At 60.6% G+C, this 56,261-nt stretch carries 50 protein-coding genes, 4 tRNA genes and 1 pseudogene (2 of these 55 running past the window's edge); 31 read left to right on the forward strand and 24 right to left on the reverse strand.

Features of this window, described 5'->3' with window-relative positions:
• A protein-coding gene (locus N4A58_RS06375; protein WP_072705851.1) for a CarD family transcriptional regulator crosses the window boundary here: on the forward strand, positions 1 to 426 show its 3' portion. 90 nt of this gene lie to the left of the window's left edge; 426 of the gene's 516 nt are visible here — the last part of the coding sequence; the start codon falls outside the window, past its left edge; its stop codon occupies positions 424 to 426.
• Between the two features lie 97 nt (positions 427 to 523).
• Here N4A58_RS06375 and cobS read toward each other — a convergent pair whose 3' ends face one another.
• Positions 524 to 1,285 carry an adenosylcobinamide-GDP ribazoletransferase gene (cobS, locus tag N4A58_RS06380; RefSeq protein WP_293708433.1) on the reverse strand — a complete coding sequence of 254 codons (762 nt, stop codon included), beginning with the start codon at positions 1,283 to 1,285 and terminating at the stop codon, positions 524 to 526.
• A gap of 70 nt (positions 1,286 to 1,355) precedes the next feature.
• Here cobS and cobT point away from each other — a divergent pair, with 70 nt between their 5' ends.
• On the forward strand, positions 1,356 to 2,366 hold the full coding sequence (gene cobT, locus N4A58_RS06385; protein WP_293708434.1) for a nicotinate-nucleotide--dimethylbenzimidazole phosphoribosyltransferase: 1,011 nt from the start codon (positions 1,356 to 1,358) through the stop codon (positions 2,364 to 2,366).
• 36 nt (positions 2,367 to 2,402) lie between these two features.
• Here the strand turns inward: cobT and N4A58_RS06390 are convergent, their stop codons facing one another.
• Both N4A58_RS06390 and N4A58_RS06395 read right to left on the reverse strand, forming a co-directional pair.
• A complete protein-coding gene (locus N4A58_RS06390; protein WP_072705854.1) occupies positions 2,403 to 4,286 on the reverse strand; it encodes a monovalent cation:proton antiporter-2 (CPA2) family protein in 1,884 nt (627 codons plus the stop codon).
• A 130-nt stretch (positions 4,287 to 4,416) separates the two neighbouring features.
• The gene (locus N4A58_RS06395; protein ID WP_293708435.1) at positions 4,417 to 6,693 is read right to left on the reverse strand and encodes a hypothetical protein; all 2,277 of its coding nucleotides are present in this window, start codon (positions 6,691 to 6,693) and stop codon (positions 4,417 to 4,419) included.
• A 164-nt stretch (positions 6,694 to 6,857) separates the two neighbouring features.
• Between N4A58_RS06395 and N4A58_RS06400 the strand changes: the two genes are divergently transcribed.
• Positions 6,858 to 7,553 (forward strand): SIMPL domain-containing protein, encoded by a 696-nt coding sequence (locus N4A58_RS06400; RefSeq protein WP_293708436.1) that lies wholly within the window; start codon positions 6,858 to 6,860, stop codon positions 7,551 to 7,553.
• Between the two features lie 132 nt (positions 7,554 to 7,685).
• On the opposite strand, the gene N4A58_RS06405 is transcribed toward N4A58_RS06400, so the two are convergent.
• Both N4A58_RS06405 and N4A58_RS06410 read right to left on the reverse strand, forming a co-directional pair.
• Positions 7,686 to 8,669, reverse strand: coding sequence for a hypothetical protein (locus N4A58_RS06405; RefSeq protein WP_293708437.1), 984 nt, complete (start codon positions 8,667 to 8,669; stop codon positions 7,686 to 7,688).
• A 113-nt stretch (positions 8,670 to 8,782) separates the two neighbouring features.
• Positions 8,783 to 8,866 (reverse strand) — tRNA-Tyr (locus N4A58_RS06410).
• 114 nt (positions 8,867 to 8,980) lie between these two features.
• Between N4A58_RS06410 and rlmB the strand changes: the two genes are divergently transcribed.
• From rlmB to N4A58_RS06425, 3 genes are all read left to right on the forward strand, one after another.
• Positions 8,981 to 9,760, forward strand: a complete 780-nt coding sequence (gene rlmB / locus N4A58_RS06415) for a 23S rRNA (guanosine(2251)-2'-O)-methyltransferase RlmB (RefSeq protein ID WP_293708438.1) — start codon at positions 8,981 to 8,983, stop codon at positions 9,758 to 9,760.
• Between the two features lie 78 nt (positions 9,761 to 9,838).
• Entirely contained in the window at positions 9,839 to 10,048 is a 210-nt protein-coding gene (locus N4A58_RS06420; RefSeq protein ID WP_072705859.1) for a hypothetical protein, read from the forward strand.
• 191 nt (positions 10,049 to 10,239) lie between these two features.
• Positions 10,240 to 10,659, forward strand: coding sequence for a CoA-binding protein (locus N4A58_RS06425; RefSeq protein WP_293708439.1), 420 nt, complete (start codon positions 10,240 to 10,242; stop codon positions 10,657 to 10,659).
• Here N4A58_RS06425 and N4A58_RS06430 read toward each other — a convergent pair whose 3' ends face one another.
• The 3 genes from N4A58_RS06430 to hisA form a co-directional block, all read right to left on the reverse strand.
• Positions 10,660 to 10,971, reverse strand: coding sequence for a phosphoribosyl-ATP diphosphatase (locus tag N4A58_RS06430; RefSeq protein WP_293708440.1), 312 nt, complete (start codon positions 10,969 to 10,971; stop codon positions 10,660 to 10,662). It lies immediately after the preceding gene.
• Positions 10,968 to 11,729 carry an imidazole glycerol phosphate synthase subunit HisF gene (gene hisF, locus N4A58_RS06435; protein WP_293708441.1) on the reverse strand — a complete coding sequence of 254 codons (762 nt, stop codon included), beginning with the start codon at positions 11,727 to 11,729 and terminating at the stop codon, positions 10,968 to 10,970. Before hisF ends, N4A58_RS06430 begins: the two co-directional genes overlap by 4 nt.
• A gap of 78 nt (positions 11,730 to 11,807) precedes the next feature.
• Entirely contained in the window at positions 11,808 to 12,524 is a 717-nt protein-coding gene (gene hisA, locus N4A58_RS06440; protein WP_293708442.1) for a 1-(5-phosphoribosyl)-5-[(5-phosphoribosylamino)methylideneamino]imidazole-4-carboxamide isomerase, read from the reverse strand.
• A 141-nt stretch (positions 12,525 to 12,665) separates the two neighbouring features.
• Between hisA and N4A58_RS06445 the strand changes: the two genes are divergently transcribed.
• Positions 12,666 to 13,043 (forward strand): DUF2147 domain-containing protein, encoded by a 378-nt coding sequence (locus tag N4A58_RS06445; RefSeq protein ID WP_072705864.1) that lies wholly within the window; start codon positions 12,666 to 12,668, stop codon positions 13,041 to 13,043.
• A 96-nt stretch (positions 13,044 to 13,139) separates the two neighbouring features.
• Here N4A58_RS06445 and hisH read toward each other — a convergent pair whose 3' ends face one another.
• From hisH to N4A58_RS06475, 6 genes are all read right to left on the reverse strand, one after another.
• Positions 13,140 to 13,778, reverse strand: coding sequence for an imidazole glycerol phosphate synthase subunit HisH (hisH, locus tag N4A58_RS06450; RefSeq protein WP_293708443.1), 639 nt, complete (start codon positions 13,776 to 13,778; stop codon positions 13,140 to 13,142).
• A complete protein-coding gene (gene hisB, locus N4A58_RS06455) occupies positions 13,778 to 14,365 on the reverse strand; it encodes an imidazoleglycerol-phosphate dehydratase HisB (protein ID WP_177158474.1) in 588 nt (195 codons plus the stop codon). The genes hisH and hisB overlap by 1 nt, the downstream gene beginning before the upstream one ends.
• A 97-nt stretch (positions 14,366 to 14,462) precedes the next feature.
• A tRNA-Gly gene (locus N4A58_RS06460) sits at positions 14,463 to 14,537 on the reverse strand.
• Between the two features lie 24 nt (positions 14,538 to 14,561).
• Positions 14,562 to 14,636 (reverse strand) — tRNA-Gly (locus N4A58_RS06465).
• Between the two features lie 35 nt (positions 14,637 to 14,671).
• Positions 14,672 to 14,746 (reverse strand) — tRNA-Gly (locus N4A58_RS06470).
• A gap of 181 nt (positions 14,747 to 14,927) precedes the next feature.
• Entirely contained in the window at positions 14,928 to 18,371 is a 3,444-nt protein-coding gene (locus tag N4A58_RS06475; RefSeq protein ID WP_293708444.1) for a pyruvate carboxylase, read from the reverse strand.
• A gap of 406 nt (positions 18,372 to 18,777) precedes the next feature.
• On the opposite strand from N4A58_RS06475, the gene N4A58_RS06480 reads away from it, so the two are divergent.
• Positions 18,778 to 21,183, forward strand: coding sequence for an ATP-dependent helicase (locus N4A58_RS06480; RefSeq protein ID WP_293708445.1), 2,406 nt, complete (start codon positions 18,778 to 18,780; stop codon positions 21,181 to 21,183).
• 423 nt (positions 21,184 to 21,606) lie between these two features.
• On the opposite strand, the gene N4A58_RS06485 is transcribed toward N4A58_RS06480, so the two are convergent.
• A complete protein-coding gene (locus N4A58_RS06485; protein ID WP_072705869.1) occupies positions 21,607 to 21,831 on the reverse strand; it encodes a DUF1127 domain-containing protein in 225 nt (74 codons plus the stop codon).
• Between the two features lie 1,491 nt (positions 21,832 to 23,322).
• Here N4A58_RS06485 and mraZ point away from each other — a divergent pair.
• The 8 genes from mraZ (at position 23,323) to murD (ending at position 32,512) form a co-directional block, all read left to right on the forward strand.
• On the forward strand, positions 23,323 to 23,829 hold the full coding sequence (gene mraZ, locus N4A58_RS06490) for a division/cell wall cluster transcriptional repressor MraZ (RefSeq protein ID WP_293708446.1): 507 nt from the start codon (positions 23,323 to 23,325) through the stop codon (positions 23,827 to 23,829).
• 4 nt (positions 23,830 to 23,833) lie between these two features.
• Positions 23,834 to 24,820: a 16S rRNA (cytosine(1402)-N(4))-methyltransferase RsmH gene (gene rsmH / locus N4A58_RS06495; RefSeq protein ID WP_293708447.1), complete on the forward strand. Its 987-nt coding sequence runs from the start codon at positions 23,834 to 23,836 to the stop codon at positions 24,818 to 24,820.
• 1 nt (position 24,821) lies between these two features.
• The gene (locus N4A58_RS06500) at positions 24,822 to 25,172 is read left to right on the forward strand and encodes a cell division protein FtsL (RefSeq protein ID WP_072705872.1); all 351 of its coding nucleotides are present in this window, start codon (positions 24,822 to 24,824) and stop codon (positions 25,170 to 25,172) included.
• Positions 25,169 to 26,950, forward strand: a complete 1,782-nt coding sequence (locus N4A58_RS06505; protein ID WP_293708448.1) for a penicillin-binding protein 2 — start codon at positions 25,169 to 25,171, stop codon at positions 26,948 to 26,950. The genes N4A58_RS06500 and N4A58_RS06505 overlap by 4 nt, the downstream gene beginning before the upstream one ends.
• A gap of 24 nt (positions 26,951 to 26,974) precedes the next feature.
• Positions 26,975 to 28,456 (forward strand): UDP-N-acetylmuramoyl-L-alanyl-D-glutamate--2,6-diaminopimelate ligase, encoded by a 1,482-nt coding sequence (locus tag N4A58_RS06510; RefSeq protein WP_293708449.1) that lies wholly within the window; start codon positions 26,975 to 26,977, stop codon positions 28,454 to 28,456.
• Positions 28,453 to 29,910: a UDP-N-acetylmuramoyl-tripeptide--D-alanyl-D-alanine ligase gene (gene murF / locus N4A58_RS06515; RefSeq protein ID WP_293708450.1), complete on the forward strand. Its 1,458-nt coding sequence runs from the start codon at positions 28,453 to 28,455 to the stop codon at positions 29,908 to 29,910. Before N4A58_RS06510 ends, murF begins: the two co-directional genes overlap by 4 nt.
• On the forward strand, positions 29,910 to 30,992 hold the full coding sequence (mraY, locus tag N4A58_RS06520; RefSeq protein ID WP_293708451.1) for a phospho-N-acetylmuramoyl-pentapeptide-transferase: 1,083 nt from the start codon (positions 29,910 to 29,912) through the stop codon (positions 30,990 to 30,992). Before murF ends, mraY begins: the two co-directional genes overlap by 1 nt.
• Positions 30,993 to 31,111: 119 nt before the next feature.
• Positions 31,112 to 32,512: a UDP-N-acetylmuramoyl-L-alanine--D-glutamate ligase gene (murD, locus tag N4A58_RS06525; RefSeq protein WP_293708452.1), complete on the forward strand. Its 1,401-nt coding sequence runs from the start codon at positions 31,112 to 31,114 to the stop codon at positions 32,510 to 32,512.
• A 1-nt stretch (position 32,513) separates the two neighbouring features.
• Here murD and N4A58_RS06530 read toward each other — a convergent pair whose 3' ends face one another.
• From N4A58_RS06530 to moaA, 3 genes are all read right to left on the reverse strand, one after another.
• Complete coding sequence (locus N4A58_RS06530; protein ID WP_293708453.1) at positions 32,514 to 33,200, reverse strand: hypothetical protein; 687 nt, start codon at positions 33,198 to 33,200, stop codon at positions 32,514 to 32,516.
• 203 nt (positions 33,201 to 33,403) lie between these two features.
• A complete protein-coding gene (locus N4A58_RS06535; RefSeq protein ID WP_293708454.1) occupies positions 33,404 to 33,826 on the reverse strand; it encodes a GFA family protein in 423 nt (140 codons plus the stop codon).
• Entirely contained in the window at positions 33,819 to 34,823 is a 1,005-nt protein-coding gene (moaA, locus tag N4A58_RS06540; protein ID WP_072705879.1) for a GTP 3',8-cyclase MoaA, read from the reverse strand. The genes N4A58_RS06535 and moaA overlap by 8 nt, the downstream gene beginning before the upstream one ends.
• A gap of 89 nt (positions 34,824 to 34,912) precedes the next feature.
• On the opposite strand from moaA, the gene N4A58_RS06545 reads away from it, so the two are divergent.
• Complete coding sequence (locus N4A58_RS06545) at positions 34,913 to 35,461, forward strand: hypothetical protein (protein ID WP_293708455.1); 549 nt, start codon at positions 34,913 to 34,915, stop codon at positions 35,459 to 35,461.
• Between the two features lie 141 nt (positions 35,462 to 35,602).
• Positions 35,603 to 36,013, forward strand: coding sequence for a hypothetical protein (locus tag N4A58_RS06550; protein WP_293708456.1), 411 nt, complete (start codon positions 35,603 to 35,605; stop codon positions 36,011 to 36,013).
• 30 nt (positions 36,014 to 36,043) lie between these two features.
• On the opposite strand, the gene glmS is transcribed toward N4A58_RS06550, so the two are convergent.
• Positions 36,044 to 37,861, reverse strand: coding sequence for a glutamine--fructose-6-phosphate transaminase (isomerizing) (glmS, locus tag N4A58_RS06555; protein WP_072705881.1), 1,818 nt, complete (start codon positions 37,859 to 37,861; stop codon positions 36,044 to 36,046).
• On the reverse strand, positions 37,861 to 39,216 hold the full coding sequence (gene glmU, locus N4A58_RS06560) for a bifunctional UDP-N-acetylglucosamine diphosphorylase/glucosamine-1-phosphate N-acetyltransferase GlmU (protein ID WP_293708457.1): 1,356 nt from the start codon (positions 39,214 to 39,216) through the stop codon (positions 37,861 to 37,863). Before glmU ends, glmS begins: the two co-directional genes overlap by 1 nt.
• Before the next feature lie 134 nt (positions 39,217 to 39,350).
• Between glmU and N4A58_RS06565 the strand changes: the two genes are divergently transcribed.
• From N4A58_RS06565 to arsB, 10 genes and pseudogenes are all read left to right on the forward strand, one after another.
• On the forward strand, positions 39,351 to 40,025 hold the full coding sequence (locus tag N4A58_RS06565) for an HAD-IA family hydrolase (RefSeq protein WP_293708458.1): 675 nt from the start codon (positions 39,351 to 39,353) through the stop codon (positions 40,023 to 40,025).
• Positions 40,022 to 41,221, forward strand: coding sequence for a DegT/DnrJ/EryC1/StrS family aminotransferase (locus tag N4A58_RS06570; protein ID WP_293708459.1), 1,200 nt, complete (start codon positions 40,022 to 40,024; stop codon positions 41,219 to 41,221). The genes N4A58_RS06565 and N4A58_RS06570 overlap by 4 nt, the downstream gene beginning before the upstream one ends.
• 242 nt (positions 41,222 to 41,463) lie before the next feature.
• Positions 41,464 to 42,627: an isovaleryl-CoA dehydrogenase gene (locus N4A58_RS06575; protein ID WP_293708460.1), complete on the forward strand. Its 1,164-nt coding sequence runs from the start codon at positions 41,464 to 41,466 to the stop codon at positions 42,625 to 42,627.
• Complete coding sequence (locus N4A58_RS06580) at positions 42,624 to 42,947, forward strand: hypothetical protein (protein ID WP_293708461.1); 324 nt, start codon at positions 42,624 to 42,626, stop codon at positions 42,945 to 42,947. The genes N4A58_RS06575 and N4A58_RS06580 overlap by 4 nt, the downstream gene beginning before the upstream one ends.
• Positions 42,944 to 43,438 carry a lysozyme inhibitor LprI family protein gene (locus N4A58_RS06585; protein ID WP_293708462.1) on the forward strand — a complete coding sequence of 165 codons (495 nt, stop codon included), beginning with the start codon at positions 42,944 to 42,946 and terminating at the stop codon, positions 43,436 to 43,438. Before N4A58_RS06580 ends, N4A58_RS06585 begins: the two co-directional genes overlap by 4 nt.
• A 66-nt stretch (positions 43,439 to 43,504) precedes the next feature.
• Positions 43,505 to 45,112 (forward strand): carboxyl transferase domain-containing protein, encoded by a 1,608-nt coding sequence (locus N4A58_RS06590; RefSeq protein WP_293708463.1) that lies wholly within the window; start codon positions 43,505 to 43,507, stop codon positions 45,110 to 45,112.
• Between the two features lie 94 nt (positions 45,113 to 45,206).
• Positions 45,207 to 47,159: a biotin carboxylase N-terminal domain-containing protein gene (locus tag N4A58_RS06595; protein WP_293708464.1), complete on the forward strand. Its 1,953-nt coding sequence runs from the start codon at positions 45,207 to 45,209 to the stop codon at positions 47,157 to 47,159.
• Positions 47,156 to 47,812 (forward strand): glutathione S-transferase family protein, encoded by a 657-nt coding sequence (locus tag N4A58_RS06600; protein WP_293708465.1) that lies wholly within the window; start codon positions 47,156 to 47,158, stop codon positions 47,810 to 47,812. The genes N4A58_RS06595 and N4A58_RS06600 overlap by 4 nt, the downstream gene beginning before the upstream one ends.
• A 213-nt stretch (positions 47,813 to 48,025) precedes the next feature.
• Positions 48,026 to 48,538: pseudogene (locus tag N4A58_RS06605) on the forward strand (arsenate reductase ArsC); the annotation flags it as partial.
• A gap of 103 nt (positions 48,539 to 48,641) precedes the next feature.
• Positions 48,642 to 49,655: an ACR3 family arsenite efflux transporter gene (arsB, locus tag N4A58_RS06610; protein WP_293708466.1), complete on the forward strand. Its 1,014-nt coding sequence runs from the start codon at positions 48,642 to 48,644 to the stop codon at positions 49,653 to 49,655.
• Positions 49,656 to 49,759: 104 nt separating this feature from the next.
• On the opposite strand, the gene N4A58_RS06615 is transcribed toward arsB, so the two are convergent.
• The 3 genes from N4A58_RS06615 to trpA all read right to left on the reverse strand — a co-directional run bounded on the left by N4A58_RS06615 (position 49,760) and on the right by trpA (position 52,412).
• Positions 49,760 to 50,929: an alpha-hydroxy acid oxidase gene (locus tag N4A58_RS06615; protein ID WP_293708467.1), complete on the reverse strand. Its 1,170-nt coding sequence runs from the start codon at positions 50,927 to 50,929 to the stop codon at positions 49,760 to 49,762.
• A 57-nt stretch (positions 50,930 to 50,986) separates the two neighbouring features.
• The gene (locus N4A58_RS06620; RefSeq protein WP_293708468.1) at positions 50,987 to 51,475 is read right to left on the reverse strand and encodes a cupin domain-containing protein; all 489 of its coding nucleotides are present in this window, start codon (positions 51,473 to 51,475) and stop codon (positions 50,987 to 50,989) included.
• A gap of 145 nt (positions 51,476 to 51,620) precedes the next feature.
• A complete protein-coding gene (gene trpA / locus N4A58_RS06625; protein ID WP_293708469.1) occupies positions 51,621 to 52,412 on the reverse strand; it encodes a tryptophan synthase subunit alpha in 792 nt (263 codons plus the stop codon).
• A gap of 186 nt (positions 52,413 to 52,598) precedes the next feature.
• Here trpA and N4A58_RS06630 point away from each other — a divergent pair, with 186 nt between their 5' ends.
• Positions 52,599 to 52,913, forward strand: coding sequence for a DUF1272 domain-containing protein (locus N4A58_RS06630; protein WP_293708470.1), 315 nt, complete (start codon positions 52,599 to 52,601; stop codon positions 52,911 to 52,913).
• A gap of 22 nt (positions 52,914 to 52,935) precedes the next feature.
• Here N4A58_RS06630 and N4A58_RS06635 read toward each other — a convergent pair whose 3' ends face one another.
• Positions 52,936 to 53,592 (reverse strand): hypothetical protein, encoded by a 657-nt coding sequence (locus N4A58_RS06635; RefSeq protein ID WP_293708471.1) that lies wholly within the window; start codon positions 53,590 to 53,592, stop codon positions 52,936 to 52,938.
• Positions 53,593 to 53,877: 285 nt separating this feature from the next.
• Between N4A58_RS06635 and ychF the strand changes: the two genes are divergently transcribed.
• A complete protein-coding gene (ychF, locus tag N4A58_RS06640; RefSeq protein WP_293708477.1) occupies positions 53,878 to 54,975 on the forward strand; it encodes a redox-regulated ATPase YchF in 1,098 nt (365 codons plus the stop codon).
• A 159-nt stretch (positions 54,976 to 55,134) separates the two neighbouring features.
• On the forward strand, positions 55,135 to 56,261 hold the 5' portion of the coding sequence (locus N4A58_RS06645; RefSeq protein WP_293708472.1) for a calcium-binding protein. Its footprint extends 268 nt past the window's final position; 1,127 of the gene's 1,395 nt are visible here — the first part of the coding sequence; it begins with the start codon at positions 55,135 to 55,137; its stop codon lies beyond the right edge, outside the window.

The following is a 56,261-nucleotide window of genomic DNA, read 5'->3' on the forward strand; positions in this document are numbered from 1 at the left end:
CAGGAAATTGCCGGCCTCAAGCTGGAGCTGTTCGTAATCTCGTTCGAGAAGGACAAGATGACCCTGCGCGTGCCGACCAACAAAGCTGCCGAAGCCGGTCTTCGGTCGCTGTCGACTCCGGACGTGATTTCGCAGGCGATGGCCACCCTAAAGGGCAAGGCTAAAGTGAAGCGCGCGATGTGGTCGCGCCGCGCTCAGGAATATGAACAGAAGATCAACTCGGGCGATCTGATTGCGATTGCTGAAGTTGTACGTGACCTGCACCGTGCAGACGATCAGCGCGAGCAGAGCTATTCGGAACGTCAGCTGTACGAAGCGGCTCTGGAGCGTCTGACCCGCGAAGTGGCGGCAGTCACGGACGGCGACGAAACTGCTGCGGCGAAGAAAGTCGATGACGTGCTGATGTCGCGCGCTGCTGCTGCGTAAGCTGCCAGACAATTGGAATTGAGAAAGCCGCCCTTGGATGGGGCGGCTTTTTTCATTTTTGGGGCGCGTGTAGGGGAGGTGGCGCAGGTGGGTATTTTTACCAAGAAAGAGAGGAGGACGCGGCGAGGGCGATAAGCGCGATGATCTCTGTCAGCTGCTGAGAGGCGCCTAGAATGTCTCCGGTTTGCCCGCCGATCTTCTTAATGGCGATGGCGGCCCAGAAGAGGGCGGTCAGGCCCGCGATAAGGCATGGGATGGGGCCAAGTATGGGCAATGCGATGACCAGGCCGAGAGCAACGGAGGTGATGGCTGTCAGGCGCGAAGGCGCACCGACAGCACTAGAGAGACCGCTTTTGCGTGCGTTGGGAAGGAAGGCCATGAGCGGGGCCATGGCGCTGCGGCTCAGGGCGCCAAGAGCCGTGAGCAGAAAGATTGGGTTTGAAGCGCCAATCACAATAGAGAGCAGCGCAGTTCGCCAGATCAGCGATAAGGCTATGGCGATGACGCCGTAAGCGCCAGTGCGGCTGTCCTTCATGATTTCGAGCCGGCGTTCGGTGGTCCAGCCGCCCCAAAGCCCGTCGGCGCTGTCGGCGAGGCCGTCTTCGTGCATGGCGCCCGTGATGATCACGGATGTGGTCAGTGCTCCGATTGCTTGAATCATCGGAGGCAGGCCAAGTGACCCAAGGCCCCACGCAACCGTGCCTGCAACCGCACCGAGGATCGCACCAGCTAGTGGATAGGCCCAAGTGGCGCGCGCAGACCGTGATGTGGCGCGTTCTGTATCGACGCGCACGGGGATACGCGACATAAGGCCCATTGCGGCCGGTAGGTCTTGCCAGTGAAAGAAAGGCTGTGTCATGGGCACGTCGCTGGTTGAGGCGGATTGGCGTTACATATCGGCTTTGGCACACGAATCAACAGGGGGGCCTATGGGACAGACCGAAACCTTTGCGGCTGAAATGACCGCAGCTCTGCAGGCAGCACAGGGACCAAGCGCAGCGGCGCAGGCAGAGGCATCCGCGCGTAACGACGTGCTGACCAAGCCTCCGGGTGCTTTGGGTCGTCTTGAGGATCTGGCGATTTGGTACGCCAGCTGGCGCGGGAATGCGCGCCCAGAGATCAAGGCACCTCAGGTCATCATCTTTGCCGGCAACCACGGGGTTGTGGCGCAGGGAATCTCCGCGTTTCCGCCTGAAGTGACTGTGCAGATGGTGGCCAACTTCGAGGGAGAAGGAGCGGCGATCAACCAGTTGGCCAAGCTGCATGGCGCCGAGATGGCGGTCGTGTCACTGGAACTGGACCGCCCGACGGCAGACTTCACGCAGGGCCCTGCGATGGATGCAAAGGATTTGGATGCTGCGCTCAAAGCAGGCTGGGATGCTGTGAACCCCAAGTCGGATCTGCTGGTTGTGGGCGAAATGGGGATCGGCAACACCACGGCGGCGGCCGCGATTGCTCTGGCGCTCTTTGGGGGCGAGGCGGCGGATTGGGTCGGACGGGGCACCGGCCTTGACGATGCAGGAGTCGCGCGCAAAGCCGAGGTGATCGCCAAGGCGCTGCAGGTCAATGCGCCTCAAGGGCCTATGGAGGTCTTGCGCTGCGTCGGTGGCCGAGAGATTGCGGCGATGGCTGGTGCCATGGCCCGAGCGCGGGTGGAGGGCATTCCGGTCATTCTTGACGGCTTCATCTGCTGCTCTGCGGCAGCGGTGCTGGACCGATTGGTCGAGGGCGCGCTCGATCACTGCGTCGCAGGCCATCAGAGCGCCGAGGCGGCGCATGGGCGCGTGCTGACGGCTCTGGGCAAAGAACCTCTCTTGTCGCTCGGCTTGCGTCTGGGAGAGGGGTCGGGCGCTGCCTTGGCCATCGGTGTGCTGAAAGGGGCGATCGCCTGCCATTCGGGTATGGCATCCTTTGCCGAGGCTGGCGTGAGCGACGGCTAAAAACACAAGCACTCGATGGGTTAGAGGAGGCGTCCCTTAGGACGCCTTTTTCTTTGCCTCGGCCTGCGACTCAAGTTGCGCAAGCAGGTTTGTTTCCAGCTCTTTTTCCAATTCGCGGGCGCGGGCGATGTAGGGCTCGTTTTCGATCGAAGGCACGTCCGGATTCCACAGTTTGGCCAACTCGCTCACGGTATAGCGGTCATGGTGGTAGAACACTTTTTGCGCTTCGGCGGCCTCGAACTCTGTCATGCCAAGGTTCTCTAGCACATAGCGCCCCGCCCGGAGCGAGCTGTCGAACATCTCGCGCACGATGTCGTTCGCGCCAGCAGCGTAGAGCGAATAGACGTGGTTGCGGTCATGGGCGCGGGCGATGATGTGCAGGTCGGGTTGGTGTTTACGTGCATAGGCGACAAGCTTGGTGGTTGATGCGGGATCATCCAGTGCGACGACCAGAATGCGGGCCTCGTTCAACCCGGCAGCCCGTAGCAGGTCGGGGCGTGTGGGGTCGCCAAAGAACCCCTTAAATCCAAATTTGCGCATAAGTTGGATGGTTTGAATGTCGTGATCGATCACCACAGTCTTGTAGCCGCAGGACTGCACGAGACGGTTGACGATCTGCCCAAAGCGCCCGATGCCCGCAATGATTACGGGGCCTTTGTCGTCGATTTCGTCCTCGACGATCGGGGCGGCCATCGCGTTCGCGCCACGTGCTTTGCGCTCGAAAATGATGAAGAGCAGGGGCGTGATCAGCATGGTTAAGGCGACCACAAGCAAGAACACCTGCCCCTGAGCGTTGTTCAGAGCCCCAGTCTGGGTCGAGAAAGAGACCAGAACAAACCCGAATTCACCGGCCTGCGCGAGTCCAAGGGTAAACAGCCAGCGCCCTCTGGGGCGCAGCCGGAACAGACGCGCGATTATGTAGAGGATGGTGCCCTTCACCAACAGAACGGTTAGTGCCATCCCGATGATCGTCAGGGGTTTGGCAAACAGAAGGCCAAAGTTGATCCCTGCGCCCACGGTGATGAAAAAGAGCCCCAAGAGCAGCCCCTTGAAGGGCTCTAGGTCGCTTTCCAGTTCGTGGCGAAATTCGGTGTTGGCCAGCACCACACCGGCCAAGAAGGTGCCAAGCGCGGGCGACAGGCCCACCATCGTCATCAAAAGGCCAATGCCCACCACGATCAGCAGGGCAAGCGCGGTATACATCTCGCGCAGTTTGGCGGAGTGTATATAGCGGAAGACGGGTCGCGTCAGGTAGATGCCGGTCAAGATAATCGCGACGACCGCGCCCAAGGTCACGAGTGTCACGCCCCAGCCGGGCAGACCGTCCACTAGGCTGATCGCGTGGTGGCCCGCCTCTTCGGGGCGGGGGATCTGGATCGAGCCATCCTCGGCAAAGCCAGGCCCTTGGGCCAGTGCAAGCAGCGGCAGGACAGCCAACATCGGGATCACTGCGATATCTTGGGTTAGCAGGACCGAAAATGTCGCGCGCCCGCCGTTTGTCTGCACCAACCCCTTTTCCGTGAGGGTCTGCAGCACGATCGCAGTAGAGGACAGGGACAGCACCATGCCCCCCGCAAGCGCGGTTTGCCACTCGTACCCCATCCAGATGCCGATTCCTGTAAAGGCCGCGGTTGTCAGGGTAATCTGCAATCCGCCCATGCCGATCAGCTTGTGCCGCATGTTCCACAGGGCGCGGGGCTCTAGTTCTAGACCAATCAGAAAGAGCATTACGACGACGCCGTATTCTGCAAAATGTTGCAGGTCCTTGGTCTCTGATCCGACGATGCCCATGACGGGCCCGATGATGATGCCTGCCGCGATGTATCCCAGTACCGATCCCAGCCCCAAGCGGGCGGCAAACGGGACTGCGATCACTGCAGCGACCAGATAAATCATGATGTCTAAGAGGATGACGTCCATTGGCGGCGGAATTCCATATCTGCAATGGCTCTAGTTTACGGCCTGCGCGCGGCTTTGCCAGTGCTGCCCCGCATATGTGCAAGGAATCTATGCTAAAGTGTGATGGCGTAGTGTCGCGGCTGCGGTGGAACTACCCTTGGGGCATCTCCAGAACGATATTCCGCCCGCCTTTGACCAGTCGGATTGCATCCGAACTGATCGAGGTGACTTGGCTGCCGTCCACGCGGTCGCCGACCTTGACCTTTTTGAAGCGGCCATTGGGCAGGCGGACCAGCGCACGGCGGCTGGACTCGGACCCGTAGACTCCGATCAGGTTCAGCTTGCGCATGGCCAGAACGTTGCTTTCAGTCGCGGCTTTGGCAACAGACGCTTTGGATGGGATCGAGGGCTGCGCAGATTTGCGTGGTGCGGCCGAGGCAACCTGCGTCTGGGGGGCAGGCTTGCTGCTCTCGACAATCTTGCCAAAGCCCTGCGGGCGCGCCTTGGGCACCAGCGAGGCTGTGGCCAGCGCGTCATCGACCGCACGCTGTACAGGTTCGCTCAGGCCCGCTGTCGAGCCACCAGAGGCTTCGCGGAGGGCGTCCATGACCGCGGTGGCAGTTTCGGCTTGATCGACACTGGCCAGCGTAACGCTCTCGGGAACCAGATCAGCGGGGCGGGCCTGCGGTCGGGCCATCGCGATCTCTGCCATGGTACGGCCGCCAAAGCGTGCACGCTCAAACCGTTCGGCCAGATCTGTCGGACGCGCGCTGGGGCGCAGTTTGTATTCGGGTTGCTCTGCGAGCTCGGCTTCTTCCTCTGAGGCCTCTTCCTCGGTTGGGGTCAGGTCAGGGCGCTCTGGCGGAATGACGGGCGGATTGCCCAAAAAGACCCGATATCCCCCCGGCGCGAGTGTTCCTTCGGGTGTGGGCACAACGAGACCGTCCTCGCCCAAGTCGAAGCGGTGTTCGGCGGCCGTGGGCAAAGACTGTCGCGGGGGCAGCTCGTCAAGGGCTAGTACATCCGTATCAGGCAAAGACACGGCATCGAGCGAGGGCACCGCGCGGTCGAGCGACGGCACATAGGCGTCATGGTCATCCGCGAAAGTCGGCAGTTCAGGTGGCGTCGGGGCCATCGCATAGACGCCCGTACGGTCGTAAATGCCCTGCAACTCTTCTTTGGTCAGGATGAATGGATCGGGGGTCTCTTCTGGTGCAGGCTCTGGCTGCGCAAGTGCGGGCAGTTCCGGCAACAGATCCGACGGCGCGCCATTCATCGCCAGCGTTTCGTCCACTTGGGCCGAGGACGGGGCAGGAGTCGACAAATCATCGCTCAGGGCGGCCATCGCCTCTGGCTCGTCTTCCAACTCTGCAATGTCGAGCTCAGAAGCCGGGACGGGCGTTATCGGAATGACAACCTCGGTTTCAGCCACTTGCTCGGGGGCGGCACCGATAAGAAGGGTCGCGGTGGCCCCCACAGCCCCCATGATCACGACAACAGCAGCAGTGGCGAGCATCCCGAGCTTTGCGGGCTCTTGATTGCTTGGCAGGGGCAGCTTGGACGAGGCCAGCATGCCGCCGATCACTGTAAACATCCCCGGGGTGCTGCTTTTGCGCTCGGCTTTCAGTTTGGCAGAGCGGTCGGTATTGGGCGCCTTGGGGACAAAGCGTTGTGCCGTGAGAGTCGCTGCGCTCAGGTCGGGCGTGATCTCTGCGGGTTCTTCGGGGGTTGTGACCTCGGTAAAGGGTGCCTCGGCTTGATCTTCGCGCGCCTTGGTCGCCGTGGCCATGCCGATCAGGCCGCTGTCATCCGAGGTATCATCGAAATCAGGCAGCGGGATTTTATCGTCCACCGTCTGGATCGGATCGACCTTGGGCTCGGCTTTGCCGACAATCGAAATCAGTTCATAGTCTCGGCGGACTTCTTCGCCCTTGGGCATGACCTCGCGCGCATGGAGTGAGGTCCCCAGATAGGGCTCGACCGGATAATTTGCATCTGGGGCAGGAATGGCGGCAAAAGAATAGGGTTGGAACCCGTGTTCCAGTGCAAAGGCCTCTGCCTCGTCCAACGTCTCGTGCGCGACGGCTGCAATCGAAATATCGCCGTTGTGCAGACGCACGCAGTCAAAGCTAAGCTGCTCAACCTTGTAGGGCGTTGCCCCCTCTAGATGGACGCGGGCCATGCTGCGCTCTGCGCCGTTGGGCACGTTCGACACGGTCAGATAGCGGATCTGTTCGTCGGGAATGATGACCTTGCAGTGCAGCCCCTCGGGGGCCAGTTGCTCTGCCTTTGCGCGCAGCTCGCCTAGGGCAGCGGGCATGTCCGGATCGTCCAGTGCGACCTCTCCGACAAGCAGCCAACCGCTATCCGCCCGCTGCAGCAGGCGAATTCCGTGAAAACTTAGCGAAAGCGCAAAATTTGTAATCATGCTTCAGTCATACCACCCACCCACCTGTGCGGGTAGCTTCGCCCAAGAGTGTGCCTCAGGATACAGCAGGAAACCGCTTAGAGAAAGACAATATACCTAAAGGGTACTTCGCAAGACCGTGCGCGCACCCCATCTTGGAAGACAGCAAAAAGAGGAGTGGCTGAATGCAATATCTCAGGACTGTAGCGGGCGCGGCGATGATCGCGATGTTGCCTGCTTGGGTGCAAGCCGCAACCATTCACGTGACCGGCACAGGCACAGTCGTTGCAGAGCCGGATATGGCCGTGATCACTTTGGGCGTGTCCGAAGAGAACCGCGAAGCATCCGAGGCGATGGAGCGTGTCTCGGCCAAAGTCGCCGAGATCCTAGAGGCCCTTGAGCTGGCAGGGATCGCCGCGCGGGACGTGCAAACCCAGAATATTTCGGTGAATCCGGTATGGAATAACAACGCGGTGGAGCGCAAGATCAGCGGGTTCGAGGCAACGAATACGGTCGCGGTGCGGGTTCGCGTGCTCGATAGCCTTGGGTATGTGATTGACCGCGTTCTGGACAAGGGCGCCAACCGGATGCACGGGCTGAGCTTTCAGCTGACTGACGACACCGAATTGATGGCAGAGGCGCGGCGTGCAGCGGTGCAGGATGCGATGTCCAAAGCACAGCTCTATGCAGAGGCTGCGGGTGTTACGCTGGGCTCGGTTCAGTCTATCGAAGAGACCGGAAATATGCGCGAGTTGGGCCGGATGGACATGGCAATGATGGCAGCTCCGAAGGGGGCACCAGTTGCAAAAGGCGAACTGACTCAGACGGCAACGGTGTCGATGGTTTTCGAGATTGCGGAGCCTGCGGGCGGCTTGGAATAGCAAACCTGTGAAACAGCGCTGCGTTCGTCTGCAAACTCAGCTTACCGATGTAAAATTTTTGTCAGCTTAGGGCGCGGAGTAGGGCAATTTTCTGCCCCGCTCTGCGCGAATAATGTCGAATCGTCACAGCGATTAGCGCATCCAGAAGCCTTCTTTCTTGATGCGGTTGCGAATGGCCTGTTCTTTGCGGGGCAGAGCATCGCGATCGAAGAGAGCACGGACCTTGGCGCCGCGACCCTGATAGATCATCCGCTTGATCGGATCGTACTGTTTTAGCACCTTCTTCAGCTTGTTCGGCGCTGTGACGGTTTCCAGCGTCTCGATCACCTTGTCGCTCTCTCGGGCGTAGGCCAGCGGCAGGACGCGGTAATGGCAGGTGGTTTTGCCATCAAGCCAGCCGTCCTCCAGCGCGCCAAAACCGCCGCCAAAGCTGTGTAGAACCAACGGCAAGGCTATCTGATCGAGCCACGGCCAGATTTCTTGACACACCAGCTCTGCGGGTGGGTTGTCGCGGATGCCGGTCGCGATCTCCATAAAACGGGCACCAAAGGCCGCCGCATCGCGGTAATAGAAAAAGCCGGCGTTGAAGTAGGGGTACCGCCGCCAGAACTCTTCTGGGTAGCTGGTGTCCTCTGCCGTGCTCAGATCCAGCCCATACTGCGTATAAAGCGCGTTCCATGTGTCGTGATAGCCGGGGCCATAGAGTTCAATCTTTGGCCACGTAGACTCGCGCCGCATGGAGGCTGCGGGCCGATCGAAGTCAAAGGGCACATCGGTGATCTCGTCCAAGACCAGCGTGTCGGTGTCAAAGAACACAAACGGCTTGTCTGTCGGGACCTCTTTCAGGCACTCGATCTTATTGGCATTAGGGTAGCCGTGTCCGAAATTCTGGTTCTCGAATGGCAGGATTTCTGCGTTCAGCGATTCCAGTGCTTCGCGGACGGCGGGTCGGATGCGCGGGTCGCCATTCCACTTGGGACCGGGCTGCGGTTCGGCAACCAGAAGGCGCCCCTTGAATTTGGGGCTCTTGGCGCGGAGCGAGGCGGCAAAGATCAGGGCCTCGAATTCGAGACGTCCGGACTGCGCAACAATGACGATGTTAAAATCTTTGGTCATGGACCCTCGAAAAACCTTAAACACACCTGAACTATAGGCGGGTCAAACCCATTGAAAAAGAGGCGTTTTATTTTTTCGGAGGTTAGGTCCCAACCACTCTCTCAGAAGGAGAATGGTGGGCGACCCTGGAATCGAACCAGGCATGGGTCTCCCCGGCGGAGTTACAGTCCGCTGCCGCACCTTGCAGCTCGTCGCCCTGACGTGGGGCGCTGTCTAACCCCGCCCTAGGGGGGCGTCAACAGGAAAATCTCTTGTATCTCGAAGAAAGCGTAGGCAGTTAGGCAGGCATCAGAAAACAAAGGGCCAAAGCCATGAAAAAACCGAAGTGGGTCGTGGAAAAAGAGCAGTCCAAGCGCGCTGCCTCGAAGGAAACGGTATGGCTCTTTGGATTGCATGCCGTGCGCGATGCGCTCGAGAACCCGGCGCGCGTCAAACTGCGACTCGTGGTGACGCTGAATGCGCAGGCGAAACTGCAGGATGCGATCGACAAAGCGGGAATCACGCCCGAAGTGTCCGATCCTCGGAAGTTCGCCGCGCCCTTGGATCCACAGTCCGTGCACCAAGGCGCCGCGCTCGAGGTCAAGGCGCTGGACTGGGGTAAGCTCGAGGATATCTGCGTCGGTCAACCTGGCCGTGCGCCCCGTGTGGTGATGCTCGACCGCGTGTCGGACCCCCACAACGTGGGCGCCATCCTGCGAAGCGCAGAGGTGTTCGGTGCCTGTGCTGTGATCGCCCCAGCGCGCCATTCAGCGCCCGAGACCGGCGCACTGGCCAAAACTGCGAGCGGTGCACTAGAGCGCCAGCCTTATCTGCGCGTCGGCAACCTGTCCCAAGCGATGGAGCGTCTGCGCGACATGGGCTATCTGCTGCTGGGTCTCGATGGCACCGCAGATAAAACCATCGAAGAGGCTTTGGACGGCCAGTCCGACCGCCCTGTGGCATTGGTGTTGGGTGCCGAGGGGCCCGGCCTACGTGAAAAAACCCGCGAGACCTGCGACTCCTTGGTGAAAATTGCCTTTGCAGGTGATTTTGGCTCGCTCAACGTCTCAAACGCGGCGGCGGTCGCCCTATATGCCTCTCAGGAGAAATAAAACCAAGAGGACGCCACCATTCCAGAGCGCACGCATATCGTCACCTGTCCCTATTGCGGATCGAAGTCGACCTTCGCCTTGGCCAAGGGGGATCACGTTCACCTAACGTGTCACACATGCGGCGCTCCGGTCGAAGCGGAGCCAACGGAAAAAACGGCCAAAGCCAAGAAGGTGAAGCCGCCAAAGCCCGAATCGCCCAAGAAAGCGAAGAAGAAAAAGCGCAAAAATGGCCTGTTCGCGCGGGCAATTGAGGAGCTGTGGGATGAGGTTGAGGACTTTTTCGACTGATCTCACAGCTGGTTAGATGCGATCACAGCTTATTTACATGCTCTTTAACGCGCGAAATGCTCTCCTAAATTCATGTTTATCACGAGGCCGGAACCTTCGTGGTATCTTCACTGTCCCTCGTTCCGTACCTTCGCCCGAGAGCTTTTCCTCTCGGGCGTTTTTTATGCAGCCCCCAAAAATCAGGAGCGTTTATGCCTCAGACTGATGATCAGATCCGCGACATATTGACCAGCGCACAGACAATTGCCTTGGTCGGCGCTTCGCAGAATACGGCGCGCCCCAGCTATCAGGTCGGAGAGTTTCTGACAGGGCAGGGCTATCGCGTGATCCCCGTGAACCCCGGTCTGGCGGGACAGAATCTGTTCGGGGAAACCGTGGTCGGCACACTGGCGGAGATCACAGATCCCGTGGACATCGTGGATGTGTTCCGCGCGGGTGATGCGGTCCCTGCCATTGTGGCAGAGGCGCTGAAGCTCACAGGGCCGCGGACCATATGGCTGCAGCTGGGTGTGGACAGCGCCGAGGGCGTGGCACTGGCCCAAGAGAACGGCCTCAAGGTCGTTGAAAACCGCTGTCCCAAGATCGAGATGCCCCGACTCGGGATGGTCTGATTATTTGCGAGCGGCCTTTTCGGCGATGCCAGAGGTGCCTTCGCGGCGTTCCAGCTCGGCTTCGACGTCGGAAAGGTCCACGCCACGGGCACGAAGCATGACCAGTAGGTGATACATCACGTCCGCCGCTTCGCCAATCAGCTTCTCGCGGTCGTTTTTCACTGCCTCAATGATGGCCTCGACCGATTCCTCACCGAATTTCTCAGCACATTTCTCGGGGCCTTTGGACAGCAGCTTGGCAGTCCAGCTGGTGCTGGGGTCATCGCCGACGCGAGCGGCGATGGTGTCGTTCAGGCGGTGCAGAGCGCTCATGTCAGCCTCATCTCGATGCCCGCTGCGGCCATGTGCTCTTTTGCTTCGCGGATAGTGTAGTCGCCGAAGTGGAAGATCGAGGCTGCCAGAACCGCGCTTGCGTGGCCCTCGGTCACGCCCTCGACCAAGTGGTCCAGCGCGCCAACGCCGCCAGAGGCGATTACGGGCACATCCACCGCGTCTGCAATCGCGCGCGTCAGAGGCAGGTTGAAGCCAGAGCGCGTGCCATCCTTGTCCATGCTGGTCAGCAGGATTTCCCCTGCGCCTTTGGCGACGACGGTGCGGGCAAACTCGATGGCGTCGATGCCAGTGGGCTTGCGCCCGCCATGGGTAAAGATTTCCCAGCGGCCCGGTTCCACAGTTTTAGCGTCGATCGCGCAAATGATGCACTGGCTGCCGAACTGATCCGCCGCGCGGGCGATCACATCGGGATCCGCCACGGCGGCCGAGTTGAAGCTGACCTTGTCCGCGCCTGCCAACAACAAGGCCCGCACGTCCGCATTGGTCCGCACACCGCCACCGACGGTCAAAGGCACAAAGCATTGCTCTGCCGTGCGGGTCACCAGATCGTACATGGTGCCGCGGTTTTCGTGGGTCGCGTGAATGTCGAGGAAACAGATCTCGTCCGCGCCAGCGGCGTCATAGGCGCGCGCGGCTTCGACGGGGTCGCCCGCGTCAATCAGATCGACAAAGTTCACGCCTTTGACCACTCGGCCATCGGCAACGTCCAAACAGGGGATGATACGTGTCTTGAGCATGGGATTCTCTTAGGCGGTGGCGCGGGATGCGTCCAGCGGGGCCAAAGCAAAAGGGCCGCGCAGGGCGGCCCAATCCGATTATTTCAGCGCGGCGATGGCTTCTTTGAGGTCCAGAGCGCCGTCATACAGGGCACGGCCCGAGATCGCGCCAGAGATCACGCCCGTGTCGCGCAGAGCGGTCAGGTCAGCCAAGCTGGAGACGCCGCCCGACGCGATGACGGGGATCTGGACCGCGCGTGCCAATGCTTCGGTCGCCTCAATGTTCGGGCCTTGCATTGCGCCGTCGCGGTTGATGTCGGTGTAGATGATCGCCGCAACGCCTGCATCCTCAAAGGATTTCGCCAGATCGGTGACCATGACGTCGGTTTCTTCGGCCCAGCCTTTGGTGGCGACTTTGCCGTTGCGGGCGTCGATGCCCACGGCAACCTTACCGGGGAATTCCTTGGCGGCTTCTCGGACCAGATCGGGGTTTTCGACGGCGACGGTGCCAAGGATCACGCGGGCCAGACCCTTTTCGATCCAAGTCGCGATGGTTTTCATGTCGCGGATACCGCCACCCAACTGTGCGGGGACGTTCGTTTCGGCAAGGATCGCCTCGACTGCTGCGCCATTCACAGGCTCGCCCGCGAAGGCGCCGTTCAGGTCCACCAAGTGCAGCCATTCGCAGCCCGCATCCTCAAACGCTTTGGCTTGGGTGGCGGGGCTGTCCGAGAACACAGTCGCCTTGTCCATATCGCCGCGAAGAAGGCGAACGGCCTGTCCGTCTTTGAGGTCGATGGCGGGGTAAAGGATCATGGCGCGGGCTCCGGTCGATGCTGTCAGAATTTGGTCTGGCAAATGGCACGAGCTGGGGCGAAATGCAACGGACCTGACGTTAGGCTTGATTCGTTAGGCAGGCTCGCTCAGGCTGAGGCAACTCATTAGGAGGAGATGGGGATGAAGACGTTTATTCTGGCGCTGGCCATGGGGGTGGCAGGCGTCGCAGCGCAGGCTGAAGGTGTCTATGGCACCTGGCAGACCGAAACCAGCGATAAGGGCGCTTACCTACATGTGCGGGTGGGGCCCTGCGGTGAGAAGGTGTGCGGCGTGATCGACAAGGTGATTGGCGGTGACGAGAGCATCACCGGCAAGACAATCATCTGGGATATGGCGGACGCTGGGGGCGGCGCGTTCAACGGCGGCAAGATTTGGGCGCCGGATCAGGACAAGACTTACAAGAGTAAGATGGCGCTAGAGGGCAACGCTCTGATCGTATCGGGCTGTGTTCTGGGAGGCGCCATTTGCCGGTCCCAGAATTGGAGCCGTGTGAACTGATTTCGCATCTTTGGATGTGAGAGACCCCGCCGTGGTGTTGGCCGCGGCGGGGTTTTATTTGAGTATTTTTGCAAAGCAGAAAGGCTGACCGTCGTCTTAAGGTTTCCAGTTGAGGAAGTTGGCAATCAGGTGCAGGCCGATTTGTTGGCTTTTCTCGGGGTGGAACTGGAAGCCTAGCAAGTTGTCGCGGCCGACGATGGCGGTGACTTCGGTGCCGTAATCCACGTGGGCGAGGCGTTCTGTGGCGGTGTCCACAGTGAAGTGGTAGGAGTGCACGAAATAGGTGTGATCGCCCGTTTTCACGCCGTCAAAGACGGGGTGGGGGGTATCGATCACCAGATCGTTCCAGCCCATGTGCGGCACTTTAAGGGTGCTGTCGGTGGGTCGGATTTTGTCGACGGTGCCTGCGATCCAGTCAAAGCCCTTGGTCTCGGTGTATTCGAGCCCGCGGGTGGCTAGCATTTGCATGCCGATGCAGATCCCGAGGAAGGGTTTGCCCTGCTTGATGGCAACTTCCTCAATGGCTTCGAACAGGCCCGAGTGGTTGAAGAGCGCCTGTTGGCACGCGGGGAAAGCCCCGTCGCCGGGCAGAACGACGCGGTCGGCTTTGCGCACAACGTCGGGGTCGGCGGTGACGATGACAGGACCATGGCCCTGTTCTTGGGCCATTCGCTGGAACGCTTTTTCCGCCGAGTGCAGATTGCCGCTTTCGTAGTCGACGATCACCGTGGTCATCAGAGCGCGCCCTTGGTCGAGGGCAGGGCACCTGCAGCGCGGGGATCGGGCTCGACCGCTTGGCGCAGCGAGCGGGCGACGGCCTTGAACGCGGCTTCGGCGATGTGGTGGCTGTTGAACCCGTTTAGGCAGGCGATGTTCAGGGTGATGCCGCCGTGGGTGCTGAGCGCTTGAAAGAATTCGCGCACCAGTTCGGTGTCGAAGGTGCCGATCTTCTGGCTGGGGAAGGTCATGTCAAAGTGCAGGAAGGGGCGGTTCGACAGGTCGAGCGCCGCACGCACCAGCGTGTCGTCCATGGGCAGAAGGCAGCTGCCATAGCGGTTGATGCCCTTTTTGTCGCCGACCGCCTGCTTGATCGCCTGACCCAGCGCGATGCCGGTATCCTCGACCGTGTGGTGGTCGTCGATGTGCAGGTCGCCATTGGCGCGCGCGGTGATGTCGATCATCGAGTGGCGGGCCAGCTGCTCCATCATGTGGTCGAAAAAGCCCACTCCGGTCTTGATGTCATACTTGCCGGTGCCGTCCAGATCGACGGATACGCTGATCTGGGTTTCGGTGGTGTTACGGGTGATTTCGGCGCGTCGCATGGGCCCCTCCGTTAGAACTCGCGGCCTTGTAGCGCGATGCGGGGGCAAGGCCAAGCGGCCCGTGTCATGTTCTGTCGTCGGAAAGTTTTGGTCTGTATGGAGCGGGCGAGGCGATTCGAACGCCCGACCCTAACCTTGGCAAGGTTATGCTCTACCCCTGAGCTACGCCCGCACTCTCATACAGTCACTGGTTTTCTGGAGCGGGCGAGGCGATTCGAACGCCCGACCCTAACCTTGGCAAGGTTATGCTCTACCCCTGAGCTACGCCCGCTTCCTTGGGAAAACCGATCCCTATCTACCTTCTTCTGGAGCGGGCGAGGCGATTCGAACGCCCGACCCTAACCTTGGCAAGGTTATGCTCTACCCCTGAGCTACGCCCGCACCGTTGAAGGTGAGGCGCTGTTTAATGCTGTCCCGCAAAGGCTGCAAGAGGAAAAAGCGACCTTTTCTCAGGAAATTTCTATGGTCCGTTCGGACGCCTTGTTTTCCGGTGTTTTTCAAAGCCGGAATGAAAAAGGCGCGCCGTTTTGGGCGCGCCTAGATGTCATTCTTCAGGGCGGGATTACTCCAGTTCGACCAGTAGGTCCTTAGCGTCGATCTGGTCGCCCGGTTTGATGTGGACGGCTTTGACCACGCCGGATTTTTCAGCGTGCAGACCGGTTTCCATTTTCATCGCTTCGATGGTCAGGATCAGATCGCCGTCGTTGACCTTCTGGCCCGGTGTGACGCTAACCGAGGCGACGACACCCGGCATGGGGGCCCCGATGTGGTTGGCGTTGCCTGCTTCGGCCTTTGGGCGGACCGTGGTGGTCGCCTTGACCTTGCGGTCGGGCACGCGGATCACACGGGGCTGACCGTTCAGTTCGAAGAAGACCTTTACCTCGCCCTTGTCATCCGCTTCGCCAAGCGCTTGCAGGCGGATTTCGAGCGTTTTGCCGGGGTCAATCTCGACGCTGATCTCGTCGCCGGGCTCCATCCCGTAGAAGAAGCTGGAGGTCGGCAGAGTCCGCACAGGGCCATAGGTTTTGTGACGCGCCACGTAGTCGCTAAAGACCTTGGGATACATCAGGTAGCCATTCAGATCCTCGTCATCGAGGGTATCGTCGAGCTCCAGCTCCTTGGTCGCGGCCAAGCGGGTTTCCTCGATGTCGATCGGCTTGGCGCTCAGGCCAGGACGGTCTGTGTTCGGCTTTTCGCCCTTGAGCACCTTATTGATGATGCTGTCGGGGAAGCCACCCGGGGGCTGTCCCAGATTACCGCGCATCATATCCACGACCGAGTCGGGGAAGGCGATGTCGCGGTTCGGATCTTCGACATCCGCGCGGGTCAGGCCTTGGGAGACCATCATTAGCGCCATGTCACCGACCACCTTGGACGAGGGGGTCACTTTCACGATGTCGCCGAACATCTGGTTCACGTCCGCATAGGCGTGCGCGACCTCGTGCCACTTTTCCTCGAGGCCGAGGCTGCGGGCCTGCGCCTTGAGGTTGGTGAACTGACCGCCGGGCATCTCGTGCAGGTAAACCTCGGACGACGGCGACGCGAGGCCGCTTTCGAACGCGGCGTATTGCGCACGGACCTGTTCCCAATAGTCGCTGATCTGGCGTACGGCTTCGATGTCCAGACCAGTGTCGCGGTCGGAGTGACGCAGCGCTTCGACAATCGAGCCCAGAGCGGCCTGCGAGGTGCCGCCCGAGAACGCGTCCATGGCCGCATCGACCGCGTCGACGCCCGCTTCGGCGGCGGCCAGAATGGTCGCGCCCGCAATGCCGCTGGTGTCGTGGGTGTGGAAGTGGACGGGCAGGCCGACCTCTTCTTTCAGGGCTTTGATCAGGATGCGTGCTGCACCGGGTTTCAGTAGGCCCGCCATGTCCTTTAGGCCCAGAATATGCGCGCCAGCGGCTTTGAGCTCCTGCGCCATGGCCACGTAGTATTTCAGGTCGTACTTCGCACGGTCAGGGTTCAGGATGTCGCCGGTGTAGCAGACGGTACCTTCGAGGATCTTGTCGGTCTCGAGCACGGCGTCCATTGCGACACGCATGTTTTCAACCCAGTTCAGGCTGTCGAACACGCGGAAGATATCCACGCCGGTCTCAGCAGCCTGTTTGACAAAGAACTTCACGACGTTGTCGGGGTAGTTGGTGTAGCCCACACCGTTCGCCCCACGCAGCAGCATCTGGGTCAGCAGGTTGGGCATACGGGCGCGCAGGTCGCGCAGACGCTGCCACGGGCATTCCTGCAGGAATCGGTAGGCCACGTCGAACGTCGCACCGCCCCAGCATTCCACAGAGAACAGCTGTGGTAGGTTGTGCGCGTAGGCCGGCGCCACTTTGACCATGTCGAACGAACGCATGCGGGTCGCCAGCAAGGACTGGTGGCCGTCGCGCATGGTGGTGTCAGTCAGCAAGAGCTGCTTCTGCGCTGCCATCCAGTCAGCCACGGCCTGCGGGCCCTTTTCATCCAGCAGGGTTTTCGAACCGGCTGCAGGCGCATCAGCCAGCATTTGCGGCGCACGTGGGTTGATGTCCGAGCGGGGCTTCACGCGGCCTGCGGTTTCAGGGTGCCCGTTGACACTGATGTCCGCGATGTAGGTCAGAACCTTGGTGCCGCGGTCACGGCGGGCGCTGAAATCGAACAGTTCGGGCGTCGTGTCGATGAACTTGGTTGTGTATTCGTTCGACAGGAAGGTCGGGTGCTTCAGCAGGTTTTCCACGAACGCGATGTTGGTGGAGACGCCGCGAATCCGGAATTCGCGCAGCGCGCGGTCCATGCGGGCGATCGCGGCCTCGGGTGTTGGGGCCTTGGCGGTCACTTTGGTCAGCAGCGAGTCATAATAGCGTGTGATGACTGCGCCCGAATACGCCGTGCCGCCGTCCAGACGGATGCCCATACCGGTCGCCGAGCGATAGGTGGTGATCCGGCCATAGTCGGGGATAAAGTTATTCTGTGGGTCTTCGGTGGTCACGCGGCACTGCAGGGCGTGGCCAGTCAGTACGATGTCTTCCTGCTTGGACTTGCCGGTCGCCTCTTCCAGTGTCTTGCCTTCTGCGATCAGGATCTGAGCGCGGACGATGTCGATGCCGGTGACTTCTTCGGTGACGGTGTGCTCCACCTGAACGCGGGGGTTCACCTCGATGAAGTAGAAATTGCCCGAGTCCATATCCATCAGGAATTCGACGGTGCCGGCGCACTCATAGTTCACGTGGGCGCAGATTTTCTTGCCCAGTTCACATAGCTCGGTGCGCTGTTCTTCGGACAAGTAGGGGGCAGGGGCGCGCTCGACGACTTTTTGGTTGCGGCGCTGTACCGAGCAGTCCCGCTCCCACAGGTGGTAGATGCCACCGTGCTTGTCGCCAAGGATTTGAACCTCAACGTGACGAGCGCGAATGATCATCTTTTCCAGATAGCCTTCGCCGTTTCCGAATGCAGCTTCGGCCTCGCGGCGACCTTCGCTGACCTTGGTGGCCAGCTCGGATTCGGCCTCGATCGGGCGCATGCCGCGGCCACCGCCACCCCACGATGCCTTCAGCATCAGCGGGTAGCCAATCTCGGCGGCCTCTTTCTTGATCGCCTCCATGTCGTCACCCAGCACCTCTGTTGCGGGGATCACAGGAACACCGGCTTCGATCGCCACACGGCGGGCGCTGGCCTTGTCACCTAGGGCGCGCATGGTCTCGGCCTTGGGGCCGATAAAGGTGATGCCGTTCGCGGCGCAAGCCTCAACGAAATCGGGGTTTTCAGACAGCAGACCATAGCCCGGATGAATCGCGTCCGCGCCGCACTCTTTGGCGACTCGGATGATTTCGGGGATCGACAGATACGCTGCGACCGGGCCCATGCCTTCGCCAATGCGATAGGCTTCATCCGCTTTGAAGCGGTGAAGGCTCAGTTTGTCTTCTTCGGCATAGACGGCGACCGTCTTTTTGCCCATCTCGTTTGCGGCCCGCATCACGCGGATCGCGATTTCCCCCCGGTTCGCAATGAGGATCTTTTTGAATTCGGTCATAATTAGGTGTCCCGACACAGTCTCACAGGTTTTGCCACTCGCACGGCATTGAAGAGTGCGATCGCTAACTCCCCTGATAGCGATAACACTCCTTTAAAATCAGACAGCAAGCAGATGTTGCTGCATGTGCAGCGTGATAATTTTTCAGCGCCGCGCAAGTGCGAAATTTCACACACTTTCGGGTTTGCAGTGCGATACCGTTAACATACGCGTTATGGTGGTGGCGCTAAATGTTAGGTTTATCAGGCTGTTACAAAGGTAAACTTTGCAAGTTTGCTGATGGGGAATTATTTTTGAGTTTTGCAAGAATAATTGCAAAGTCAGCGGTGCGGGCAAGATGGAAAATTTGTGAACATTTTGGGAACACCTCTTTTCCTTGAGGCGGGGGCAGGCTATTTTGCCCGACATGAGCAGCTTTGATGAATACGATGCCTTCGAAGGCGCCTCCTTGTCCGCCCGTGCCATGGCCGCGCGGCCGTCGCCCTATCTGGACGATCTGAACCCCGCGCAACGCGAGGCAGTCGAGGCATTGGATGGCCCTGTCCTGATGCTTGCTGGCGCGGGCACGGGCAAAACCAAGGCGCTGACCTGCCGCATCGCCCATCTGCTGAACACCGGCCGCGCCCGCCCGAACGAGATTTTGTCGGTCACCTTCACCAACAAAGCCGCTCGCGAGATGAAGGATCGCGTGGGCCGTTTGATGGGCCAAGCGGTCGAGGGGATGCCGTGGCTTGGCACATTCCACTCCATCTGCGTGAAGCTGCTGCGCCGTCACGCCGAACTCGTGGGTCTGAAGTCGAATTTCACGATTCTGGACACGGACGACCAGATTCGCCTGCTGAAGCAACTTCTCAAGGCCTACAACATTGACGACAAACGCTGGCCGGCCCGTCAGCTGTCTGGCGTGATCGGCCATTGGAAGAATCGCTGCTGGCTGCCCGACCAGGTGCCAGGGGGGGAGGCTGCCGCATTCAATAACCGCGGGATCGAACTTTACAAAGCCTATCAGCAGCGCCTGCGCGAGCTGAACGCCGTCGATTTCGACGATCTGTTGCTGCACATGGTCACGATCTTTCAGCAGCATGCCGATGTGCTCGAGCAGTACCAACGCTGGTTCCGCTACATTCTGGTGGACGAGTATCAGGATACCAACGTGGCCCAGTACCTGTGGCTGCGGCTCTTGGCGCAAGGGCACCGGAACATCTGCTGCGTAGGGGATGACGACCAGTCGATCTACGGCTGGCGTGGGGCCGAGGTCGGCAACATTCTGCGGTTTGAAAAGGATTTCGACGGCGCCCATGTGGTGCGTCTGGAGCAGAACTACCGCTCGACGCCCCATATTCTGGCCGCCGCATCTAATGTGATCCGCGGCAACGAATCCCGTCTGGGCAAAGAGTTGTGGACCGACAAGGACGAGGGCGAAAAAGTCCGTCTGATTGGTCATTGGGACGGCGACGAAGAGGCTCGCTGGATTGGCGAGGAAATTGAAGCGCTTCAGCGCGGCACTCGTGGCCTACGCCCATATTCCTTGGACGAAATGGCGATTCTGGTCCGTGCTTCCCACCAGATGCGCGGGTTCGAAGACCGTTTTCTGACGATTGGCCTGCCTTATCGTGTCATCGGCGGCCCGCGCTTCTACGAGCGGCAGGAAATTCGCGATGCCATGGCCTATTTCCGCGTGGTGACGTCGAATGATGACGATCTGGCTTTTGAGCGGATTGTGAACACGCCGAAGCGCGGTCTTGGCGATAAGGCGCAGCAGAATATCCAGCAAACTGCGCGGCACCATGGGGTGTCCTTGGTCGAAGGTGCGCGGATCTTGCTGGACGAGAAGGGTATCGGTGGCAAAGGTGCCAAAGAGCTGCGCATCTTGCTCGATGGGATCGAGCGCTGGTCCGAGGTTGCTCGCACGCACACCAGCCGCGCTGTTCTTGACGACGATGAGGCGGTGATCGACGACGGCGGCGCGCGCACCTCCATGACTCATATGGAGCTGGCCGAAATCATTCTGGATGAGTCCGGCTACACAGCGATGTGGCAAAACGACAAAACGCCCGAGGCGCCAGGCCGATTGGAAAACCTGAAGGAACTGGTGAAGGCGCTGGAAAGCTTCGAAAACCTGCAGGGGTTTTTGGAGCATGTTAGCCTCGTCATGGACAACGAGTCTGATGCCGAGGGGGCAAAGGTGTCGATCATGACTCTGCACGCTGCCAAGGGTCTGGAGTTTCCAGCCGTGTTCTTGCCCGGTTGGGAGGATGGCCTGTTTCCGTCCCAGCGGGCGATGGATGAAAGCGGTCTGAAGGGCCTCGAGGAAGAGCGCCGTCTTGCCTATGTTGGAATCACCCGCGCCGAAGAGATTGCAACCATTAGCTTTGCGGGCAATCGCCGAGTCTATGGACAATGGCAGAGCCAGATGCCCTCTCGGTTTGTCGATGAATTGCCAGAGGAACATGTCGAGGTGCTTACCCCGCCTGGTCTATATGGCGGCGGGTATGGCGCGGCCAGTCCCATGTCGTCCCGTCTGGATGAGCGGGCCGCAAGCGCAGATGCGTATAATTCCCCCGGTTGGAAGCGCTTGCAGGAGCGCAGCGGGAGCCGTCCCGTCAGTCAACCACGCGAGTCCCGCGCACCGGTGATAGATGCGCAGGCCATCAGCAGTCACACGGTCGGCGAGCGTGTGTTCCACCAGAAATTTGGCTACGGTGAAATCATTGGGATTGAGGGCGATAAATTGGAGATCGCTTTTGACAAGGCCGGAACCAAGAAGGTCGTCGCCAAATTCGTGACGACACCGAACGACATCCCGTTCTAATGTGCCGCAGATCGGTACGTTATTGAGGTCGCCTTCGGGCGGCCTTTTTCATTTTCTGAAGTGAAAAATAAAAAAGCGGTGGCGCCAGGGAGGAGGAGAGGCGCCACCGCTAAAATACAGATGCTGCAGGGAGGAGGAGAGCAGCCTCTGATTTCGAATTAGGGTGCGGCGATATCCAGGGAGGAGGAGAGGATATCGCCGCTGATCTACAGAATGCTCAGGGAGGAGGAGAGAGCATCCTGATCTCAAATTTGATGCGGCAACACTCAGGGAGGAGGAGAGAGTGTTGCCGCTGATAACAGACGCCGCAGGGAGGAGGAGAGCGGCTATCTGAACCTTGTTGGGTTGGCGGTGGACCAAAGGGAGGAGGACGTCACCGCCAGATCACAGATGCGAGGGAGGATCGCACCTGAAATCGAATTCTTAGACAGCGCCGTAGCGCTCGTTTGCTGCGGCGATCGCCACGCCCATGATCTGTGACCGGTGCATGCCTAGGTCTGCCAGCTCGCGACCGGACAGAGCGTTCAACTCTTTCACAGTCTCGCGGATCAGCATCTGACGAGCGATCTTTGCTTTCAGGGTGTCAAAGAAACCGGTTACACCGTTTTTCTGAGCGCCCTGTGCGCGGATGTCTGATGCGTATGCCATTGGTACAGCCTTCAACTTTGAACTTCTTTCGAGTGGCGTCCCTTCGAGTGGTGCTCGTCTGGATGTGTGCCGCTCTGTTGATACTGAATGTACGCTAATGCTGCAGATGCACAATCCCGCGAAGGTTCAAGGCCGCTATGCAATTCGTGCATGCCTATTTTGCCCATGAATTGGGCGGATTTTTGATCAAGAGGGCTTGTTTTCAGCAGCTCTTGTTTGTGGTTCCGCTAACATCACCCAGCAAGCTGGCATGCGCTCAGCGTATGGCACGGCCTTTAAAATATGTGGAATTCCCATACATTTAGCCGTGATCCCACTATTTCGGGGGAGGCGGTATGGGGCGCGTGCAAGCTGGGAACGCGTCATTTTCGGCTTTTTCGGATTCGAAGCCACCCCTCTTTTAGGTGTGTGGCGAAAACAACACAGGCGTCTGTGGCGCGGGCATCTGGCCGTGATTCCATGGATTGCCGGTGTGCAGTGATGGACGGGAGCGAGTCGGCGATGTGACCCCGTGCTTAGTCGGGCGCGCCGATGGGCTAAGATGGGAAACAGGGCAGAATGCCAGCCGGTGCCATGCGATCCCACCACGGACCACTTCGACGCGCCTTCTGAGGAGCCGAGTTCGGCGTCTCTCTGAAGCATATATATAGAGAGCGCGCTCCAAAGTGCCGAAAAGTGGGGTTCGGCCCCACACCGCGCGATTTGGCGATGGCGATTCCATGGGAAATCGTGGGACTGGATTTGGGACGCTATGGAAATTGCCCAGATTCACGGCCAATCGAGAGCCCGTGATCAAAGAGATCCACTTTTTTAGGCGCGTATCTGGCGCGTTTATCCACAGAGAACTGCGAAGAACGGCGCGTATCTATGGGAATCGACTGAAAATTCCAGAATCTAGGTCTCGTACCGCCATGGGACTGCATGGTCCGAAGGCCTGACTTACGGGTGAATGGAATCACAAACACGCGCGATTCCGTGAGTCCGTGGAACTTATGCCCGATTTGTTGCCCAAACTTTCGATAATCCTGAAAGTTTTTTTGGCAATTTTGCGGCAAACTTATCCACACAGCGGAAGTCTAGATGATGTGTCCGAAGCTGTGTATCGCGCCTATATATTCCCGTTTTGAGAGATTCAGCTTCGCAAAATGAGAGAAGAGCTGACACTTATCCACACGGGTAGGTGGGGTGGTTCCCCAAAAAAACCGTTGATTACCATGATTTCCCATGGCATCCCTAAGTCACAAGATGAGAACGGGCAAATAAAGGGACGACAAAAGATCCCGAAAAGGCTCAGGCAGTTTCATACAGGCACCCCGCTTTCATCAAAATAGATCCGGCTGGTGGGCAGTATACATCCCCCCAGGTGGCTTGCACAGCCGGACACCCAGTAATGGGACGAGGGGCGGCGGGTTGAGCAGTGGCAGACGCTCAACCCGCCGTTTTCGTTCCAGCACCCGATAAACCAAAAACGACCTGGGGACGGAGCGGGCAGTGAGCCAACAGTGGTTCATAGGCGAGAGCCACCACAAGGTGGATACGAAAGGTCGGGTCTCTATTCCCGCTGCCTTCCGTAAAGTGCTTGCCGCTGGCGATCCCGAATTCTCCGAAGGGGCAAACCCGCAGGTCGTTGTTGTCTACGGTGACGAGCGCCGTAATTATCTTGAGTGCATGACCATCAAGGCCATGAACAAGATCCAGCGCAAAATGCTGAAAATGCCCCCCGCGAGCCCACAGCGCCGCGCTTTGCAGAAGATGTATTCGACCCAAGCTCTGGTAACGTCTGTGGACGAGACCGGTCGTCTGGTGTTACCCGCCAAGCTCCGCAACAAAATCGGCATCAGCAATGAGGCCGTGTTTGCCGGCACAGGCGAGAACTTCCAGATCTGGAGCACCGAGACCTACGAGATCGAAAACGGCCTGGTGACAGGCGACGACGACTTCGATCCGGACCTCGATCCGTCTCACTACCTGTTCGGCGACGACGAAGACGAGGAATAATCAGATGTCGCAGGACACCCAGACTGGCGCCCCGCATATTCCGGTACTGATCCGGCCTTTGATTGCGGCGGTTGCGCCGGTGTCCGGCGTGTGGCTGGACGGCACCTTTGGGGCAGGGGGATACACCCGCGAACTGCTGGCCGCAGGTGCGGACAAAGTGTACGGCGTTGATCGTGATCCCTTGGCCCATGAAATGGCGCAGAAGTGGGTTGGCGAGTATGACGGGCGCATCGAGCTGGTGCGCGGCACGTTTTCCCGCCTTGATGAATACGCGCAGGATCTGGATGGTGTGGTGCTGGACCTTGGGGTCAGTTCCATGCAACTCGATTTGGCAGAACGCGGTTTCAGCTTTATGCGTGACGGGCCGCTCGATATGCGGATGTCTCAGGACGGACCCAGCGCGGCGGATTTGGTGAACGAAGCCAGCGAAGCCGAACTTGCCGATATTATATACCTGTTTGGAGAAGAGCGTGCCTCGCGCCGTATCGCCAAGGCGATTGTCAATGCCCGCACGCTTGAGCCCATCACCACGACCCTGCGCCTGACCGAAATCGTCGAAAGCTGCCTGCCACGCCCGAAACCCGGACAGGCCCATCCCGCCACGCGGACCTTCCAGGCCCTGCGGATTGCGGTGAACGACGAATACGAAGAGCTGTTGGGTGGTTTGATGGCCGCTGAACGGGCGCTGAAGCCCGGTGGCAAGCTGGCGGTTGTGACCTTTCATTCGATCGAGGACCGGATCGTCAAACGCTTCCTGACCCAAGCGTCGGGTGGGGGCGGACGGGCGAACCGTTACGCGCCCGAGACGGAACAGCCAAAAGAACGTTTCAAATTGACGCCTCGCAAGGCGATCGCCCCCGATTCAGAAGAGTTAAAGATCAACCCGCGGGCCCGCTCGGCCAAGCTGCGTGTGGCCATGCGGACCGAGGCAGAGGCTGGCGCTATCGATGAAGATGCCCTCGGCCTGCCGCGACTGAAGAGGAACGGATAGAATGCGCACCCTGTTCGGGATTCTGACGGCTGTTGTTGTGATTGGCTTGGCCTACTGGGCTTATGGCGAAAACTATCGCACCCAAGATGCCTTGGCCGAGTCCCGCAAGGTGAGTAACGAGATTGAGGCCGCGCGCTCGCGTCTGGCGGTGTTGCGCGCGGAATGGGCCTATTTGAACCGTCCCGACCGTCTGCGCGATTTGGCAGAGCTGAACTTTGACAGCCTTGGTTTGCTGCACATGACGGCTGACCATTTTGGCGAGATTTCAGAAATCGCTTATCCCGTTCCTGTGAACCCTTTGTTCGATGAACCTGTAGAGCTGTCCAGCGACCAACTGGAGATGATGCAATGATCCGCACGCCTCTGCGCCCCTTGGCCCGAATTCTTGAAGCTCGCGACAAAGGCGAGAATCCCGACGCGATCGAACGCGAGAACCTGCGCCTGCGTCACGAACAGATGCGGGATAAAATGCGCGGCCGTGCCGAAAGCCGTCTGCTGGTCATGGGTATTCTGTTCTTCTGTGGGTTCTTGATGGTGGGCACGCGCATGGCGCTTTTGGCCTCGACCGATCCAGAAGAGCCCCAAGCCACTGTGCGCTCGGCGCAGATTGTGTCTCAGCGCGCTGATATTGTGGACCGCGAAGGGCGCATTTTGGCGACCAACATGCAGACCAACCACCTGTATGCGCATCCGCAGGACATGGTGGATCCGGTGCATACGGCCAAAGAACTCGTCAAGATTTTTCCCGAGTTGAAAGAAGAGCGTCTGCTCAAAGATTTCACCGGCAAACGCAAATTCCTGTGGATTCGCCGCCAGTTGAGCCCCGAGCAGGTGCAGGCGGTGCATGACATTGGCGAACCGGGCCTGAACTTTGGCCCCCGTGAAACCCGCCTGTACCCAAATGGCTCGATCGCCAGTCATATTCTTGGCGGCGCGTCCTACGGGCGTGAAGGCGTAGCCTCGGCCGAGGTTGTGGGCATTGCAGGTGTGGAAAAGGTTTACGACGAATTTCTGCGTGATCCGTCCAATGGCAGCCAGCCTCTGCAGCTTTCGTTGGACCTGACCGTTCAGGCCGCAGCGGAAAAGGTGCTTGAGGGCGGCATGATGCTGATGAATGCCAAGGGCGCGGCCGCTGTCGTGATGGACATCAAGACTGGCGAACTGATCAGCCTTGTCAGTCTGCCTGATTTTGACCCGAACAACCGCCCCGTGCCGCTGACCAAAGGGTCTGCTGGGGACAGTCCGCTCTTTAACCGTGCGGTTCAGGGCGTGTATGAGCTGGGCTCGACCTTCAAACTCTTTGCCGCCGCGCAGGCGCTGGAACTGGGTCTGGTCACGCCAGAAACCAAGCTCGACACCAAAGGTCCGCTGCGTTGGGGCCGTTTCCGGATCCGCGACTTCCACAACTATGGCTCGCAACTGAGCGTGACCGAGACCATCGTAAAGTCGTCAAACATCGGTACCGCGCGGTTGGCGCTGCTGATCGGGACCGAACGGCAGAAGGACTTCCTTGACCGTTTGGGTCTGCTCGACAAGCCCACGGTTGAAATCCTCGAGGCCTCGGGCGCGAAGCCTCTGACCCCGAAAAAGTGGTCGGAACTGTCGTCTCTGACCATCAGCTATGGTCACGGTCTGTCTGTCTCGCCCGTGCATCTGGCGGGGGCTTATGCCAGCGTGCTGAATGGGGGCACACGGGTGAACCCGACCTTGCTGAAACAATCCGGACCCCAGAATGGCGAACGCATCGTGTCCGAGCGCACTTCGGCGCAGGTGCGGTCGATGCTGCGTCAGGTGGTGACCAAAGGCACCGCCAGTTTCGGCGAAGTGCCCGGCTACGCGGTTGCGGGCAAAACCGGCACTGCGGACAAGCCCAAGCCCACCGGCGGCTATTACAAGGACAAGGTCATCGCGACTTTTGCCAGCGTCTTTCCCGCCCATGATCCGAAATATGTGGTCATTGTTACCTTGGACGAACCCGAAGACCGCATGAGCGACGAACCCCGCCGCACCGCTGGCTGGACGGCCGTTCCCGTGGCGGCAGAACTCATCGGTCGCATTGCTCCGCTCATGGGGCTGCGACCCGAAGTTGAACCCGCTGCCGTAGGTGAGGTAACACTCGCCTCACATTGATCGGTCGAAAGGCATTTCTGGGTTATGGATGTTGTTAAAACACTGGCACAATTGGGATTGACCGCCCGAGGAGGCCAAGAAGCGCGAGTCACCGGATTGACGGTCGATAGTCGCGCTGTCGCAGCGGGGAACCTGTTTGCCGCACTTCCGGGTGTCAAAGTCCATGGGGCCGAGTTCGTGGCCACAGCCTTGGGGGCAGGGGCCAGCGCCATCCTGACTGACGCCGTCGGCGCCGAGATTTGCGAAGCGGATGTGCGTGCCGCGGGCGCCGCGCTGATCGTGACCGAAGAGCCACGCGCGGCGCTGTCCTATGCCGCTGCGCTTTGGTTCGAAAAGCAGCCAGAGACCATTGTTGCGGTCACGGGGACCAACGGGAAAACATCTGTCGCGTCCTTTACCCGCCAGATTTGGCAGGCTCTGGGTGTGCCAGCGGTTAATCTGGGAACCACGGGTGTTGAGGGCGATTGGGAGTACCCGCTGCACCACACGACGCCAGAGCCGATTACGTTGCACCGTGCGCTGGCAGGGGCCGCCGCCGAAGGCATCACCCACGCCGCAATGGAGGCCAGCAGCCACGGTTTGGACCAGCGCCGTCTGGATGCTGTGCGGCTGAAGGCTGCGGGCTTTACCAACTTCACCCAGGACCATCTGGATTATCACCACACCTTCGAAGAGTACTTTGCCGCCAAGGCTGGCCTCTTTGACCGCGTGTTGCCCGAAGAGGGCACCGCCGTGCTGAATATCGACGATCCCAAAGTCGCCGAGTTCGCCGAGTATCTGCTAGACGAGGGGCGCTGTGTGATCACCGTGGGCCGCCACGATGACGCGGACCTCGAGATTACCGCGCAGCGCTTTGATGGCACGGGGCAGGAGTTGCGGCTGAGCTATGACCATCAGGTTGCTCTGGTTCGCTTGAACCTGATCGGCGGGTTTCAGGCCGAAAACGTGCTGATTGCGGCGGGGCTGGTCATGGCCACCGGCGTTGGGTTTCAGGATGTCAGCAACGCGCTGTCCCGCCTGACCACTGTGCGCGGCCGGATGCAATTGGCCGCCACGCGGGACAATACGGCATCAGTCTTTGTGGATTACGCGCACACCCCCGACGCGGTGGCCAAGGCTTTGGCAGCCATGCGCCCGCATGTCATGGGGCGGGTTGTGGCGATCATCGGGGCTGGTGGCGACCGTGATAAAACCAAGCGCCCCTTGATGGGCGAAGCGGCGGCCAAGAATGCGGATGTTGTCTTTGTCACTGACGATAACCCCCGCAGCGAAGACCCCGCCACCATCCGCGCCGAAGTCATGGCCGGTTGCCCGAATGCGATCGAAGTCGGTGACCGCGCCGAAGCGATTTTGCGGGCGGTGGATATGCTCCAACCCGGCGACGCGCTGCTGATCGCGGGCAAGGGGCACGAGCGGGGGCAGATTGTGGGCGATGTGACCTATCCCTTTGATGACGTTGAACAAGCCAGCCTTGCGGTGTCGGTGCTGGATGGGAAAATGGTATGAGTATGACTGCGCCTCTTTGGACCTCTGACGATGCGGCTGCGGCCACTGGCGGGCGGGCTCCTGTGCCGTTCACCGTGGAGGGCGTGTCGATCGACACCCGCACCCTGAAACGCGGCGATCTGTTCGTGGCGCTTAAGGCGGCGCGCGACGGTCACGATTTCGTCGGCCAAGCTTTGGCGGGCGGGGCGGCCGCGGCGCTGGTGACCCATGTGCCAGAAGGCGTGCCCGAGGATGCGCCGCTTTTGATCGTGGACGATGTGCTGACCGCTTTGGAAGACTTGGGCAAAGCCGCCCGTGCGCGTACCAAGGCGCGCGTGGTTGGCGTGACCGGATCGGTGGGCAAAACATCCACCAAGGAAATGCTGCGCACGGTTCTGTCGGGGCAGGGCAAGGTCCACGCCGCCGAGGCCAGCTATAACAACCACTGGGGCGTGCCCTTAACCTTGGCGCGGATGCCTGCGGATAGCGATTTCGCCGTGATCGAGATCGGCATGAGCAACCCCGGGGAAATCGCCCCTCTGGCCAAGATGGCGCGTCCTCATGCGGTGATTGTGACCATCGTGGCCCCATCCCACTTGGCTGCGTTTGAAAGCCTAGAGGGAATCGCCCACGAGAAAGCTTCGATCATTGATGGGCTGGAGCCGGGCGGGACGGCGATTCTGAACGGGGATTTGCCGACCTCTGATATTCTGGTCGCTAAGGCCAAGGAAGCTGGCGCGGTTCTGCGGACATTTGGTGAAAGCAAGGGCTGCTTCGCGCGCCTTCTGGATGTGCAATATGCGGATGAGACGACCGTGGCGACGGCCCGCACATGGCGCACGCCGGTGCTGTACAAGGTGCACGCGCCAGGGCGGCATTTCGCGATGAATGCGCTGTCGGTACTGACGCTGGTGCAGAACTGGAAACTCGACCGCGCGGTGGCGCTGTCCGATCTGGCGCGCTGGCAGCCCGTCCAAGGACGCGGGGCCCGCGAGCCGATCCATCTGGATCCCGTGGACAACCGTCAAGTCTTTGATCTGATTGACGAAAGTTACAACGCCAACCCCGCCTCTTTGGGTGCCGCTCTCGAGGTGCTGGCGACCGCCACCACCCACAATGACGTCGGCCGGTTCAGCAAGGGACGCAAGATCGCGATTCTTGGGGATATGGGCGAGTTGGGGGTCACAGCCGAAGACTTGCACCAAGGCATTGCCGATCTGCCGACCATGGACGGCGTGGACAAGGTGCACTGCGTTGGCCCCCTGATGCGCCACCTGTGGGAGGCGCTGCCCCCCGCCAAACAGGGTATTCACACGGACACCGCCGACAAGATGGCGACCAAGGCCCGCAGCCTCGTGGATGCGGGGGACGTGGTCATGGTTAAAGGCTCGAACAGTATGCGCCTGCGTCTCGTGGTTGACGCCCTGAAGAAACTGGGCCATCCCGCCGCCCAACCGGATCAAGAGGACTCCTGATGCTGTATTGGCTCACCCTGCTGTCGGATGGCGGCGACTTTTTCAACCTGTTCCGATATATCACGTTCCGCGCGGGTATGGCTTTTGCGACGGCTCTGATCTTTGGCTTCGTGTTTGGCAAACCGCTGATCAACGTCCTGCGTAAGCGTCAGGGCAAAGGTCAGCCGATCCGCGATGACGGCCCCGAGGGGCACTTTTCCAAGGCCGGTACGCCAACCATGGGCGGTCTGCTGATTGTGGGCGCGCTGCTCTTCTCGACCCTTCTGTGGGCGCGTTTGGACAATGCGTTCGTCTGGATCGTGCTGTTTGTCACCATGGGCTTTGGTCTGATTGGCTTTGCCGATGATTACGCCAAGGTCAGTAAACAGAACACAAACGGGGTGCCCGGCAAGGTCCGCTTGGGCCTTGGGTTCCTGATCGCGCTGTTCGCGTCTGTCTGGGCCAGCTATTACCATCCGGCGGAATTGACCAACCAACTGGCACTGCCGGTCTTTAAGAATACCCTTGTAAACTTGGGCTATCTCTTCATCCCGTTCGCGATGATCGTGATTGTGGGCTCCGCCAATGCGGTGAACCTGACCGATGGTCTGGATGGTCTGGCGATCATGCCGGTGATGATCGCGGCGGGCACCTTGGGCGTGATTGCCTATGCTGTGGGCCGCGTCGACTTTACCGAATACCTTGAGGTGCACTACGTGCCCGGCACCGGTGAAATCCTCATATTTGTCATGGGGTTGATTGGCGGCGGTCTGGGCTTCCTGTGGTATAACGCGCCGCCTGCGGCTGTGTTCATGGGCGATACCGGTTCGCTGGCTTTGGGCGGCGCACTGGGCGCGATTGCGGTGTCGACCAAGCACGAGATTGTTCTGGCGATTGTGGGTGGCCTGTTCGTGGTCGAGGCGTTGTCGGTGATCATTCAGGTCCTGTACTTCAAGCGGACGGGCAAGCGGGTGTTCCTGATGGCGCCCATTCACCACCACTATGAAAAGAAGGGTTGGGCCGAGCCGCAGATCGTGATCCGGTTCTGGATCATCGCTCTGATCCTGGCCATGATCGGTCTCGCGACGCTCAAGGTTCGCTAAAATAACGTCTGGCCTGCGTATGGTTTACGTATGGCACACGTCATGACATCGCGCCCCCTCTGGACCGGAGGGGGCGTTTTCGTTAGCGGTGGAGCGAACGGATTTATGAGGTGTTCACGATGATCCCTGTGCGCGGTGTAGACGGTCAGACAATTGCGGTTCTGGGTTTGGGACGGTCGGGGATGACCGCGGCCAAGGCCCTGCGCGAAGGCGGGGCCACGGTGCTGGTTTGGGACGACAACGACGCCGCCCGCGAAGGGGCCGAGACCGAGGGGTTCGAGGTCCGGCAGTTCACCAAGCAGGGCGGTTTCGACGGGGTCGATCTGTTGATCGTCAGTCCCGGCATTCCGCATCTCTATCCGACCCCGAACAAAGTGATCGCGGCGGCGATGGCGGCCATGGTGCCGGTGGATAATGACATCGGGCTGTTCTTCCGCTCGCTCGCGCTGGATGGGTGGGAGGAGCTGGACACGCCGCCCCGTGTGGTGGCGGTCACGGGCTCGAACGGGAAGTCGACCACCAGCGCGCTGATCCATCACATCCTGACCAATGCGGGCAAACCCGCGCAGCTGGCGGGCAACATTGGCCGCGGGGTTCTGGATATCGATCCGCCCGAGGATGGCGAGGTCATTGTGCTGGAGCTGTCCAGCTATCAGACCGATCTGGCGCGGGCCCTGACGCCGGATATCGCGGTGTTCACCAACCTGTCGCCCGACCATCTGGACCGCCACGGTGGGCTCGGGGGCTACTTCGCGGCTAAGCGCCGGTTGTTCGCCGAGGGCGGGCCGGATCGCGCTGTGGTGGGTGTGGATGAACCCGAAGGGCTGTATCTGGCGAACCAGCTATCCACGGGGCCGACCGATGACCGGGTGATCCGCATCTCTTCGGGGCAGAAGCTGTCGGGGCCGGGATGGTTCGTGTTCGCCCGCAAAGGGTTCCTGACCGAATGGCGCAAGGGCCGTCAGGTCACCAGCATCGATCTACGCGATGTCGCGGGTCTGCCGGGCGCGCACAACCACCAGAATGCTTGTGCAGCCTATTCGGTGTGCCGGTCGCTGGGGCTGGCGCCACGTGTGATTGAAGAGGGGTTCAAGACCTATGGCGGCTTGCCCCATCGCTCGCAGGTGCTGGGCGAGAAGGACGGGGTGATATTCGTCAACGACTCCAAGGCGACCAACGTGGATGCGGCGGCCAAGGCTCTGGGCGCGTTCCCCAAGGTGCGCTGGATCTGCGGCGGGCTCGAGAAAGAGGGCGGCTTGGGCGGTCTGACGGATCAGTTTGGCCACGTGGTCAAAGCCTATGTCATCGGGCGCGAGGCGGCAGAGTTCGCCCTAAAGCTGGACGGCGTGGACAAGGAAATCTGCACGACCATGGAGGTCGCTGTGGCCAAAGCCGCGGCAGAGGCCGAGGCGGGCGAGGTCGTGCTGCTGGCGCCTGCTTGCGCCAGTTTCGATCAGTACAACAGCTTTGAAAAACGCGGCGAGGATTTCGCCGCGCAGGTGGCCAAGGTTCTGTCCTAGGTCACTGCGCGCGGCGGAAGGCTGCCAAGAGCCCGTTCTGGACGGCGTCGAAATGCACGACGCCGACTTGGGCGGGCACCTCTGTCAGGCCAAGGAGGCGCGCGACGGCGAAACGGTGCATGCCGCCACCCGAGCGGATGGCGCGACCGTTGCGGTCGATGTGCACGAAGATGCCCCCATGCTCGCGCCGGAAGTAGTCGGGCAGCGCATTCTTGGGCAGCAGTTTGCCGGTGCGGCTGGCCTCGTCATACAGGCGGTCCATGCGGTCATAGCGGGCGCGCAGTTCTTCGACCGTGTGGCAGTCGTCAGCCATGCCCTTTTCCGCGATGTCGCGGCTCAGTTTCGCGAATAGCGCGGTTTGCTCCCACGGGACGCCGTCGAGGAAGTGCTGCTCGATCGCTTCTTCCTTGATGTTATGGGGCAGGGGGGCAACGCTCTGGTCCCAATCGCCGGTCGCGATCCGGCCGCTGTCCTTGCGGCGGAACTTTGGTGCGCCTTGCTTTGGGTTCGGCACATAGCGGTGGGTGACCGCACGGGGATCAATGTAGATGCATTCGTCGCTCAGCGGCGCCGCCGCGCCAAAGGACACGCGGTTGCGGAAATCGCGAAACGCCTTGCGCGGGACTTGGGCGCGCAGAGACCGCAAGAGGTTCTGCGGCTGAAGAGGGGGATGAATCGCGCGGGGCATCGAGGAACCTGGCTGAACTTAAACAAGACCCAAACATAAAGCTTCTCGCACCTGCGGCAAAGTGCAGTGGTGCACATACCTGTCATGAAAACGACGCAAGTGTGTAACATTGATGTTACTTGCCAATAGGATGTGCGTGATCTCGGCCGAAGGTATCTTTGGTGTAGTTTTTCTGGGAAATGAGGCCGCGTGGGGCGGTGGGTTCAGCTGCGCGAGAAGCGTAGGAGGCCAGCGAGGGGCGACGCGCTGCGGCTGTCAGAGGGATGCTGCTGGCCGTTGGACACGGGGACCTCTGGGAAATCAAAGGGGCTGAGGCCGTCGATGCAGGCGGCGTTCACCCCGTATTCGTTGGGGTTCGAACGGCGCTGGTGGTGGGTGTAGATGCCGCAATGCTTGCAGAAGTAGTGCTGCGCCGTGCCCGTGTTGAAGGTATAGAGGGTCAGATCCTCGGCGCCTGTGGTGATGGTGATCCCATCCAGCGGGGCGGTCAGGGCGACCGCGCCGCGCATGGCGCAGAACGAGCAGTCGCAGCGGCGGGCCGTGCTGAGCCCGTCCGCAAGTTGGACGGTAAACCGCACGGCGCCGCAATGACAGCGGGCGCTGAGCGGTTTGGTCCAGTCAGCCACCGGTATGACTCATGTGGCGGGTCATCTGGCCCGCGACGGTCTGGCGGGAGTAGTCGAAGTCGTGGCCCTTGGGCTTGAGCTTGATGGCGTCGCGGATCGCGTTTTCCAAGAGCGCGTCGTTGTCGGACATCCGCAGAGGCGCGCGCAGGTCGGCGCGGTCCTCTTGGCCCAGACACATGAACAATTCGCCGGTGCAGGTCAGGCGCACACGGTTGCAGCTTTCGCAGAAGTTATGGGTCAGAGGGGTGATGAAGCCGATTTTCTGGCCGGTTTCCTCGATCCGGACATAGCGGGCGGGGCCGCCGGTGCGTTCGGTCAGGTCGGTCAGAGTGTAGCGTTCGGCCAGCTGGCGGCGCAGGTCCTTGAGTGACCAGTATTGGTCAAGGCGGTCCTCGTTCCCGAGATCGCCCATGGGCATAACCTCGATCCATGTGAGGTCCATGTCGCGGCTGGCGCACCATTCGACGATGTCGAACAGTTCGGGCTCGTTAAAGCCCTTGAGCGCGACGGCGTTCAGCTTGACCCGCAGGCCGGCCTTTTGCGCCGCATCAATGCCGCGCAGCACTTGGGGCAGGCGGCCCCAGCGGGTCACATCCGCGAATTTCTGTTCGTCCAGCGTATCAAGCGAGACATTCACGCGGCGCACGCCAGCGGCGTATAGGTCATCTGCGAACCGTTCCAGCTGCGAGCCGTTGGTGGTTAGGGTCAGTTCCTTGAGCGCGCCCGACTCGAGGTGGCGGGACATGCTGTTAAAGAACTTCATGATGTCGCGCCGGACCAGCGGTTCTCCGCCGGTGATGCGCAGCTTTTCGACCCCGAGACGGACGAATGTGGAACACAGTCTGTCCAATTCCTCGAGCGTGAGGAGTTCTTTCTTGGGCAGAAAGGTCATATTCTCGGCCATGCAGTACACGCAGCGGAAATCGCAACGGTCCGTGACGGAAACCCGCAGGTAAGAGATCGCGCGCTGGAATGGGTCTATCAGTGGTGCTGTCATAAGCGTAGAACCTAGGGGTGGCCTGCTGGTTGGGCAAGACAATTGGTTGCCAGAATAACAGAATATAATGTCGAGAGGTGGAGAGCAGAATGAACAAGTTTTTGATGAGCGCCATTGCAGGTGTGCTGCTTGCGGGCTGTACCTCTGAGCAGTTTGCTGGAGTCAAAGATCGTGTGGGCGATTTCAATCCCCTGCGCCGCGGGCAGGAACTGGACGCGCAAATCCAGAATGACGCGCCGATGCAGACCGTCGCAGGCAGCGCCATCCAGCCTGCGCCGAGCGTGGCGACCAGCGTGATCTCTCCGCCTGCGAACGCGCGGACGGCGGCGGATTATGACACCGCCACCCCCGCGCAAAAGGCGGCTGCGGTCGGGTCCGGCCAGACCGCCAGCAAGGGCCAGTATCTGGGAACGCAGACCGTGTCCTTGGGGGATCCGCAAGAGGCGGGAATCTGGGTGAAGACGAGCCTTGTCTCTTCGACCCGGCCGGGGACGGTGAAGCTGAAGGATGGCGCGAATGTGCTGGTGGACCTGCGGCCGCTGGACGGATCGGGGTCGGCGCAGATTTCGCTTTCGGCTTTGCGTCTGCTTGGGTTGGGTCTGACATCCTTGCCCGAGGTCGAGATTTATACCCGCTGACGGGATTTGAGTATTTTCAGCAAAAAGAAGGCCCTGGCAGCGCGAACTGCGGGGCCTTTTGTCTGTTTGGTGAATTTGCAAAGTGGCTGTAGGCTGTCGGCACCGGGATATGTCTGAATCGTTTTTATAAGGACGTCAGAGATGGACAGATCAAAGGTGCTGCGTGCGCTGGCTGTTGTTGTGGCCAGTGTGTCCGGAACCGCTGCGGCGGCGGAGTTTTCATTCAGTTTTGATTGGGGCGGGATCCCGTCCTGCACGACGGGGCGGCCGAATACGGTGCCCAATCCGGTGTTCGACCTGAAGGATGTGCCTGCGGGGACCACGTGGATTCACTTTAAGCTCGTGGACAAGGATGTGCCGTCCTACAAACATGGGGGCGGCTGGGTGGCCTATACGGGGCAGTCGCAGATTGCGCCGGGGGCGTTTACCTACAAGTCGCCGTGCCCGCCCGGGGGCAGTCACACCTATGAGTGGACGGCGACCGCCAAAGCCAAGAAAAGTTCATTCGGCAAGGCGATCGCAAAGGCCAAAGCAGCGCGGGATTACCCGTAGGCCGGACCCTGTTGCGGGTCCAGCGCGGGGTTATTCGACAGTGACCGATTTCGCGAGGTTGCGGGGTTGGTCGACGTCTGTGCCCTTGGCGATGGCGGTGTGGTAGGCCAAGAGCTGCGCGGGCAGGGCATACAGGATCGGGGTCAGCACGGGGTCCACGTCGGGCATGGCGATGGTGCGCCAAGTGCCGTCCTGTGCTTCTTCGATGCCCTTTTTGTCGGTGATCAGCAGGACGCGGCCGTTGCGGGCCATGACCTCTTGCATGTTCGAGACGGTCTTGTCGAAGAGGCTGTCGCGCGGGGCCAGCACCACCACGGGCACTGTCTGGTCGATCAGCGCGATGGGGCCGTGTTTCAGTTCGCCCGAGGCATAGGCTTCGGCGTGGATGTAGCTGATTTCCTTGAGCTTTAGCGCGCCTTCCATCGCCAGCGGGAACATCAGGCCACGGCCAAGGAAGAGGATATCGGTCGCCTCGGCCAATTCGGCAGAGACCTCTTCGAAGCCATTGGTCTGGTTCAAGGCGTGGTTCAGGACGCCGGGCAATGCGCGCAGGTTGTTCAGGTGGGTGCCAAGCTCTGCGTCGCTGATGTGGCCGCGCTGGTGGCCAGCCCGCAGGGCGAGCAGGAGCAGAACGGTCAGCTGGCAGGTGAACGCCTTGGTCGAGGCGACGCCGATTTCGGTGCCCGCGAGGATGGGCAGAGCCACGTCGGATTCCCGCGCGATCGAGCTTTCGGGGACGTTGACGACCGACAGAATGGTGTCTGCCTTGCCCTTGCAATAGCGCAGTGCGGCGAGGGTGTCGGCGGTTTCGCCCGACTGGCTGACGAACAGGGCCGCGCTGCCTGCGGGCATCGGGGGTTCGCGGTAGCGGAACTCGGACGCGATGTCGATTTCGCAGGGCAGTTGGGCCAGCTGTTCGAACCAGTATTTGGCGGTGACACAGGCGTAATAGGCGGTGCCGCAAGCTACCATGGTCATGCGTGACATGGCGGTAAAGTCGATCTCTGGCAGGACAATGTCGGTGCCGTCGGTGGTCAGGTAGTGGGTCAGGGCGTCGCCGATGACGATGGGCTGTTCGGCGATTTCCTTGGCCATGAAGTGCTTGTGGCCGCCCTTGTCCACGCGGGCGCTGTCCATGGAAATGGTGCGGGTTTCGCGGTGGACCTGCTGGCCGCTCGCATCGCGGATTTCGGCGCCAGCGCGGGTGACGACGGCCCAATCGCCCTCTTCGAGATAGGTGATGCGGTTGGTCATCGGACCCAGCGCGATCGCGTCCGAGCCGACGAACATCTCGCCATCCCCGTGGCCGATGGCCAGAGGTGAGCCGAGGCGGGCGCAGATCAACAGGTCCTCTTCGCCTTCGAAGAGCAGGCAGAGGGCGAACGCGCCTTCGAGGCGGGCGATGGTGCTGGCCGCAGCCTCGCGCGGGGACTGGCCCTGATCCATGTACATGCGCACGAGGTGCGCGATGGTTTCGGTGTCGGTTTCCGTCTCGCAGACGATGCCGTGCGCCGAGAGTTCCAGACGCAATTCGCGGAAATTCTCGATGATGCCGTTGTGGACAACCGCCACGGGGCCCGAGCGGTGGGGGTGGGCGTTCACGACCGAGGGCGCGCCATGGGTGGCCCAACGGGTGTGACCGATGCCCGCCTTGCCGGTCAGGGGTTCGTGGACCAACAAATCCGACAGGTTGACCAGCTTGCCGACCGCGCGGCGGCGGCGCAGTTCGCCATTGTTGACGGTCGCGATGCCCGCGCTGTCATAGCCGCGGTATTCGAGACGGCGCAGCGCCTCGACCAGAATGGGGGCAACTTCGTGATTGCCAAGAACTCCGACGATTCCGCACATCAGTTGGTCTCCTTCTTGGCGGCTGCCTTTTTGGCGCGCAGCATATCCATGAGCTTGAACGCCATTTTGGGTTTGTTCACCTGTTTGGCGCGGCCAAGGGCCAGGGCACCGTCCTCCACATCCGTGGTGACGACAGAGCCGGAGCCGGTCATCGCGCCATGGCCCACGCGGACGGGGGCCACCAGCATGGTGCTGGACCCGATAAAGGCGTTTTCGCCGATCTCGGTGTGATGCTTGAAGAAGCCGTCATAGTTGCAGGTGATGGTGCCTGCGCCGATGTTGGTGCCTTTGCCGATGGTGGCGTCGCCGATATAGGTCAGGTGGTTGGCCTTGGCGCCTTCGCCGATCATGGCGTTTTTCACCTCAACAAAGTTGCCGATATGGGCGTGTTCGCTGATTTCCGCGCCAGGGCGCAGGCGGGCGTAGGGGCCGATGATCGCGCCGCGGCTGACATGGCAGCCCTCTAGGTGGCTGAACGCGCGGATGGTTGCGCCGGATTCAACGGTCACCTCGGGGCCAAAGACCACGTTGGGTTCGATGATGGTGTCGCGGCCCACGATGGTGTCGTGGGCAAAGAACACGGTTTCGGGCGCGGTCATGGTGATGCCGTTGTCCAGCATTTCGGCCCGCATTTTCGACTGGAATTCGGCTTCGGCCTCGGCCAGTTGGGCGCGGGTGTTGACGCCCATGGTCTCGGATTCCGCGCAAGTGACTGCTGTGGCGCTGCGGCCCGTGTCCCACGCCAGACCCACGATGTCGGTCAGGTAGTATTCGCCCGAGGCGTTGTCGTTGCCGACCTTGTCGATCAGGTCAAACAGTACCTCGGCCTTGGCGCAGACCACGCCGCTGTTGCACAGGGTGATGGCGCGCTCGGCCTCGGTCGCGTCCTTGAATTCGACGATGCGCTCTAGCTTGTCGCCGTTCATCACAAGGCGTCCGTAGCGGCCGGGATCGGCCGCCTCGAACCCCAAGATCACCACGTCATGGGCGCTGCGGGCCTGCACCATCTGTTCGATGGTGTCGGGGCTGATAAAGGGGGTGTCGCCGTACAGAACGATGGCGTCACCGGTGAAGCCCTCTAGCGCGGGGCGGGCTTGGGCGACCGCGTGGGCGGTGCCGAGCTGTTCGGTCTGTTCGGCAATCTGGATCTCGTCATCCCAGCGGCGGGCCGCCTCGGCCACCTGTGCGCCGCCGTGGCCCACAACAACCACCTGCCGCTCGGGCGCCAAAGCTGCGCCGGACTTCATCGCATGGACTAAAAGAGGAGCGCCCGCGACCTGATGAAGGACTTTCGGAAGGTCAGAGTTCATGCGGCTGCCTTGGCCGGCTGCCAGAACAATCAGTGCGGTGGACATAATTCATCCTGTAAATACAAATTCTTTTTGCGTTGTACCCGCATGATACTCCGACGCAAGTCAGGTTCTCATCAAAGTTCATTGCGAACCATGTCAAAGGGCGGCAAGGTGCCGCCGACAGGAGACTTTGCCCGATGCGTACAATCGTTTTTGATCTGGATGGCACCTTGGCCGATACAAGCGGCGATCTGATCGCAGCCGCGAATTTCTGCTTTGAACACATGGGGGTAGGGGCGCAACTGGACCCAGCGCTAGATCAGTCCACAGCATTTCACGGCGGCCGCGCTATGCTGCGGCTAGGGCTAGAGCGTTTGGGCCGTGCCGGTGACGAAGACGAAGTCAGCCGGCAGTACCCGCTGCTTTTGCAGGCATACGCGGACCGGATCGACGTTTTCACAACGCTTTACGATGGCGCGATGGACGCGGTCGAGCGGTTCCGCGCGGCGGGCGACCGTGTGACCATCTGTACGAACAAGCCCGAAGGACTGGCAGAGACGCTGCTGACGCGGCTTGGTGTGCGCGGGGCGTTCGATCATCTGATTGGCGCGGACACGCTGCCGGTGCGCAAACCTGACCCTGCGCCCTTGCGCGCTGCGATCGAGGGGGCGGGCGGGGCCATCAACCGCGCGGTCCTGATCGGGGACACAAACACAGACCGCCAATGTGCGGCAAATTTGGGGATTCCGGTGGTTCTGGTGACCTTTGGCCCGAATGGTCCGACGGTGGCAGATCTGAACCCAGAAGCACTGATCGGCCACTATGATGAACTTGATGCTGTCGTGGACCGCCTGATCCCGAGGGCCGCATGACCGAGGTCTTCACAGGTTCCTTCACCCAGCAAGAGCCCATCTGCGACGAGGGTATCGCTGCCGCAGTCGAGGTAATGCGCCACGGGCGTTTGCACCGCTACAACACCGCTGCAGGGGAAATTTCCCATACTGCTCTTTTGGAAGAGGAATTCGCGGCGCTGACCGGGGCGAAATACGCTCTGGCCGTGGCATCCGGTGGCTACGCCATCGGCGCGGCCCTGCGTGCGGCAGGGGTCCAGCACGGTGACCGCGTTCTGACCAACGCCTTCACTCTGGCGCCGGTGCCAGGGGCGATTGCCTCGGTCGGAGGCATCCCCGATCTGGTCGAAGTGACCGAGGATCTGGTGATCGACCTCGACCATCTGGAAACCAAGGCCGCAACGGGCCAGTCAAAGTATCTGCTCCTCAGCCACATGCGCGGCCATATCTGCGACATGGACCGGCTGATGGCGATTTGCACCGCCCACTGCATCACCGTGATCGAGGATTGCGCCCACACCATGGGCGCGACCTTCAAAGGCATCCAAAGCGGGCGCCATGGCTTGATCGGCTGCTACTCCACCCAGACCTACAAGCATATGAACTCTGGCGAAGGTGGCTTTCTGGTCACCGATGACGCCGAAACCATGGCCCGCGCGATCATTCTGTCGGGCTCTTACATGCTCTACGAACGCCACCGCGCTGCCCCACCGCCCGAGGTCTTTGAACGGGTCAAATACGTGACTCCCAATATCTCGGGCCGGATGGACAATCTTCGCGCGGCGATCCTGCGCCCGCAGATCGCGACCCTGCAAGACAGGATCAACGGCTGGAACACTCGCTACGCGCGCGTGGAAGTGGGCCTGTCGAACTGCCCCGGCCTGCGGACCATCCGTCACCACGCCGATGCGGTGCAAGTTGGGTCCTCGATCCAGTTTCTGCTGCCAGAGTGGCCCGCGGAGAAAATCACGGACCTGCTATTGCGTTGCGCCAAACGAGGCGTCGAACTCAAATGGTTCGGCAAGGCAGAGCCCATCGCTTTCACCAGTCGTTACGACAGTTGGAAATATTTCACCTCTGACAAATTACCCCTCACCGACCGCATACTTGCGGGTCTGGTCGATATGCGCCTGCCTCTGACCTTCAGCTTGGCAGACTGCGACCTCATTTCGCGCATCATCCGCGAAGAGGTCTCGATCCTATATCAGGCGAAATAACCCTCACCTTTCTGCTTTGTCCGAAATACTCCGGGGGTGAATTGGCCATCGGCCAAGAGGGGGCAGCGCCCCCTTTTTCTTTTTCTGTAGCGCGCTGCGCGCGGATGTTGGCGCTGCCCCCACGGCCCGGTGGGCCTTCCCTTGGGGTATTTGTGCCAAGATGAAAGCAGGGGTGTTGACATGATTTTGTTTATGAACAAGTGTTCAATAAAGGGGTTTGGTTGATCTGGGAGGAATCGCCAATGTTCATGTCTTCGATGACGTTTGATCTGGGGGAAGAGGTCAACGCACTGCGCGAGATGGTTCACCGCTGGGCGCAGGAGCGGGTGAAGCCGATTGCGGCGGGAGTTGATCAGGGGAATGCCTTTCCGAACGAGCTCTGGCGCGAGATGGGGGAGCTCGGACTGCTTGGTGTGACTGTGGCCGAGGAATATGGCGGGGCGGGGATGTCCTATTTGGCGCATACCATCGCGGTCGAGGAGATTGCGCGGGCGAGTGCGTCTGTGTCGCTGAGCTATGGGGCGCATTCGAACCTGTGCGTAAACCAGATCAAGTTGAACGGGACCGAGGAGCAGAAGAAGAAATACCTGCCGCGGCTGATTAGTGGGGAGCATGTAGGTGCTCTTGCCATGTCCGAGGCGGGGGCGGGGTCCGATGTGGTCTCGATGACTCTGCGGGCCGAGAAGCGGAACGGGTATTACCTGCTGAACGGCAACAAGTATTGGATCACCAACGGGCCGGACGCAGATACCTTGGTGGTCTATGCCAAGACGGATCCCGAGGCGGGGTCCAAGGGGATCACGGCCTTTATCGTCGAGAAAGAGTTCAGGGGCTTCTCGACCTCCAAGCATTTCGACAAGCTGGGGATGCGCGGGTCCAACACCGCCGAGCTGATTTTCGAGGATGTGGAAGTGCCCTTCGAAAATGTCCTTGGCGAAGAGGGCAAGGGCGTGCGCGTGCTCATGTCCGGTCTGGACTATGAGCGTGTGGTTCTGGCGGGGATCGGGACGGGGATCATGGCGGCCTGTCTCGATGAGATCATGCCTTATCTCGCCGAGCGCACCCAGTTCGGGCAGTCTATCGGGAATTTCCAGCTGATGCAGGCCAAGATCGCCGACATGTACACCGCGATGAACTCTGCGCGGGCCTATGTCTACGAGGTCGCCAAGGCGTGTGATCGCGGGCAGGTGACGCGGCAGGATGCGGCGGCCTGCGTTCTGTATGCCAGTGAAGAAGCGATGAAGCAGGCCCATCAGGCCGTGCAGGCCATGGGCGGGGCGGGGTTCCTGAATGACAGTGTGGTCAGCCGCCTGTTCCGCGACGCCAAGCTGATGGAGATCGGCGCGGGCACCAGTGAAATCCGCCGGATGCTGATCGGGCGCGAGCTGATGGGGACCATGAAGTGAGCTTGAGGCAGGTCGTATTCACAGTGCTGGGGGCTTTTCTGGCCCTCGTTGCGGTGATCGGCCTGCGGCTGGGCTGGATTTCGGCGACCTTGACCGAGACCGAGGTGATCGAGCGCTACGCGTCGGCCTATTTGCAAGAGGCAGGGGACGGTGCGGCGCTGACGGATTGTCATGCGGAGACGGGGCAGGCGCCTTGGATCAAACTCCGCGTGGTCTGCCGGAACGCTTCGGGGCGCGAGTGGCGCTTTGGCGCGGGGCTGTGGGGGCAGCTCGTGTATGTTGAACGCATAGACCCCGTATCGCAGGAGCAACGCATATGACACGCGGATGGATGATCGCTTTGGCCTTGGTGGCGACGGCAGCTGGAGCGGACGAAGAATTCGTCTTTCACGAGGCGCTGGTGCAGCAGTGCTATGACAACGCGACCTCGGGCAAATCGCAGGACTGTGTGGGCAGCGCGGCGAGCCTGTGCATGGATCAGAACGAGGGTGGGTGGAGCACCTACGGGATGAACTACTGCATCGGTGAGGAGTTCGCGTGGTGGGACACGGTGCTGAACCGCGAATATCAGCGCGTGATGACGGCCTCCAAGCAATTTGACACGGATATGGCCGGCATGCAGGTGCCTTCGGTTGCCGGAGCGTTGCGGGACATGCAGCGGGCTTGGATCGGGTTTCGGGATGGGACGTGCCTCTATGAGGTGTCCCAGTGGAGCAACGGGACAGGCGCGGGACCAGCCCATGCGGGATGCATGATGCGGCTGACCGCTGAGCAAGCGCTCTATCTGGCGGGCGAGGGTCACACCCAGTAGCGCCAAACTGCGGCAGGTCCGAAGGGGAGAGCGGGCCTGTTCAGAAACAACAAGGGAGGAGCGCCAATGGCGCGGTTGAGAAGTCAGGTCCAGACGGGATCGGAAACTTACAAAGCCAATCTGGCCGCCCATGAGGCGATGCTGGCCGAGGTGCAACAGGCGGCCGAATGGGCCGCAGCTGGTGGCGGCGAGAAGGCGCGTGACCGGCATCTGAGCCGCGGCAAGATGCTGCCGCGGGATCGGGTCGGGGCGCTGCTGGATGCAGGCTCACCCTTTCTGGAAGTTGGCGCAATGGCGGCGCATGGGTTGTACGATGGAGCCGCTCCTTGTGCAGGCGTCGTTGCAGGCATCGGGCGCGTGCATGGGCGCGATGTCATGGTTGTTTGCAACGACGCCACCGTGAAAGGCGGGACCTATTACCCGATGACGGTCAAAAAGCACCTACGGGCCCAAGAGATCGCCGAGGAATGCAGGCTGCCTTGTGTCTATCTGGTGGATAGCGGCGGTGCGAACCTGCCCAATCAGGACGAGGTCTTTCCCGACCGCGATCACTTTGGCCGGATTTTCTATAATCAGGCGCGGATGAGCGCGAAGGGCATCCCTCAGATCGCGGTGGTGATGGGGTCTTGTACGGCGGGCGGGGCCTATGTGCCTGCGATGTCGGATGTGTCGATCATCGTCAAAGAGCAGGGGACGATTTTTCTGGCTGGGCCGCCGCTGGTGAAGGCCGCGACGGGCGAGGTTGTGAGTGCCGAGGATTTGGGCGGCGGCGATGTGCATACGCGCCTGTCTGGCGTGGCAGACTATCTGGCCGAGGATGACGCGCACGCTTTGGCCTTGGCCCGAGAGGCGGGGCGGCACCTGAACTGCCCGCCTGCGGGGGCGGTGGATTGGGCGGCGCCCGAGGAGCCCGCCTATGATCCGGACGAAATTCTGGGCGTGGTGCCCGGTGATTTGCGCACCCCCTATGACATTCGCGAAGTGATCGCGCGGGTGGTGGACGGCAGCCGCTTCGACGAGTTCAAGGCGCGGTTCGGGGAGACTTTGGTCACCGGCTTTGCCCATGTGGAAGGGTGCCCTGTGGGGATCGTCGCCAACAATGGCGTGCTGTTTTCCGAGGCAGCCGTAAAGGGCGCTCATTTCATCGAGCTGTGTTCGCAGCGGAAGATCCCCTTGGTGTTTTTGCAGAATATCACGGGGTTCATGGTGGGCCGGAAGTACGAGAACGAAGGGATCGCGCGGCACGGGGCCAAGATGGTGACGGCTGTTGCCAGCACCTCGGTGCCGAAGATCACAATGCTGGTGGGCGGGTCCTTTGGTGCGGGGAACTACGGGATGGCCGGTCGGGCCTATCAGCCGCGGTTCCTGTGGACCTGGCCCAATAGCCGGATTTCTGTGATGGGTGGGCCGCAGGCGGCTGGCGTTTTGGCAACGGTGAAACGGGATGCCATCGAGCGGGCTGGCGGAGCGTGGAGTGCCGAGGAGGAAGCGACCTTCAAGCAGCCGACGCTGGAGATGTTCGAGTGGCAGAGCCATCCGCTCTATGCCACGGCGCGGCTGTGGGACGACGGGATCATTGATCCGCGCAAGACGCGGGCGGTGTTGTCGCTGAGCCTGCGGGCAGCGCTGAACGCGCCCATCGAAGAGACCAAATTCGGCGTGTTCCGCATGTGAGAGCGGGCGGGGGATCGGGGCGCTGCCCCCGCGCCATGGGCGCTCCCCCAGGGTATTTTCGCCAAGATGAAGCAGCGGCCGAGGGGAGAAAGTCATGTTTGACAGCGTGTTGATTGCGAACCGTGGAGAGATTGCTTGCCGTGTGGCTCGGACGGCGCGGGCGATGGGCTTGCGCGTGGTGGCGGTCTATTCCGATGCGGATCGGGATGCGGCCCATGTGGCCATGGCAGATCAGGCGATCTGGATTGGCGGGAACGCGCCCGCCGACAGCTATTTGCTCGGGGATCGGATCATCGCGGCGGCTTTGGAGGCTGGCGCGGGGGCGATCCATCCGGGCTATGGCTTTCTGTCCGAGAATGCGGAGTTTGTGGAGGCTGTGGAAGCGGCGGGCTTGGTTTTTGTCGGGCCGACCGCTGGGGCCATTCGGGCGATGGGGCTGAAGGATGCGGCCAAGGCGCTGATGGCCGAGGCGGGGGTGCCTGTGGTGCCCGGCTATCATGGGGCGGATCAGTCGGACGGATTGCTGGCCGAGGAGGCTGGGCGGATCGGCTATCCGGTCCTGATCAAGGCTGTGGCCGGGGGTGGCGGCAAGGGGATGCGTTTGGTCGAGAGCGCCGATGGCTTTGCCGACGGGTTGGCCAGTGCGCGGGCCGAGGCGCGGACGGCCTTTGGCAACGATGCCGTGCTGATCGAGAAATATGTGAGCAGTCCGCGGCACATCGAAGTGCAGGTGTTTGGTGACGGGGCCGAAGCAGTGCACCTGTTCGAGCGGGACTGTTCGCTGCAGCGGCGCCATCAGAAGGTTATCGAGGAGGCTCCTGCGCCCGGCATGACGGACGAGATGCGTGAGGCGATGGGCGCTGCTGCTGTGCGCGCCGCCAAGGCGATCGGGTATCGCGGGGCGGGCACGGTGGAGTTCATTGTGGACGGCTCGGACGGGCTGCGGCCCGATCGGTTCTGGTTCATGGAGATGAACACGCGCCTGCAGGTGGAGCATCCGGTGACCGAAGCGATCACAGGTGTGGACTTGGTTGAGTGGCAGTTGCGCGTCGCGATGGGAGAGCCCTTGCCCGCGCGACAAGAGGAGCTGTCGATCAACGGGCACGCGTTCGAGGTGCGTCTCTATGCCGAAGATGTGGCGGCCGGGTTCTTGCCCGCGACGGGCCGTTTGGACCGTTTGCGTTTTGCGCAGGAGTTGCGTGCTGATAGTGGCGTGCGCGAGGGCGACGAGATCAGCCCGCACTACGATCCCATGATTGCAAAGCTGATCAGCCACGGACCCAACCGCACGATAGCGCTATCACGTTTACGTAGGGGCATGATGCAATCTCAGGTTGCGGGAACGGTAACGAATCTCGACTTCCTGAAATCGCTGGCTGGGCATTGCGATTTTGTAGAGGGTCGTGTGGACACCGGGTTGATCGCCCGAGTCATGGACGATCTGGATTATGCACCTGCAGCAACGCCGGAAGTTGTTGCACTGGCTACAATTTCTGCGATCGGGTTGCAAAATGCTGCGACTGCACATCAGGGCTTCGCACTTTGGTCGCGATTTCGTCGATTTGTGCAGTTGACACAAGGGGATAAAGTGTGGACCGTATGCCTGCAAATTAATGGTCCTCGCGCGATTACGGTTGATCTGGGGGAGGAGCAGGTCACGCTGATGCGCGACAGCGAGGGTCATTGGCGGGCAGGAGGGGCCCGCATCGGCGAGACGGTGGCACTGGGGGAGAGTGTCACCGTCTTCGCATCTCATACCTACACTTTTGCAATAGACGATCCGCTCAATCGGGCCTCTGATGGGGCAGATGAGGCACGTCTTGTGATTGCGCCGATGCCCGGCGTTGTCTCAGGCGTGCTCGTCAAGGCAGGAGATCCCGTCTCGGCCGGAATGCGCATGGCGCTGCTGGAGGCGATGAAAATGGAGCATACACTTTGCGCGCCGCGCGATGGTGTCGTGGCAGAAGTTTTGGTCCGCGAAGGAGACCAAATCGAGGCCGGTGTCGGAATGATCCGCCTTGAGGAGAGTGAGGAGGACGCCGCATGATCCGATTGCACCACTGCCCGCAAACCCGTTCGATGCGGACGCTCTGGCTGCTGAATGAATTGGGTGTGTCGTTCGAGGTTGTGACTCATGGGTTCGACAAGAGCTTGCGGTCTGACGCCTTTCTGTCAATGTCGCCAGCGGGGCGGGTGCCCGCGCTGGAGATCGACGGCGACACCATGTTCGAGACGGGCGCAATCACCGAGTACCTGTGCGAGAGCTATCCTGATAGCGCCATGGGACGGCCTGTGGGTCATCCTGAGAGGCGTGACTGGCTGGTCTGGGTGCACTTTTCCGAGACGGTGAGTCAGCATTCGGCCGCGCTGACTCAGCAGCACGTGATGCTCTACGAGGACAGTATGCGGTCGCCCATCATCATGAAGCTGGAGGCGGCCCGCCTGAAGAAATGCTATGCTGCGCTGGAGGCTCGTTTGGAGGGTCGGGCGTACTTGCTGGACGGCGGGTTCTCGGCTGCGGATGTCAGCGTGGGGCAGGCGGTCTACATGTCTCGCCATTTTGCGCGGTTGACCGAGTTTCCGGCCTTGTCCGCGTGGTATGATCGGATCAGCGCACGGCCCGCGTTCCAAGCCGCTTTGCCGGTCGAGGGGGAGCGTCTGCTCTATGCCGAGCCGTTCTACCCCGCGTGGGAGAGCTAAGGCGCGAGCTTCGTTTCTGTCATGGAACTGTCATGAAAAGTTCATGTGCGTTCGGCTCATTATTTCGGTTATTCCCGAAATAAAGGATTAAGGCGCGACTTTGGGTGCGCCGACCGATCCGATCAGACGGCGGGAGTGCAAGAAGTGTTACATTCTTGTGCTGCTGTTGCCAGAACCGTGCCATGTGCACGCCTATAGCATGGGACAGCTATCATGACGGACCGCAAGTACACTGTTCTTTTTATCTGCGTCGGAAATTCGGCGCGGTCGATCTTTGCCGAGTCTTTGCTGCGCAGTTTGGGCGGCGACAGGTTCAACGCGTATTCGGCGGGGGTGCGGCCTTCGTCTGAATTGAACCCGTTTGCAGTTCAGGTGCTGCGGGACAAGGGGCACGATGTGTCGGTTCTGCGCGCCAAAAATTTTGCCGAGTTTGCGGGGCCCGATGCGCCGCAACTGGATTTTGTTTTTACCGTTTGCGATCAAGCTGCAGCCGAGGAATGTCCCGTCTGGGAGGGGCAGCCAATCAGCGGACATTGGGGCATGCCTGATCCGGTCAAGGTCCAAGGAACTGATGCGCAAAAGGCGCTGGCGTTTCAGCAGGCATATGGCGCACTGAAGCACCGGATTTCAGCATTCGTTGCCCTGCCGGTCGAACGTCTGGACCGTGTTGCGCTACAATCGGCAGTGGACGGGATCGGGGCGCGTTCGGCAGAAAATCTGGTCTAGCGTCCGCCGGTTGCCTGTGATGAACAAAGGGCGCGGGCCGGATGGGCCGCGCAAGAAGCGTTTCGGTGGTGTGTGTCGCCATAACAAGTCAAAGGGGCAGGCTATGGGTGTTTTCGAGCGATTGCTGACGGTCTGGGTCGCGCTGGCCATGGTGGCCGGGATTGCGATCGGAGTGATGGCACCGGGACTGGTGCAGATGGTTGCGGGGGCCGAGGTGGCCTCGATCAACCTTGTGGTCGCGGTGCTGATCTGGGCCATGGTCTATCCGATGATGGTCAACGTGGATTTCGGCGCTGTGGCTGGTGTGGCACGGCAGCCGAAGGGGCTGTTGGTGACCTTGGCGGTCAATTGGCTGATCAAGCCGTTTACCATGGCGTTGCTGGCCGTTCTGTTCTTTGAGGTCGTCTTTGCGCCCCTGATTTCGCCCGAGGATGCGGCGCAGTACACGGCGGGCTTGATCCTTCTGGGGGCGGCGCCGTGCACCGCAATGGTCTTTGTCTGGTCGCAACTGACGCGCGGGGACGCGACCTATACGCTGGTGCAAGTGTCGGTGAATGACTTGATCATGGTTGTGGCGTTTGCGCCGATCGTGGCGTTCTTGCTGGGGGTGACCGAGATCGTCGTCCCATGGGAGACGCTGGTGCTGGCGACGGTTCTGTACGTGGTTTTGCCGTTGGTGGCAGGGATGATCACGCGCAAGGTTCTGGCATCCGATACCGCGATCGAGGCGTTTTCAGCGCGGCTGAAGCCCTTGTCCATGGTTGGGCTGATCGCGACGGTGGTGATCTTGTTTGGTCTGCAGGGCGAGGTGATCTTGGCCCGACCGGCAGTGATTGCATTGATTGCGGTGCCGATCCTCATTCAGAGCTACGGGATGTTCGCGTTGGCCTATGGGGCAGCCTATGCGCTGAAGGTGCCGCATAAAATCGCGGCGCCTTGTGCGCTGATCGGGACGTCGAACTTCTTTGAGCTGGCGGTGGCTGTGGCGATCAGTTTGTTCGGGCTGAACAGCGGCGCGGCCTTGGCGACGGTTGTGGGGGTTTTGGTCGAGGTGCCGGTGATGCTGTCGCTCGTGGCCTTTGCAAACCGCACGCAGGGGGCGTTTGGGCGCGGATGAACGCTAGAAATGCGTCACGCCGCTGGTGGGCGGCGTGATGTGAGTATTTTTACAAAGCAGAAAGAAGCGAGGGGCGCGTCCGATTTCGAGGCGCGCTTTTGCTATTAGGTGGTGTGCCAGCGGCCTTCGAAATCCTCGGGGATGAGGGTGATCGAGGGGTCGATCTGGTCGATGGTCTGGCGGCCGCAGAGCGCCATTGAGGTGTCCAATTCCTTTTGGATGACATCAAGCGCGGTTTTGACGCCCGCTTCGCCCATGGCGCCGAGGCCATAGATGTAGGCGCGGCCGATATGGGCCGCTTTGGCCCCCATCGCGAGGGCTTTGAGCACATCCTGACCCGAGCGGATTCCGCTGTCGATATGCACGTCGGTTTTGTGCCCGACCGCGTCTACGATGGGGCGCAGCATGCGGATTGAGCTGAGGGCGCCGTCCAACTGGCGGCCGCCATGGTTCGACACGACGATGGCATCGGGCTCTAGTTCGGCGGCGCGCTTGGCGTCCTCGACATCCAGAATGCCCTTGAGGATGACTTTGCCGCCCCACATTTCCATCAGCTTGGCGACCTTGCCCCAGTCGAGGGCGGGATCAAACTGCTCTGCCGTCCACGAGGACAGGGAGGAGGTGTCGGTGACCCCTTTGGCATGACCCACGATGTTGCCGAAGTGGCGCCGTTTGGTCTGCAGCATCTCAAGGCCCCACGCCCATTTGGTGGCGAGGTTCGCGATGGATTTCGGGGTCAGTTTGGGCGGGGCCGAGAGGCCGTTCTTCAGGTCCTTGTGGCGTTGGCCAAGGATCTGCAGGTCGAGCGTGATTACTAGGGCCGAGCATTTGGCGGCCTTGGCCCGTTCGATCAGGCGGGTGGTGTAGTCCATGTCCTTCATGGTGTAGAGCTGGAACCAGAAGGGTTTTTCCGTGTTCTCGGCCACATCCTCGATCGAGCAGATCGACATGGTGGACAGGGTGTAGGGCACGCCGAATTTACCAGCGGCGCGGGCGGCAAGGATTTCGCCGTCTGCGTGCTGCATGCCGGTCAGGCCGACGGGAGACAGGGCCACGGGCATGGTGGCGTCCTGCCCGATAATCTGGGTTTTCTGGCTGCGGCCCGTCATGTCCACGGCCACGCGCTGGCGCAGGCGGATCTTGTCGTAATCGGTGACGTTCTCGCGGAAGGTCTGTTCGGTCCAGCTGCCGCTTTCGCAGTAATCGAAGAACATGCGCGGGGCGCGGCGTTCGTGGATTTTCTTTAAATCGTCGATGCACGTGATGACAGGCATTACAAATCGCTCCAATTGGTATGGAAGTTTTACCAATCGGAGCGGTTTGCGGCAAGGCTATTTCTTGGCGCCTGCGTGGGGTTCTGTGAGGTGTTCGTGATCCACCACGGTCCACGGCAGGCCCTCATTGCGGAAAATGCGTTTCTTTTGGTGAGGGTAGTCGCCGACGTCGTGGGGCAGGCGTTGGCCGACAACGATCAGGCGCAAGGTCGTCTCGCCCGTGTTGGTGATCCCGTGGGGCAGGCCGCCCGCGCGGTAGCCGATGAAATCACCGGGGCCGATGGGGTGGGAGGCCTCGCCGATATGGGCGGTGGCAGTGCCGTCCAAAACGTAGACGCATTCGTCCTCGTGGTGGTGGACGTGGAATTCGGTGGTGTCACAGCCGGGGGCAACCTCGATGATGTGAAAGCCGAGGCCGGTCAGGCCGGTCAAATCACCAAGGCTTTTGTTCACGCGCTGTGCGTTTGGGTTCAGAAAGTGGGCTTTGTGCAGCCCTTCCATCTGGGCAATCTCGTCGGCGCGGGCAATGTAGGTGTCGTCGGTCATCGGCTTTCTCGGAATACATCAATGCGATGGGCTGATGGTACGAGGGCCGCGCGGACACGCCTAATTATAATGGCGTGAGCGGATGTTTCAGGGCACCAAAAAAGGGCCCGCGACGGGGCCCTTTGGAAGGCGATATCGAATGGGATCAGGCGGCGTGGGCGCCGTCGGCCAGCGATTTGACGAAGGACGCGATGTCCTCGACCGATTTGCCCTCGGCGATCTGGTTCACGATGGCCGAGCCGACGACAGTGCCGTCAGCGATGCCTGCGATGGATTTCGCGGTCTCGGGAGATTTGACGCCAAAGCCGACGATGATCGGCAGGTCGGTTTGCGATTTGATGCGCGCAACCTCGGGGGCGACGGTGGCGGCGTTTGCTTCGGCCGCGCCGGTAATGCCTGTGATCGAGACGTAATAAACAAAGCCGCTGGTGTTCTGTAGAACCTTGGGCAGACGCTTGTCATCGGTGGTCGGGGTCGCGAGGCGGATGAAGTTGATGCCTTTGGCCTGCGCGGGAATGCAGAGTTCGTCATCCTCTTCGGGGGGCAGGTCGACGATGATCAGACCGTCGATGCCAGCCTCGACCGCGTCATCCAGAAACTTGTCCACGCCGCGGTTATAGATGGGGTTGTAGTAGCCCATCAGAACAATCGGCGTTGTGGTGTCTTCGGCACGGAAGTCGCGGGCCATCTGCAGGGTCTTTTCCAGCGTCATGCCGCCCGCAAGGGCGCGCTGACCGGCGAGCTGGATGGTCGGGCCGTCGGCCATGGGATCGGTAAAGGGCACACCCAGTTCGATCACGTCCACACCGGCTGCGGGCAGAGCCTTCATCACGGCAAGGGATTTGTCGTAATCGGGATCGCCACCCATGATGTAGGCAACAAAGCCCTTCTTGTTCTGCTCTTTGAGTGCGGCAAATTTGGCGTCGATCCGAGTCATGTTCTTCCCGTCCGTAAATGGTTCGGGAAGGTGTTGCGCGGATCAGGGGGCAAGGTCAAGCATCTACGCCCTGATTGCGGGCTGTCGGTGGCAGTTTGGCGGCTAGACGGGCAAGGGCGCGCACTTCCAGATTGACCTGGTGCGGGTGCGGCGCTGATCTGATCCTATTGGTTGAAGGAGATTATGATGTTGGAATTGCGCCCGAATTGCGAATGGTGCGGCTGTGATCTGCCGCCCGATAGTCTAGAGGCGCGGATCTGCAGCTATGAATTCACCTACTGCGCGACATGTGTCGAAGAGGTGCTGCATAATGTCTGTGCGACCTGCGGGGGTGGTCTGGTGCCGCGTCCGATCCGGCCCAAAACCAACCACCGACCGCAAAAGAAGCTGGGGCTGGGCTTCCATCCGGCGAGCACAGAGCGCGTGACGTCCCAGTGGACGCCGGAGGATGTAGAGAGTTTCAGCAAAAAGCTGTCCGGCATCCCGCCCGAAGAGCGCTAGGGATGCCGGAGCGCGGGCCTTCTTAGGCGGCCTGCGGTTTACCTTGGGGCGCCGCGGAAGTGTCCTTGGCGGGGGCAGGACGCTCGGTGACGGGCGCGGGGGTGTTGGTCACGTTGACCACAGGCGCAGGAGCAGGCTCAGGCTGCTTTGCGCGGCGCATGAACAAGAGACCCAGCAGGGCCAGCGCGATTTGCAGCAGGTGCGGGAGTGCCATCGCTTCGTCGGCCATTGCAGTGCCAAGGGGGCCGATTTCCACGGGCAGGTAGGGCGATACGATCGAGGTGGTCTGTGCGACACGGCTCGAGAAGGGCATGTCGGCAATCGACCGGTTGGGGGCGTCGTTCAGTTCGTCCGCCGCAGCCAGACCCCATGTGATCGCCGGACCGCGGGCGGTCTCGTAGCAGGTACCTTCGATCTGACGCATACGGGGCTCGTATTGCGCTTGTTGGACGGTCAGCGATCCTTGCAGGACCCAGAAGCCCAGACTGGCCACAATCGCAACCAATAGGACCGAGCGCGCGCGAAAATAAAACGCAAGCGCAATCAACGCGATGCCGCCGGTCAAAGACCATAGCGAGACTAACAGGAGCCGATCATCGATACGCGAGACGGTGTCGAGAAGGCTGAAGTATTCTTCTTTGATGAACCCGTTGCACAGGTGAATAAGTGTACTTTCCATGACTGCTCTATATAAATTTGGTAAAAAAGATGCCGCTCTGCAGCGAGGGGAATAAACTCAATATTACAAGGGGTAGGGGCCAGAGTCATTGCGGTTATGGCTTACATACTTGGCTGCAGGTGCGAGATGGCGGAAAGTGGCCTGTAAGGCGCGCTGCGAGGCATAGGATCAGAGTGGAACCCACCAGGCTCTCGGCCAGAGAGAGGCGATTGCGGACGGTCGCCCTTGACCCAGCCCCCCAACAGACCCTAGATGCCCCCGATCAAGCACAAGGAGCGCCGCATTATGGGCTTTAAGATGGGGATTGTGGGTCTGCCGAACGTCGGTAAGTCCACTCTGTTCAACGCACTGACCAAGACCGCGGCTGCGCAGGCTGCAAATTTTCCGTTCTGCACCATCGAGCCCAACGTGGGCGAAGTGGCCGTGCCCGACGCACGTCTGGACAAACTGGCCAGCATCGCAGGCTCGAAAGAGATCATTCCCGCACGCATGACCTTTGTGGACATCGCGGGTCTGGTCAAAGGCGCATCGCAGGGCGAAGGTCTGGGCAACCAGTTCCTGGCCAACATCCGTGAGACCGACGCGATCGCGCAGGTTCTGCGCTGCTTCGAGGATGACGACATCACCCACGTGGATGGCCGTGTTGACCCCATTGCAGACGCCGAAGTGATCGAGACAGAGCTCATGCTGGCCGACATGGAAAGCATCGAGAAGCGTCTGGCTAACCTGAGCCGCAAAATCCGCGGCGGCGACAAAGAGGCCGTGGCCCAAGAGCGCCTGCTGAAAATGGCGAGCGAAGCGCTGGAGAACGGCAAGCCCGCCCGCACGGTCGAGGTGGACGAAGATGATCAGAAAGCTTGGAAAATGCTTCAGCTGCTGACGTCGAAGCCCATCCTCTATGTGTGCAACGTAGACGAAGGTTCGGCGGGCACCGGAAACGAATTCAGCGCCAAGGTCGAGGCGATGGCCGCCGAGCAGGGCGCGAGCACCGTCATCATCAGCGCGCAGATCGAAGAAGAGATCAGCCAGCTCGACAAAGACGAAGCCGAGATGTTCCTAGGCGAGATGGGCCTCGAAGAGCCCGGTCTGGACCGTTTGATCCGTGCAGGCTATGACCTGCTGGGCCTTCAGACTTATTTCACCGTCGGCCCCAAAGAGGCGCGTGCCTGGACTATCCGCAAGGGCATGTTGGCTCCGCAGGCCGCTGGCGTCATCCACGGCGATTTCGAGCGTGGCTTTATCCGCGCAGAAACCATCGCCTTTGGTGACTACGTCGCCGGCAACGGCGAAACCGGCGCCAAAGAGGCGGGCAAGATGCGCGTTGAGGGCAAAACTTACGAAGTCAAAGACGGAGACGTTCTTCACTTCCTGTTCAACGCCTGATTGGCCCAAAATTCGCAACACCAAGCGCGTCCACATCGGGCGCGCTTTTTTGTTGGGGCATGATTTGCCCACTTCTTTTCCCAATCATTTCGCGCAAGAGTTGCAAGGATACTTTTTATCTTTGCTATCGGCCTATTTTCATCACCTGCGGAGCGTTTAATGCAATCGATTTGGGATTTTTCAACGGGCTCAATGCCTGCTGGCTACGACTTTTTAGAGTTTCTGTCATGGTCATCGACCCAATACTTGGGGGAAGACAGCGTCATCTATGACGTGACTTATTCGGAACTGTATTATGACTACTACTATGACGAATACTATGCTGGCGGCGAAACCAGCTTTGATCTGAATTATGTCGACCGGATCACCTATAGCAGTGGCACGCAACAATATTCGTTCTTGGGCACCAACCTAGAGGCGACCAGCACGAATACCGGATGGTTTGATGCCCGCATCAACGGGCTGACGTTCTTTGACAGCGCGACGGGCCAAGGTTGGGTGGCCGCATTCGAGCAGACCGATCTGGTCCTGACAGAGCTTCAATCTCTCTACGCGTCTGGTGGGACCTTCGCAGTCGCCGCAGTGCTCTTGGGGGGAGATGATCTTATGAGCGGCGGGCAAGGTCGTGATCTGATCAACGGCTTTGGCGGGGATGACACGCTGTTTGGGAATGCGGGGGCAGATACGCTCAATGGCGGGGCAGGGGACGACATCCTCTACGGCGCAAACCACGCCGATGTTCTGAATGGCTATTTGGGGGATGACTCTCTGCTTGGGGGCCGCGGGGCGGATACCCTGCGCGGCGGCGACGGCGATGACACCTTGACGGGTGGTCGTGGCGCGGATGTCGTCAACGGCGGCGCTGGCAACGATCTGCTCTATGGTGAATGGCGCGACAAAGGCGAGCGGATGTATGGAGGCGCAGGCAGCGATACGATCTACGGTGGCTATAACTCTGATAACATCGTGCTGCACGGAGGGAACGGACAGGACGTCCTCTATGCAGGCTATGCGTACGGCGACAAGACAACCCGCCTGTTCGGAGACGATGGCGCAGACAAGCTATTCTCGGATTTCGGCGACGACTATCTGAACGGGGGTAGTGGCAACGACCGTCTGCGCGGGAATGGTGGTTCCGATACGCTGCTGGGAGAGGACGGGAATGACCGGCTCTTTGCAGGCTATGGCGACGATCGGCTCAAGGGCGGCGCCGGAAACGATTTCCTGAAAGGACAAGCGGGCAATGATGTCCTGTTCGGCGGCACGGGGGATGACACGCTGTCCGG

This window comes from Donghicola sp. (assembly GCF_025210255.1).
Lineage (GTDB): Bacteria > Pseudomonadota > Alphaproteobacteria > Rhodobacterales > Rhodobacteraceae > Donghicola > Donghicola eburneus.

Coding starts and splice junctions, on each gene's coding strand:
- N4A58_RS06400 (WP_293708436.1), top strand. CDS start 6,858: ATGCAATATCTCAGGACTGTAGCGGGCGCGGCGATGATCGCGATGTTG.
- N4A58_RS06585 (WP_293708462.1), top strand. CDS start 42,944: ATGACACGCGGATGGATGATCGCTTTGGCCTTGGTGGCGACGGCAGCT.
- N4A58_RS06565 (WP_293708458.1), top strand. CDS start 39,351: ATGCGTACAATCGTTTTTGATCTGGATGGCACCTTGGCCGATACAAGC.
- N4A58_RS06530 (WP_293708453.1), bottom strand. CDS start 33,200: ATGCCCCGCGCGATTCATCCCCCTCTTCAGCCGCAGAACCTCTTGCGG.
- N4A58_RS06595 (WP_293708464.1), top strand. CDS start 45,207: ATGTTTGACAGCGTGTTGATTGCGAACCGTGGAGAGATTGCTTGCCGT.
- arsB (WP_293708466.1), top strand. CDS start 48,642: ATGGGTGTTTTCGAGCGATTGCTGACGGTCTGGGTCGCGCTGGCCATG.
- hisA (WP_293708442.1), bottom strand. CDS start 12,524: ATGATCCTTTACCCCGCCATCGACCTCAAAGACGGACAGGCCGTTCGC.
- N4A58_RS06425 (WP_293708439.1), top strand. CDS start 10,240: ATGCCTCAGACTGATGATCAGATCCGCGACATATTGACCAGCGCACAG.
- N4A58_RS06475 (WP_293708444.1), bottom strand. CDS start 18,371: ATGACCGAATTCAAAAAGATCCTCATTGCGAACCGGGGGGAAATCGCG.
- rlmB (WP_293708438.1), top strand. CDS start 8,981: ATGAAAAAACCGAAGTGGGTCGTGGAAAAAGAGCAGTCCAAGCGCGCT.
- N4A58_RS06430 (WP_293708440.1), bottom strand. CDS start 10,971: ATGAGCGCTCTGCACCGCCTGAACGACACCATCGCCGCTCGCGTCGGC.
- N4A58_RS06630 (WP_293708470.1), top strand. CDS start 52,599: ATGTTGGAATTGCGCCCGAATTGCGAATGGTGCGGCTGTGATCTGCCG.
- N4A58_RS06510 (WP_293708449.1), top strand. CDS start 26,975: ATGGATGTTGTTAAAACACTGGCACAATTGGGATTGACCGCCCGAGGA.
- N4A58_RS06550 (WP_293708456.1), top strand. CDS start 35,603: ATGGACAGATCAAAGGTGCTGCGTGCGCTGGCTGTTGTTGTGGCCAGT.
- rsmH (WP_293708447.1), top strand. CDS start 23,834: ATGTCGCAGGACACCCAGACTGGCGCCCCGCATATTCCGGTACTGATC.
- hisB (WP_177158474.1), bottom strand. CDS start 14,365: ATGCGACGCGCCGAAATCACCCGTAACACCACCGAAACCCAGATCAGC.
- cobS (WP_293708433.1), bottom strand. CDS start 1,285: ATGACACAGCCTTTCTTTCACTGGCAAGACCTACCGGCCGCAATGGGC.
- N4A58_RS06575 (WP_293708460.1), top strand. CDS start 41,464: ATGTTCATGTCTTCGATGACGTTTGATCTGGGGGAAGAGGTCAACGCA.
- N4A58_RS06600 (WP_293708465.1), top strand. CDS start 47,156: ATGATCCGATTGCACCACTGCCCGCAAACCCGTTCGATGCGGACGCTC.
- N4A58_RS06480 (WP_293708445.1), top strand. CDS start 18,778: ATGAGCAGCTTTGATGAATACGATGCCTTCGAAGGCGCCTCCTTGTCC.
- murD (WP_293708452.1), top strand. CDS start 31,112: ATGATCCCTGTGCGCGGTGTAGACGGTCAGACAATTGCGGTTCTGGGT.
- murF (WP_293708450.1), top strand. CDS start 28,453: ATGAGTATGACTGCGCCTCTTTGGACCTCTGACGATGCGGCTGCGGCC.
- N4A58_RS06485 (WP_072705869.1), bottom strand. CDS start 21,831: ATGGCATACGCATCAGACATCCGCGCACAGGGCGCTCAGAAAAACGGT.
- N4A58_RS06570 (WP_293708459.1), top strand. CDS start 40,022: ATGACCGAGGTCTTCACAGGTTCCTTCACCCAGCAAGAGCCCATCTGC.
- N4A58_RS06615 (WP_293708467.1), bottom strand. CDS start 50,929: ATGCCTGTCATCACGTGCATCGACGATTTAAAGAAAATCCACGAACGC.
- hisH (WP_293708443.1), bottom strand. CDS start 13,778: ATGACCACGGTGATCGTCGACTACGAAAGCGGCAATCTGCACTCGGCG.
- trpA (WP_293708469.1), bottom strand. CDS start 52,412: ATGACTCGGATCGACGCCAAATTTGCCGCACTCAAAGAGCAGAACAAG.
- N4A58_RS06395 (WP_293708435.1), bottom strand. CDS start 6,693: ATGATTACAAATTTTGCGCTTTCGCTAAGTTTTCACGGAATTCGCCTG.
- glmU (WP_293708457.1), bottom strand. CDS start 39,216: ATGTCCACCGCACTGATTGTTCTGGCAGCCGGCCAAGGCAGCCGCATG.
- N4A58_RS06620 (WP_293708468.1), bottom strand. CDS start 51,475: ATGACCGACGACACCTACATTGCCCGCGCCGACGAGATTGCCCAGATG.
- N4A58_RS06590 (WP_293708463.1), top strand. CDS start 43,505: ATGGCGCGGTTGAGAAGTCAGGTCCAGACGGGATCGGAAACTTACAAA.
- cobT (WP_293708434.1), top strand. CDS start 1,356: ATGGGACAGACCGAAACCTTTGCGGCTGAAATGACCGCAGCTCTGCAG.
- N4A58_RS06545 (WP_293708455.1), top strand. CDS start 34,913: ATGAACAAGTTTTTGATGAGCGCCATTGCAGGTGTGCTGCTTGCGGGC.
- N4A58_RS06635 (WP_293708471.1), bottom strand. CDS start 53,592: ATGGAAAGTACACTTATTCACCTGTGCAACGGGTTCATCAAAGAAGAA.
- N4A58_RS06405 (WP_293708437.1), bottom strand. CDS start 8,669: ATGACCAAAGATTTTAACATCGTCATTGTTGCGCAGTCCGGACGTCTC.
- N4A58_RS06445 (WP_072705864.1), top strand. CDS start 12,666: ATGAAGACGTTTATTCTGGCGCTGGCCATGGGGGTGGCAGGCGTCGCA.
- ychF (WP_293708477.1), top strand. CDS start 53,878: ATGGGCTTTAAGATGGGGATTGTGGGTCTGCCGAACGTCGGTAAGTCC.
- mraY (WP_293708451.1), top strand. CDS start 29,910: ATGCTGTATTGGCTCACCCTGCTGTCGGATGGCGGCGACTTTTTCAAC.
- moaA (WP_072705879.1), bottom strand. CDS start 34,823: ATGACAGCACCACTGATAGACCCATTCCAGCGCGCGATCTCTTACCTG.
- N4A58_RS06505 (WP_293708448.1), top strand. CDS start 25,169: ATGATCCGCACGCCTCTGCGCCCCTTGGCCCGAATTCTTGAAGCTCGC.
- N4A58_RS06390 (WP_072705854.1), bottom strand. CDS start 4,286: ATGGACGTCATCCTCTTAGACATCATGATTTATCTGGTCGCTGCAGTG.
- hisF (WP_293708441.1), bottom strand. CDS start 11,729: ATGCTCAAGACACGTATCATCCCCTGTTTGGACGTTGCCGATGGCCGA.
- glmS (WP_072705881.1), bottom strand. CDS start 37,861: ATGTGCGGAATCGTCGGAGTTCTTGGCAATCACGAAGTTGCCCCCATT.
- N4A58_RS06500 (WP_072705872.1), top strand. CDS start 24,822: ATGCGCACCCTGTTCGGGATTCTGACGGCTGTTGTTGTGATTGGCTTG.